This window comes from Rudanella lutea DSM 19387 (assembly GCF_000383955.1).
Classification (GTDB): Bacteria; Bacteroidota; Bacteroidia; order Cytophagales; family Spirosomataceae; genus Rudanella; species Rudanella lutea.
This window is the reverse complement of the sequence record NZ_KB913013.1, coordinates 6,038,417-6,096,087: the sequence shown is the minus strand read 5'-3', so window position 1 is coordinate 6,096,087 and position 57,671 is coordinate 6,038,417. Positions and strand designations below refer to the sequence as shown.

Here is a 57,671-nt window from a genome sequence, read left to right as displayed (position 1 = left end):
CGGGAGGGCAGGACTTTTACGTGATTCGCTATGCCGATGTGCTGCTGATGCGGGCCGAAGCCCTGCTCGAAACGAACCAACTGACCGAGGTGTATTCGCTGGTCAATCAGGTGCGGGCGCGGGTGCGAATGCCCAAGATAGAAGACGTGGAAGGCACGAACCTATCGCAGGTGGCCCTCCGCGACATTGTCCGGCATGAACGGCGCGTGGAGCTGGCCTTTGAAGGCTTACGCTTCTTCGACGTGAAGCGCTGGGGCGAGGTAGAAGCCGCCTACAAGCGGGCTACCGATGATCGGGTAGCCGCCTACCGACCCGTGTACCGGGGCCGTATGTCGGAGGTGTTCCCGATACCGCAAACCGAAATCGACGCCAACAAGAATCTGGTGCAGAACCCGGTTTGGAAGTAGCTTCTATGAATCTCTAAAACGCTCCCCTTTATGGTTCGCTTATAGCGGTGTTGACCATAAAGGGGATTTCTCATCCTTACGATGCTAAAAATTCTCTCAACGATACTGCTCAGTGGCCTCTACCTCGTCTGGAATCACGACTTTGTTAGCCGCTCACAGGCCCCCGCTGCCCAGTCCCCGAATATCATCGTGATTTTGACGGACGACCAGGGCTATGCCGACGTGGGTTTTCACGGTAGTAAAGACATACGCACCCCCAACATCGACCGAATCGCCCGCAACGGCGCGGTATGCTCCGAGGGTTACGTATCGTTTGCCGTGTGCGGTCCCAGCCGGGCGGGGCTGCTCACCGGGCGGTATCAGGATCGGTTTGGGTTTTCGCGCAATCCGCTCGTTGCCCCAAACGATCCCACTATGGGCCTGCCCACCTCCGAACAAACCATGGCTGAGCTGCTCAAGAAAGCTAACTATTCCACGGCTGTGGTGGGTAAGTGGCACCTCGGTGCGCACCCCTCGCTGCACCCCAACAAGCGGGGTTTCGATCAGTTTTTTGGGTTTCTAGGTGGTGGCCACCAGTACTTTCCCGAGAACCTGACCCTAAAAGACCTGTCGGAGGTAAAGTCGGAGTACGACTCGTACCGGACCCGGCTGATGTACAACACGAAGCGGGTGGAGGAGAAAGAATACCTGACCGATGCCCTCTCGCGGGAGGCCGTTCGGTTTATTCGGGAGCAGCAGAACAAGCCTTTCTTTCTGTACCTGGCTTACAATGCCCCCCACGCGCCCTTGCAGGCATCCGAAAAGTACCTGAGCCGGTTTGCGGATATTGCCGACCCGCGTCGGCGGACCTACGCAGCCATGATCAGCGCCGTGGACGATGGGGTGGGCAACATTCTGAATGGGCTCGAAGAACTGAAGCTGGACAAAAATACGATTGTCTTTTTCCTCTCGGACAACGGCGGCCCCACGCCCGACAATGCCTCGGACAATGCACCGCTGCGGGGTAAAAAAGGCGATTTCTTTGACGGTGGGATTCGGGTACCGTTTGCGGTGCAATGGCCCGGTACCATTCCGGCGGGTAGCCGGTACAGCAACCCGGTTAGTTCGCTGGATATTTTCGCGACGGCCGCAGCGGTGTCGAGCGTCAAGCCGAAAAATAAGCTGGACGGGGTGAACCTGATCCCGTATCTGACCGGCAAAAACAAAGGCATACCCCACGACTACCTTTTCTGGCGCAATATTGACGGACAGAAACTGGCGGTGCGTACCCCAACCAGCAAGCTGATTTCTCAGCCTAACCTGGAGTTTCTGTTCAACATCAAAGATGACATTAGCGAGAAGAACAACCTGGCCAAACAGGACCCTAAAACCCTGGAAGCTCTGAAAACGGAGGCCAATAACTGGAACCAGCAACTGCCGCCCCCCGCTTTTCTGGGCCTGATGCAGGAAAAAGAATACAACCAATTGCACCCCGACCGGTTCAAGGTCGTCGACGGTTTTTAAAATGATGAGAATTACGTTTCTATCCTGCCTGATTTTTGGGTTATTTATGAACAGCGTCACGCAAAACGCGCTGGCTACTGATTACTACGTTCACCCGACGCTTGGCCTCGACACCAACACCGGCACGTCAAAGGCAAGCCCCATTCAGAGTCTGGCTAAGGCCAGTTCGTTATCCCTCCAACCCGGCGACCGCCTGCTTCTGGCCGATGGGCAAACCTTTGCGGGGAGCCTGCGTTGCCGTGGCTGGCAGGGAAGCGTCCAACAACCGATTGTGATTGAGTCGGTAAGCTGGCAAAACAAACCCGACTTTGGGCCCGCGCTGATTGACGCCAAAAACGAAGCCGAAGGTATTTTGCTGCTCGATTGCAGCCATGTGCATGTCCGCAACCTGTCGATCACGGCCAACGGTTACACCACCCGCAACCCCGAACAGGCTATGCGCGTGGGCGTGCTCGTTACCACTGAAAAGGCCAGAAAAGTTGTCGATATCCGGTTGGAAAAGCTCCTCATTACCGACATTTTTTACGAAAATCCGGGCGTGGTCCGAACGGCTGAGGAAGTGAAATCCCCCAATGGGACCCAGAAATACGGATGGGGTATCCGGCTCATCAATCAGGCTGATGCTACGGTGATGGAGAATATCCGCATCGCCGACTGTGTGGTCAAAAACGTGAGTCATACAGGCATAAAACTCACCGGCAAGAACCAGAACATTCAGCGCGTGGAGATAACCGGCAACCGGGTGCAGCGGTCTGGCGGACCCGGCATTCAGATGTCGGGCGTCAAATTCGTGTATGTTGCGGGGAACGAAGTTAAGTACTCAGGCAGCACCGACGACGGCCGGAAGTGGGGTCGGGGTAGCGGCCTCTGGACCTGGGGAGCCTCCCAGGTGCTGATCGAGAAAAACAGCTTCCTGTACGCCAACGGGCCCGGCGACTCGGCCGGGGCGCATATCGACTACAACTGCGACAATGTGGTGATGCAGTACAATTTCTCGGCGCACAACGCGGGCGGATTCTGCGAGATTCTGGGCAACAACTACAACTGTGCGTACCGCTACAATATCAGCGTCGACGATGGTCACCGGATCAAAGGCGAAAACGGGGCGTTTCAGGAGGGCAAGATTTTCTGGCTGAGTGGCTATCAGGGCAATCAGCGGGAGCGTAAAGGGCCTGTTAATTCATATTTCTACAACAACACCATCTACACCAGTCCCGGCAAAGTGGGCCGTCTGGCCATCGACAATGGCTCGGAGGGGGTCTTGATTGCGAATAATATCTTCTACGTCCCTGCTGGCCTCAAATCGGTACAGGGCGACCAACTGAAGCCCGACGAATCTGAAGGCCTGGGTTTGGAACGGGTATTGTTTACGAATAATCTCTACCTGAAAGCCGATTGCTGGCCCACCGACGCTATTATTCAGGATCGGGGGGCTCTGTTTGGAGACCCCCAATTCGGCAAACCCGGTGGCCTGAACCCCACTGATTACCTCCCCAAAAACAGGCAGGTGGTGCGGGCCAAAGGCATCGCAATTCCCTACCTGCCGGGCGATGAGTTCGGTCTGATGCAGGGTTTGAAGATGAGCAAAGATTTTCTGGGCAACCCCGTACCCGAAACACCGGGTTTGGGGGCTATTGAAGTGGGTGAGATGGAGTAGGGTGTGTAGTTGTGAGTTCCTGAATCTTGAGAGCATAGGTGATCCATGAGTTATAGAATCTCTTTCTATAACTCATTTTTTTGATTATATTGAGCTATAGAACGCAATTCAATAGCTCATGAAATGGATTTGGCAATCACCCGACTGGCCACAGTTTACGTACGATGCAGCAAAATTTTCCCTCTTGGAGCGCGAATTTCATCGCAATGCGGGGGTGATCGTCGGGTCGTTGGCTGCCATTTCTGACGCTGAGGTCGATGAATTGCGGGTGACACTACTCAGTAATGAAGCGCTCGATACCTCAAAAATAGAAGGAGAAGTTTTAGACCGTGACTCGGTTCAGTCATCAATCCGTAAACAGTTGGGGCTACAAACGGATGGCCGACGGGCGGGCCCCAAAGAAGCGGGGGTGGCTCAGATGATGGTTGATGTGGTCAAAAGTTACGCCGAGCCGCTGACCCCGGAACGTCTTTTTTTGTGGCACAAGATGATTATGAATGGCCGAACGGATCTGGAAACGATTGGTGGCTACCGTACGCATACCGACCCCATGCAAATCGTGTCGGGTCGGTTAGACAGGGCCTACGTATTTTATGAAGCACCAGCATCGAGCTGCGTCGAAAGCGAGATGATTGGATACATTGAATGGTTCAATCAGGCCGCCGAAGCCCAAATGCCAACGATAGTACACGCCGGAATGGCTCATTTGTATTTCGAATTGATTCACCCCTTTGAAGATGGCAATGGGCGGATAGGCCGAATTATAGCCGAAAAGGCACTGGCTATGGGAGCCCGACAATCGCTGATCACCTCCTTATCAACGACTATCGAGCGCGATAAAAAAGCCTATTATCAGGCACTGGAGCGGGCGAACCTATCTTTAGAGTGTACAGAGTGGCTGGTCTATTTTTCCCAAAAGATTCTGGAAGCGCAAATCTATGTGCAGAAAATGATCCGCTTTATTGTTTTCAAAGCTCGGTATTTTGATCGGTACCGGGGCCAATTTAACGATCGACAACTCAAAGTCGCATTACGTTTGTTTGGGGAAGGGCTGGATGGTTTCAAGGGTGGCTTAAGTGCTGATAACTACACCCGGATCGCCAAAACTTCACGAGCGACAACAACCCGGGATCTGGCTGAAATGGTTGAAATGGGCGCGCTGAAAAAGGAAGGCAAATTACGATACACGCGCTATTACCTGCCGATGGAGGGGTAGTGTTTGATTTAGGTGATTATCAAAAAAAGCAGACCCTGGTAAGAGTCTGCTTTTTTGATGAATGGGAATCGCCCGCCTTTTACCGCACCATCAGTTTGCGCGTCTGTTGCCGGATGCCGTTCTGGAGTTGAATCAGATACAGGCCCGACGGTAGGGTCGGTGTTAGGCTGATGGTTTTACCAGTCGGAGTCTCCTGAACGGTCGAGTAATGGATTTTCCCCGTCAGGTCTACGATGTTTACCCGGCTGGGCTGAACGGAAGCCGGGATCTTGATCTGGATGGCTTCGTGCGTAGTGACCGGATTTGGATACACCTCCAGCCCCAGGGCATCTGGGTCGCCTTCTGCTACGCCCGCTGCCCCGATTCGTGCGCCCGACGGAACTTTAGCGAGGTTGATTTTATCCATAAACGGTGCTTCGGGTAGCGTACCTGTGCCCACCGTACGGAGTTCGATGGTGTTCACTCCCTCATTGAGTTGGATATTCACCTTAAAAATGGCCGTCGTTCCCCCTTCAAAACACCAGTTGCCGGAAGCGTTTACGCTTTTTTGCCCCTGACTAACCCCGTTTACCAGTAACCGGAAGGGCCGGCTTACCTTGCTCATGTAATGGATCGATAGCTCGTAGGTGCCAGCCGCGTCGGTTACCACTTCGTTGAACCGTACCCCATTCGCAAATGCCCTACCCATGTTAACCTGCTTTAGGTTCGACGATTTGTCACAATCGACCACCGCAGCAGTGCCCAGCAGTACGGCGTTTTCGGCTTCATAATCACTAATAAACACCGCTTTGACTACGTTCGGATCCTCGTCGGCGGGGTTGCGCCCTACGCTGCTCACGGCCAGCCGGTCCAGCCGCGCACCCGGATCGGCAAATGCCACCGTGATGCGGTGCGTGCCTGCGGTGAGGAAGTACGTAAAGCTGCGCTCTTCGCCACCCTGGCTGTAGTGAAATTTCTTCCAGTACCAGTCGAACAAATCATTGCCCAGATTAGCCCAAGGCCGGAACGGCTCATTGTCTACCTTGATCCAGTAGGTGTCGCCAGCACCGCCCTTCGACTGGATTTTACCCCAGATATCGTAATGGTCTGTTTCGGCCACCGTAATTTCGTACACCGCCTGACCGGCGGCTTCGGGGGCAGCATCCAGAGAAGATTGACCATCAGCTGACTGAATATACTGCCCGTTGGTGGCCTTCGGGGCCGTTTTAACGGACCAGTTTCCGCCTAACGGACTGGCAGCCTCGGCTTCTTTGAAATACGTCACGTTCGTCTGCACCAGCCCCCAGGGTTGTTCGCTTGGAGTACACGAGAGGGCGGGCTGCGGAGCCAGCTTTATGGCCGCACTATTCGTGGTAAATACAACCTGATCCAGTTCGAGGTTGGCGTTAGGGAATTCGAGCGTCAGGCGATGCTTCCCGGCTTTCAGGTCGTAGAAACGGGGGATTTTGTACCAGAATAAACCGGCCCCCGAAATACCCCCGATGGTAGCAAATTCGCCCCCGTCCATCTTAACTTTTATACTGCTGTTGCCGTTGGCCCGTGCCCGAATCCACAAGCGGTACGACTCCGACCCATCCAGATCGAACTCAAAATGCACCTGCTTCGCAATAGCCGACGCCCCGGACTTACCCGGATTCCCCTGAATAACCAATTGGTTTGAGGCCTCTGCGTCCGGCTTCATGTCCCACTGGCTCCCCGGATACAGCGCGCACTCGGCTTCAAAAGGGCGCAAGCGGGCAGGTTGCTCCACCCAGGACTCATCCATACCCAGCAGGTTACTGGAGTTGATGTACGTATCCTCCGGGATTGAGGGGGTAGACGTATGGTTGAGGTAGATTGTGCCGATATTGGTCAGGTTTCCATTGTCATCGAAGTAGTAAGCGGGGGCCACGTTGGTACTGCCGTACTGCGGGTTAGGCTGGAAATAGGCATAGCGCTCCACATAATCGAGTTGCTCCAGATAGGGGAGAGCCAATTCCAGAAAAGCCGCCTGCACCGAATTGTCCCGATTGGGGTTAGCGTTGAATTCGGTAATCCAGATCGGTAGCTGATACTCGTCGTGTACGCGTTGCAGGTAGGCCTTGAAGCGGTTAAATACCTCCTGTGGGTTGGCAAAAGGTGAGTTTTGCGGAGAGCTACCCCAGTCGTACCAGTGCACAGCGACAAAGTCGAAACGTACATCTTTCGCTTTGGCAATCCGGTTAAATTCCCGGAGCCAGGTCGATGGGCCATTCTCGCGGGGGGCCGGTGTTCCCAGTCGCATGCCGGTGCGCATGATATTCTCGTAATACGCCACCGCCACGGCCGGATCGCACAGATTGTTGAACTGCCCCGACTGATCGCTACAATTGTCTGACTCGTTGAAACCCAGCAACTGGGTGGTCTGGTATTTGGCAATGATGTCGTTCAGACTGGCATCTGAGGTAGCACCGGCCCCCCAGGTCATGGGAACGTACTCGTTGTTCTCTTTCGAGGTATTGGTGGCCGACCAGGTGTAGAACCAGCCTGCATCCAGGCCCTGAATATAGCCGCCGGTGCCTTTTTTAGTGACCCAGTTCCAGGGAAGCACCCGGATAAAACTTACGTTACCCCGCAGAGCCGCAGGCAGGAGGTCAACAACCAGGTCTTTTTTGGAAGCTATGTACACCTTACTCTTGCTGGTCCCGTTTTCTTCGACAGCCAGGGTAGCCATATACCCTCGTTTCAGCCTAAACGACTGCATGGCGTTATCCATTGCATTTGGAATTGAAGCGCCCGCGTAGATGGAAAGTTCGGCCAGCGTGGCGCTACGGCCAGTCCGGTTGGCACCGCTGAAGATTTCCAACGGCTTGTAATCAGCCGAAATGACCCGCACGATAGCACCTTTCTGGTAGTACTGATTGATGCGGATGTTCTGTTTGTACACCCCGGCCGCGTCGTTTACCCAAATGGCTCCCAAACGTTGTGCTACCAACTGATCGGGCGTTGTGTTGAGGAAACGAACCCACGATTGGGCGTCGAGCAGATTCACCACGGCTTCGGCTCCCAGACCATTGTTCAGGGCAAAATACGCGTCGGTCTCCTCGTCGAGCGAAAGCACCCCGTTGGCAAGCTGGTTCTGAAACCGGAGGGTGCTCCCCTCGGCGGTAATCCCTATCTGGCCGCACTCAAACGTGACATCGCCGTTGGCTTCTACCGTGCCGTCGGCGATATAGAGATTATACCGGATAGGCACCCCAGGGTCCAGTGTGCCCGGTTTGGGGTGGTCATCTTTCGATAGATTGGGCTGGTTGAGACAAATTTGGTAGGGCAGCTTGTTGGCCCCGGGCAGACAATACGGTTTGGCTTTCTGCGTGGGCTTGCCGGTAGTACCGGGACCCGGCGGTGTCGGTGCTCCGGGCGATTGGGTCGTTTCGCGCCAGTTTTTTTCGTTAAAAAAGTCGCTGTTTACCTCGCCGGTCCAGTACAGGTACTTCCCGTTGTCGGAGCAAGGTGGTGGGGCAGAGGTTGCCCCCAAAGCGAGCGGAAACAGCAGCGCACCGGCCCAAAAAGCGAGCGAACATAGGTATTGCTTCTTCATCGTTCCAGAAATAGATTGAAGTTGGTTTTGACATACTATTTATGCCAAAAGTACCGGGCCTATTTCTGGAATAGGGGGGCAAATCGTGCAGCTTACGGGGCTACAGGAGCAAACGAATTATACTTACTCGTTTTTGTTTTTGTCTGACCCGGCTCCCGTCGCGCCTTTGGCACTGCCCCAGGTCTCTTCTTTGGCCGGATCATGGTTCGGGTTTTTTGTCGGCATCTGGGCGCCAACCTGCTTGCGCCAGGCAATCAGGGCGTTGTGTAATTCCTTTGTTTTGGCCGGGTTGGTGTTTGCCAGATTCCGGGTTTCGCCGATGTCCTGTTTCAAATTGAACAGTTGTAGCGAGTCCTGCTCAAACACCTCAACCAGTTTCCAGTCGCCCATCCGGACGGCGCTGTAAGGTTTGGCCCCTTCCAGATGGTAGTGTGGGTAGTGCCAGAAAATGGCCTTGCGGTTGGGTGTCTTATTTGCCAGCAGCAGGCCACTCAGGTCAACACCGTCGAGCACCGGTTGCAGGCTCGGTTTGACTTTGCCGCCCGTCAGGCTCAGCACCGTCGGATAAATATCGGGCGATATGGCTGGCACGTTGCTCTCGCGGTCGGCCTTGATTTTGGCGGGCCAGCTAATAATCAGCGGCACGCGCACGCCCCCCTCAAACACATCGCCCTTCCCCGACCTCAGCGGAAAGTTGTCGGTAACGGTTTTACGTCCATTTTCGTAATTACCCCGCAACCCGCCATTGTCGGAATAAAAAATGAGGATGGTGTTCTCGTACTGCCCGGTTTCCTTCAACGTACGCACCACCTTGCCCAGTGCTTCGTCCATGTGCTCAACCATCGCGGCATACGTCGGGTTAATGTGGTGGTTCCCGGCTTTTACCAGCGCTTTGTATTTTTCGATTTTCTCCTTTTTGGCCTGCAAGGGCGTATGCACCTGATAGAGCCAGTAATTCAGAAAGAACGGTTTGTCTTTGTTCGTCCGGATAAACTGAGCCGCTTCATCGGCTAAACGTTCGGTCAGGTACTCGCCCGCAGGTCCATCTGTGAGTCGCGGGTTGGCATACGGGCTGAAGTATCCCTTTCCTCCATTGGCTACGGGTGAGCCGGCGCTCCAGCCCGCCAGATTGAGGTCGAACCCATGCCGTTCGGGCCAGTTTTTTTCGGCCTCGCCCAAATGCCATTTACCGATATGGGCGGTTGTGTAGCCGTTATCTTTCATGGCTTCGGCCAGGGTATATTCACTGTCGGCGAGGTACATGGTCCAGTCGGGGACCTGTAGTTTGGCATAGGGTTTCTTGTGTCCGGCAATCCAGTCGGTGCAGTGGAGCCGCGCCGGGTATTTGCCCGTCATCAGGCTGGCCCGCGTAGGCGAGCACACGGTGCAGGCCGAATAAGCATCCGTAAACCGAATGCCGTCTTTTGCCAGCGCATCCACATTTGGGGTTTGGTATAAATCGCTACCGTAGGCTCCCAGATCTGTCCAACCCAGATCATCCACCAGAATAAGAATCACGTTGGGTTTGCCCGGAGCGGTAGTTTGGGTTTTACGTTCAGGTCGCTTCTGCGCCAGAAACGCCGAAAGTGTAACGGCTATCAGCAGCAGTACGGATAGGTATTTGTAAAACTTCATGGTTGAACGGAGATTGTTTTCTGGGATTGGATGGGGCTGCACTAATAAGGAAAGTCTGCCGGGAAGCATACTGTAAAGTACCTTACTTTCAAAAAATGCCCCTAAGTTTTCTTGCCAAATCTATGATTATTAGCTAATTGACCAAGAAGATGTTCGGGTTGTTCAACAGGAATAATGCTTCGAAAAACTGTTCGGTGCGAGAATGATCTGTACTGATTTGTATGTCTGGAGGAAAAGGGGAATGTAATAAAGCCAATCAGGGCACTGACCTGATTGGCTTTCGTTTTTCACTATAATACATGCAGTACGACCCGTTGAATAACAGCTAAAATCCTGATTGGCGAGTCAGGACTGTGCGTAGCTCGTGAAAAGTTGTTTACCCATACAATTGTTCTGATAAAAAGTAGGTAAACCTGATGCGTGTCAGCCTGAGAAACATGAAAAGAAAAGTGTACGAGAAAACGGATTAGTCCCCAAACGGGGAATGTGAAGGCGTGTAATCGAATGGTTGTAGTTTTTACTTAATTTCAAAATCAGTGTCGCTCAGTCCATTATCCATCTCGTACTTACTCACTTGTGTATCGGAGCTAAACCCCTTAAAATGGTAAAGAACCATAATGCCGTTCATTGCCCGATAGTCGGTGTACTCCATTGACTGGGGGGCCATCCTGACATGGGGATTCTGACTTGGTCAACAGACCTGTTTGGGTATCATAGTAGGAGGTCCGTAAAGGTGCCCCCTCCGCCCCAGTATAAATGATCTTGTAGGCTTGTTTTCCGTTTTGTAGGAATAAATATGCGGCCTTAAAAACCTGCTCCAAACCAAGACATAGCCTCCGAATTACTCAAGAAACACACCCGGACAAAAAGCCGGACAATTTGTGTAGTGCATTACATAAGATTTAGGGGCTTGGATAAAAGTGTAAGATTCTGATAGACAGTGTACTATTCACGTTGAATGTGAATACACCCCGTTGTGGTCATACCGACCGGACATAATTCCGGTCGGTGCCGCTGTGGACAGCCTATTTATGGGTTAGGGTAATTCGCAGGGCAGGTCAGCAAAGACCCAAATGGGATGAGGATATGGCCGGAAGTTTGGCTCTTCATTTTTGTTGCAAATAGTTTAAGCCACAGTTCAACTGCTAACACTCCTGTTACATCGGTTAACACGCTTGTTACATTTGCTACTGACAGAATAGAAAGTGGATCTTTTTTGGGGTCAAATAGTCTGGTTAAGGCAAATGGTTTTAAGAGGATAGGAAAAAATATATTGCAATATTACGATAGGTATAAAAATAGTTTTTTACCTTTGCGTCATGGGAGTTACGAAAACGGAGATATTCACTGCCGAGCAAAACCGCCTGGCTGATCTGGCCAAAGCCTTTGCGCATCCGGCACGGGTTGCCATTTTGCAAATGCTCATTGCTCGAAACACCTGCGTGTGTGGCGACATTGTCGAAGAGTTGAGCCTGGCACAGGCAACGGTTTCGCAGCATTTGAAAGAACTCAAGCGGATCGGCATTATTCAGGGTGAAATAGACCCGCCCCGCGTGTGCTACTGTATCAATCCGGGGGTTTGGGCCGAAGCGCAAGGGGCTTTTGGGGCGTTATGGAAGGCATTCTCGCCGGCCAACTGTTGCTCGTAAGTGAGTCATTTTTTTGGTTGAGTTAATCGCAATATTACAATATAACAATCAGAGTAAGATGGAAACTGCCCAACAAATCAAAGAAGTTGTCCGCCAGAAGTATGGCGCTATTGCCGAGCTTTCCGAAGCCGACGGCTGTGGATGTGGCCCCACCTCCTGCTGTGGGCCGCAAACGGCCTCGAATATCCCGATCGACATGGCCGTAGGGTACGATGCCCTGACCGGATATGTAGCCGAAGCCGATTTGGGTTTGGGTTGTGGACTCCCCACGCAATTTGCCCAGATCAAACCGGGCGATGTGGTGGTGGATCTGGGCTCCGGGGCTGGCAACGACTGTTTCGTGGCGCGGGCCGAAACCGGTGAGACAGGCCGCGTGATTGGCCTCGATATGACACCCGCCATGATCGACCGAGCCCGTAAGAATGCCAAAACCCTCGGCTACACTAATGTGGAGTTTGTGTACGGCGATATCGAAGAGATGCCGCTGCCCGAAAATCTGGCCGACGTGGTCGTGAGCAACTGCGTGATGAATCTGGTGCCCAACAAGGCGCAGGCCTTTGCCGAAACCTTCCGAATCCTGAAGCCGGGCGGGCATTTCAGCATTTCCGACATTGTATTGCAGGGCGAACTACCCGAAAACCTCCGGCGCGATGCCGAGCTGTACGTGGGTTGTGTGTCGGGAGCGATTCAGAAAGAGGAATACCTGCAACGGGTGGCCGAGGCTGGGTTCGTCAACATCACGATCCAGAAAGAGCGCGAAATCGGCTTGCCCGACGAGGTACTCCAACAGTATCTGACCGAGGCCGAGATCGCCGAGTATCGGCAACCCGTGGATGAAACCCGGCGTCGGGGAATTTTCAGTGTCACGGTCTTTGCCCAGAAACCGGCTGTTATCTCCGCACAAGAGGTAAGCCCAAAAGCTGCCTGCTGCGGCCCCGACTGTTGCTAATTGACTGTGCGTTATGGAGGATGGCTGACGCCTGACCTCAGGCATCAGCCGACCCCCTTTTAACCTAAGAATGCGTACAGGTTTATTGTCAAAATCACATTCGAGTATGTCTATTCACTATACGTCTGCCCGCCTTCAGGACCGGGCCGAAATTGCGGCTCTGCTGGAAGAGGTCCGGCTGATTGCCGATGATTTACCCGAACATCTGTCCGGGTTTGTGCTAGCGCGAGAGGGCGACCAACTTGTTGGTGTCGCAGGGCTGGAGTCCTTTGGCGAAGTGGCCTTGCTGCGCTCGGTTGCGGTGAAACCAACGCACCGGGGCCGTCAAATTGCCGAACACCTCCTGGAGCAGTTGCTCGAAATGGCCCAGTCGCAATCGATAGCCCAACTTTATCTGATCACCACCACGGCGGAGGACTATTTTGCCGGGCATGGTTTTTCTTCAATCAACCGGCAGTCTGTTCCGCTCGCGGTTCAGCAATCGGCTCAGTTTAGTAGCCTCTGCCCGGCCTCGGCTGCGGTTATGCACCGGTCATTACCCATTTTAGCGCATGAATAAGCCCCGTTTGTCGTTTCTCGATCGGTACCTGACACTATGGATTTTTGCCGCGATGTTGCTGGGGGTGGCCCTTGGAAATTTGGTGCCGCAGTCGACGACCTGGATCAATTCGTTCAACGCAGGTGATGCCGGTGAAGTAGGCGTTAACGTACCCCTGGCCCTTGGCCTGATCCTGATGATGTACCCTCCCTTAGCCAAGGTGCGCTACGAGGAGTTACCCAAGGTGTTTGCCAATACCCGGATTCTGGGTTTATCGCTTCTGCAAAACTGGATCGTGGGACCGTTGCTTATGTTTGGGTTGGCAGTACTTTTTCTGCCCGATAAGCCGGAATACATGACTGGCCTGATTTTGATCGGAATTGCCCGCTGCATCGCGATGGTGATTGTCTGGAACGATTTGGCCGGGGGCGATCGGCTGTATGCGGCTGGTTTGGTGGCCTTCAACAGTGTGTTTCAGGTGCTGTTTTATGCCGTGTACGCCTATGTCTTTATTACGGTACTGCCGCCCTGGTTAGGCTTGCAGGGCTACAACGTCGATATTACCATGGGTGCAGTGGCACAAAGTGTATTTATCTACCTCGGAGTTCCGTTTCTGTTGGGGGTAATTTCCCGATGGGGCTTATCTAAACTGAAGGGCCGTGCATGGTACGAAGAAACCTACCTGCCTGCCATTAGTCCAATTACACTGGTTGCGCTGCTGTTTACGATTGTGGTCATGTTTAGTCTGAAAGGCCAACTGATCCTGTCGATACCACTCGACGTACTGCGCATAGCCCTGCCGTTGACCCTCTATTTTGCAGTCATGTTTTTCTCGGCCTTTTACCTGTCAAAACGAGCCGGAGCTGGGTACAGCAAATCTACCTCATTGGCATTCACGGCTGCGGGCAACAATTTTGAGCTCGGCATTGCCGTGGCCATTGCCGTCTTTGGTATTGATTCGGGAGCGGCTTTCGCAGCTGTTATTGGCCCCTTAATCGAAGTCCCGGTATTGATTTTACTGGTCAATTTTGCCCGGAAACAGCAAAAACGATTCTCTACAGCAACGTCTCAACCCTAAACTGAACAATGATGAAAATTGCCCTTTTCTCCGACATTCATGCCAATCTGCCTGCACTGGAGGCTGTATTGGCCGATATTGACCGGCGCGGGGTCGATGCCGTGTACTGCCTGGGCGATCTGGTCGGGTACAACGTGTGGCCTAACGAAGTGGTCCGCCTGATCCGGCAACGCGGCATTCCGACCATAGCCGGAAACTACGATTTTGGGATCGGGCGGGCGTCCGACGACTGCGGTTGTGCCTACAAAGAGGAAATCGAAAAAGAGCGCGGCAAACAATCCATTGCGTACACAAACAAACACATTGGCGAGGCCGAACGCCGGTACCTGCGCACCTTACCCACGCAGATTCGGGTGTCGTTCGAACTGGGTAATGGCGAAAGGGCTGAGCCTCCCGTCTCGCTTTGGCAACCCCAACCGCCCCTGTCGTTGCTGCTGGTACACGGCAGCCCCCGGCGCATCAATGAGTATCTGTTTGAAGATCGGGGCGACCGTAGTCTGGGGCGGGTACTCGAAACGGCCGGGGCCGATATTCTGTGCTTTGGGCATACACACAAGCCGTTTTACAAGGTGGTGAGTGCCCAGCCCGAAGGCGAAGAAACCTACTGGCGGCACGCCATCAATATCGGGTCGGTGGGAAAGCCCAAAGACGGCGATCCCCGTAGCTGCTACGTGATGCTGACCATCGACGATACTGCCCGGCCCGGTTCGCGTGATGGGGTAGGGGTCGAGTTTGTTCGGGTAGCGTACGACGTTGAACAAGCCGCCCGCGCCATAGAAGCAAGTGAGTTGCCCGACGCCTACGCCGATATGTTACGTACGGCCTGACAACTTGAGTTCTGAGTCAAACCTAAATGCATAATGTATAGTGCAGAATGAATAATTGATAAGCTGACAGTTAGCAAAAAAGGCATTATCCATTGTCCATTCTACCTTGTTCGTTCTCCTTTCTCTCAGCCGTCTATACACATCTCCAGTAGCGCGTAGCTAAGGCTTTTGCCGTGAGTATCCATGGTGAGCGAGGTTGTTACGCCACCCATAAGCGCCTGCTGGCAAACGAACTGGAGCGCGGGCAGGTTGGGCATTTCGTACCGGGTTATCTCGCCCGCTACAATTTCGCCAAGGTGTTGTTTCACGGCTTCGGCCGTAACCTGAGCCCGCAGCAATGGGTAATTCTCTGCTTTGTACGGAATAAGCGAGAGTGTCAGGGTATTGCCTTTATCGCCAGCCCGGCTATGCGCAATATCGTAGAGCTTGATGGTCATGACTGAAAGAGGGTTACCTGGGGTGTGACTTGATGGCGGTCGATGAGGGTTGAGACAATGCCGATGAGTTCGTGTACATACTTGCGGGCACCGCCCCCGGCCGCCGGACCGTTGGTGTAAAGGGCTTCGACTTCTTCGCCGACCCATGCCGCCTGTTGTGCCGTTTGGGTCCTTGCCGCTACCCGTAGCCGAATTTCATACGGGTCCGGGTAATGACCAAAGTTTGTTCGATGGACCGACGTGCTGCCGATGTAGTCGATGCGTAGATCAGCGAACTGGTTTTGCAACCGCTCCTGGATGATAGCACCGGCCAATTGCGCCCGGCCGAGGGCGTTGGCACCGGCATACGAAATTTCACCTTCGCCAATGAAACCGGCTTCGTAGCCCACGCTGACTTTGAGAGAATCCGGTCGGGGCTGCCCCTGCCCGCCCCAGGCTCTTACCTGATTCGGGCCGGTTTCGGCTAACCGTACCTGCGTAAAATCGGCCACCACATCGGGTGTCATGTACTGGCTGGGGTCCATCACTTCGTAGAGTAGCTGCTCTTTGGCGGTGGCCAGACTGAGCAAACCACCCGTACCGGCTACCTTTCCGAAAAGGGCCTTACCATCCGGCGATACATCGGCGAAAGGGTGGCCCAGATGTGCCATACCGGCTACGTCTTTGCGGCCCGGATCAGCGAAGTACCCGCCCGTAAGATGCCCGGCGCATTCGAGTAAATGCCCAATTACCGTACCCTGTCCCAGCCGGTCAAAATCGTTCAGTGACCAGCCGAACTCGTGCACCAGCGGAGCCAGAAACAGCGACGGGTCGGCCACCCGGCCGGTGATGATGATGTCGGCCTCCGTAGCCAGAGCGGGTAAAATAGCATCGATACCCAGGTATGCATTGGCCGAAACCAGCGGCCCCGAAGCGGATAAAGGTTGACCTGTTTCAAGAGCCGTTTCGTGCCCCGAAAGTAGGCTGAATACATCGTCGCCGGTGACAGCCGCCACCTTAACGGAGAGCGATAATCGCTGAGCAATGCGGACAATTTTCTGGGCCGCTGCCAAGGGATTTGCCGCGCCCATGTTGGTAATCAATCGAACCCGATTGGCCAGCAGATGGGGTAGCAGACTCTCCATTCGGCGTTCCAGCAAGGGATCGTAGCCGAGTGTAGCATCCTGCCGTTTCCGTTTCTGTGCCAGCGCAATTGTGCGTTCGGCCAGACATTCCAGCACCAGATAGTCTAACTGGCCTTGTTGAACCAATACGAGTGCCGGTTCCAGCCGGTCGCCGGAAAAACCGGCTCCGCACCCAATTCGAAGGGAAGTTTTCATAGATGAATGGAGCCGGTTAAGAGGGCCGCCAGTGTCATGACCAGGGTGGTACCGAAGGCCCATTTGAGAATAAATTTCTGATGATCGCCCAAATCGACTTCGGCCAGACCGACCAGCAGGAAGGTTGAAGCCGTGAGCGGACTAACCGGAAACCCGACCGTCATCTGGCCCAGCAAGGCGGCCCGGCCAATTTCGAGCGGATCGATGCCGAACTGCGTGGCGGTCTGGCTCAGAATGGGCACCACACCGAAGTAATAGGCATCGGGCGTAAAGAGCAGACTGGCGGGCATACTGGTGATGGCCGTCAGCGTGGGTAACCAGGCCGCGTGTTGTTGGGGGATAAGCGAAACGACAGACGTTGCCATTGCGTCGATCATCTTGCCGCCGGTCAGAATCCCCGAAAAAACACCAGCCGCAAAGATCATGCTCGACACCATGAAAATGTTGTTGCCGTGGCTCCGGAGCACTTTCTGCTGATCGGTTAGTCGGGGATAGTTGATCAGCAAGGCGACAATAGCCGCCGAAACGAATAGGGCGGGGGCCGGTACCCAGCCTTTCATAAGCGTTGTGATGAGGCCAATGGTGAGTATGGCATTGACCCAGAATAGGCGGGGCCTGCGAAACTGACGCTGCTCGTCGGTCAGACTTTCCTCATGTGCGTAATTAAGGTTGCTTATGCCCAGGCGCTTACGTTCCTTCAGCCCAAACCAGTAGGCAACAAAGAGTACCCATGCCATACCGGCCACAATAGCCGGAATATTGGGGTTGAATAATTGAGTAGCGTCCGTTTTTAGGGTCGAAATGGCCCGCGCTGAAGTACCGGACCAGGGGACGAGGTGCAGAGGGCCTACGCTCAGGGCGACGATACCCGTTAAGATCAGCCGGTTGATGCCCAGGCGTTTGTAAATGGGCAGGAAAGCCGACATGACAATCATAAATGTGGCCGTTCCGTCGCCGTCGAGGTGGACGATCATGGTCAGCACGGCTGTTCCCAGAAGTACCTTCAGCGGGTCACCTTTCACGAAGCGGATAATAGCTGCAATAATTGGGTCGAACAGGCCAGCATCGAGCATAGTCCCGAAGTATAGCACAGCAAACATGAGCAGAATACCCGTTGGGGCCACCTGCTTGATACCCGCCAGAATCATGTCGCCCAGTTCTTTCGGGCTAAATCCGGCCAGAAAACCCATGAGGACCGGTACCAGCACCAGCGCCGTAATAACAGAAAGGCGTTTGGTGATGATCAGAATGAGAAAAATGGCAATGGTGGCAAAGCCAAGTAACGACAGCATAGGGCTGGTAGGAGGGTGATATTATGTTTAGGTAAGTAGCTTCCAACGCCATAAACGGCGCAGAATGACCAACCTACTGTTTTCGGCAAAGAATCAGGGCATTTAAGCTTCGCTTACCTCCCGGTGGCACCCGGTTTCAGTTTCATTTTACATGGCACACACCTTACAACACAGCGTGCGTGTCCGCGACTATTCTATGCTACCCCAGTAAGCTGTCAATTTTAGCGGATTCTCTTTTAATCGGAATAAGTTGCGAAACCGAATGGTTGCATGTAGATTTGCAACCATTCGGTTTCTTGATACCAAATTCATTCCCGATGAGACGAGATATTTTTCAAGCCATAGCCGACCCCACCAGACGGGCCATCATTACGCTGATTGCGTTTCAGGCCATGACACCAAATGCCATTGCCGAGAACTTCAACACAACCCGACAAGCCGTTTCCAAGCACCTTCGCATTCTCACCGAATGCGAGCTGGTGAAACAGGAACAGCAAGGCAGGGAGATCTATTACTCCCTGGAAGTTGAGAAAATGAAAGAAGTTGATGCCTGGATTGACCAATTCAGAAAGCTCTGGGAGACGCGCTTCACGCAACTCGATGACGTATTAACAACCCTTAAAGCACAAACAAAATGAACGATTTCACTGTCGACAAAACCGCCAAAACAGTCAGTTTCTCCCGCGAATTCGATGCCGCCCTTTCGTTGGTATGGGATGCGTACACGAAGCCCGAAATTCTTGACCAATGGTGGGCACCTAAACCCTGGACCTCCAAAACTAAATACATGGATTTTGAAGTGGGCGGCCGACGCTTTTATGCTATGGTTAGCCCCGAAGGCGAGGAGTTCTGGTCGCTACAAACCTATACGGCTATAACCCCGAAGACCAACTTCAAATTGTTGAATGCCTTTGCCGACAAAGATGAAAACCCCGAGTTGCCAGGTTCTGAATGGGATTTGCGCTTCAACGAGCTGAACGGGAAAACGACCGTGCACGTCAGTATTTATAATGAATCACTTGCCCGGATGGAGAAGATGCTCGAAATGGGCTTCAAGGAAGGAACAGCCATGAATTTGAAAAATCTGGAAGCGTTGCTGGCAACATTATCGCAATCAAAGTAAAAGAATCGGTACCGTCCGGGGCGATTCGGCACCCCTTTTGTCCCGGCTATTATTGAACAGTAATCTGGCTATGGACCAGGAATAATTTGAATCGGTAGGTTTTTTGTTCGATTGCCCGATTTATATGGTATTTTGACCTTACTAACGTGGTATTTTGGTAAGTATGGTCAAAGGCTATATTTTTAGAGATTGATTGAACATTCTATCTGCCGTGAAAAAAAGACATCAACTCATTCCCTGGCTGGTTAAGAACAGGCTTGCGCTGCTTACCGGAACTGCCCTTTCGGTGCTGTTGACGGCCTGTTTCTTCACCAGTAGCCGCAATACGGGATCGGTGGCGGTGGCCATCCCCGACGAAGTCGATTATAATTTACATATCCGGCCCATTTTGTCCGACAATTGTTTTGTCTGTCATGGTCCCGATGCCAACAAGCGCGAGGCCAGCCTCCGGCTCGATGTTGAGGCTGATGCCTATGCCGCCCTCAAAGACAGCCCGAACATGCACGGGATTGTTCCGGGCGATCCGCTGAAGTCGGCGGTCTGGCTGCGCATCACCACCAAAGACACCGCCGATGTGATGCCACCCGTCAACTCCAACCTGAAGCTGACCGAACATCAGATTGCCCTGATCGAGAAGTGGATTAAGCAGGGGGCCAAATACAAACCGCACTGGGCTTTTATTGCTCCGCAAACCCCTAAACTGCCCGAGGTCGATGATGAGGACTGGCCGCGTAACGAGATCGACCATTTCACGCTGGCCAAAATGACCGAAATGGGGCTGGAGCCCAATGCCGAGTCGGACAAGGAGCGGCTGTTGAAACGTGTATCGCTGGACATTACGGGTCTGCCGCCTTCGCTCGATCTGCAAAAGCGCTTCCTAGCCGATAAATCGGAGAATGCCTACGAGAAAGTCGTAGACGAATTGCTCAAAAGCCCGCATTACGGCGAAAAAATGGCGATTGGGTGGCTCGACGTGGCCCGCTACGCCGATTCGCACGGGTATCAGGACGACGGTCTGCGGACCATGTGGCCCTGGCGCGACTGGGTCATTCACGCGTTCAATCAGAACTACGGCTATGACAAATTCCTGACCTGGCAACTGGCCGGTGATCTACTCCCCAACCGCGACGGCGGACCGCCCACTAAAGAGATGATGCTGGCGACTGGCTTTAACCGGAACCACAAAATCACGCAGGAGGGCGGGGTAATCGACGAGGAGTACCGCATCGAATACGTCACCGACCGGACCAACACCTTCGGCAAAACGTTTCTGGCCCTGACCTACGAGTGCGCCAAATGCCACGACCACAAGTACGACCCCATTCTGCAAAAAGACTACTACAGCACCTTTGCGTTTTTCAATCAGGTGCCCGAAAAAGGACTTTTCGGAACCATTGATGCCTCCTTTGCCGACCCCCCGAACATGAAAATTACCGATCGGGATGTGAAAGACATTCTGCGGTTCGTCAATAAAAAAGACACGGCGTCGGTGATGGTCATGGTGATGAAAGATGCCGATACGCTCCGCAAAACGCATATCCTGAGCCGGGGTAATTACGATCAGCCTTCGGAGATCGTTTCGGCCGCCATGCCGACGTTTATTATGCCTTTCGACAAGAAGAAATATCCACAAAACCGGCTCGGACTAGCCCGTTGGATGACCGATCCGAAGAATCCGCTCACGGCGCGAGTGTTTGTGAACCGGATCTGGCAGGAGTTTTTCGGTCGGGGAATTGTCAAAACCGTAGGCGATTTCGGGATGCAGGGCGAACTACCCAGCCATCCCGAACTGCTCGACTGGCTGGCGGTGGATTTCCGCACCCACAACTGGGACATGAAGCGGCTGGTGAAACAGATCGTTACCTCGGCTACGTACCGGCAGTCGGCCCAGATTACCAAAGACAAACTGGCCAAAGACCCCGAAAACATTTACCTCTCGCACGCACCCCGCCTGCGGCTCCCGGCCGAACTGGTGCGCGATCTGGTGCTGACGAGCAGCGGCCTGCTCAATCCCGAAATTGGCGGACCGAGCGTAAAGCCTTACCAGCCCAAGGGCTTGTGGGAGGTAGCGACCTCGGGCCGGGGCTCGCTGGCGCGGTACGTGCAGGACCACGGCACGGCTCTGTACCGGCGCGGCATGTACGTGTTCATCAAGCGCACGGTGCCGCCCCCCTCCATGCTTATGTTCGACGCCAGCAACCGCGATCAGTGCGAGGTGAAACGCTCCCGCACTAACACGCCCCTACAGGCGCTGGTGATGCTCAACGACCCGATGGTGCTTGAATCGGCCCGGGTGCTGGCCGAAAAACTGATGGGAGAGAAAACCTCCGCCGACGAGAAAATCGAGAAAGCATTCCGCCAGATTCTGTGCCGCACGCCCAAAGACAAAGAGCTGAAGGTATTACAGAAGTACTTTGCCGACGAGAAAATGACGTTTGCGGCTACCCCGAAAAAAGCCGAAAATCTGCTGGCCGTGGGCGAAACTCCCCACGCTACCGTGGCCGATAAGCCCGCTACAGCGGCCCTGATGCAAACCCTGTTGATGTTGTACAACCTCGAAGAAACCATAATGCTATGAACGAATTCATCGAAAATCGTCTGAATGTAAACCGTCGGCATTTTCTGGGGAAAGCAGCCGCCGGAATCGGAAGTCTGGCCCTGGGTTCATTGCTGGTGCCTGATCTGTTTCGGGGGGGCGATGAGGAGTCGGATGCCCTGCCACTGGGTATTTCGCACTTTGCGCCCAAAGCCAAGCGGGTGATCTACCTGTTTCAGAACGGGGCTCCCTCGCAGTATGAAAGCTTCGAGTACAAGCCGATGCTCAACAAACTGGCGGGTCAGGACCTGCCCGATTCGATTCGGAAAGGGCAGCGGCTCACGGGCATGACGGCCAATCAGGCCAAGTTCCCGCTGGTGGGCTCGCACTTTCAGTTCAAGCAGTATGGGCAGTCGGGCATGTGGGTGAGCGAACTGTTTCCCAACATCGCTAACATCGTGGACGACATCTGCATGATTAAGACCATGAACACCGAGGCCATCAACCACGATCCGGCGTTGACCTTCCTGCAAACAGGGGCGCAGCAGGGTAACCGCCCGAGCATGGGCGCGTGGGTGAGCTACGGTCTCGGTAGCGATAACAAAAACCTGCCCGCGTTTTCGGTGCTGCTGTCGCGGGGCAAGGGCAACGGGCAGGGCGTGTACTCCAAACTCTGGACCAACGGCTTTCTGGACTCTACTCATCAGGGCGTGGTATTCAGCAGTGGCGAAGAGCCCATTCTGTACCTCAACAACCCCGAAGGCACCGACCGGACCTCGCGCCGGAAGATGCTCGACAACCTCGCCGAACTGAACAACATGGCCTACGACGATTTTGGCGATCCCGAAATCAAGGCCAAAGTGCAGCAGTACGAAATGGCCTATCGGATGCAAACGGCCGTGCCCGAACTGACTGACCTGAGCAAGGAGCCCGACCATATCATTAAAATGTACGGTCCCGAGTGTCTGGTGCCCGGTACGTTTGCCGCCAACTGTCTGCTGGCCCGCAAGCTCTCTGAAGCCGGGGTTCGGTTTGTGCAACTCTATCATCAGGGCTGGGATCAGCACGGTAATATGGTGGGCGAAATGCCGCTACAGGCCAAAGACACCGACCGGGCCTCGGCCGCTCTGATTACCGACCTCAAACAGCGCGGTCTGCTGGACGAAACGCTCGTAATCTGGGGTGGCGAATTCGGCCGAACCAACTACTCGCAGGGCACCGCAACCAAAGACAACTACGGCCGCGACCATCACCCCCGGGCGTACTGCACCTGGATGGCGGGCGGGGGCGTAAAACCTGGTACCGTCTACGGCGAAACCGACGAGTTTGGCTACAATGTGGTGCGCGACCCGGTCAACATCCACGATTTCCACGCGACAGTGATGCACCTGATGGGCCTCAACCACGAGAAGCTGACCTACAAGCACCTCGGCCGGCGTTACCGCCTGACCGATGTGGCCGGGAAAGTGTTGCCGGGTTTGATGGCCTGATAATCGATTAGTTTCAAACCTTGTTTCCGGTGGCAACTGCTGCCGGAAACGGTCCTTTTGTACCCACCCACTATTCCGCTACTCTCCTTACCATGCGTCGTTTTCAGGCGGTTACTGCCAATGTACTGTTAGCGTTAAACCTGTTGCTCCTTTTCCTGCTCATTTTTCAGGAAAAAGTAGTCTTGCCGGGCTGGCTGCAACCCGTCGGCCGGATGCACCCCATGCTGTTGCACCTCCCCATCGGGTTGTTGGTGCTGGTTGCCGTGCTGTGGGTATTCCGGCGGGCGTTTGCGGGCGAAGGGGTTGCCCAACTGTTTCGGTTTCTACTAATCATCACGGCCCTTTCAGCTTCAGTGGCTGCCTTGATGGGCTTTTTCCTATCGCGCGAGGGCGGTTATACCGACAACCTGCTCAACTGGCATAAATACACTGGCGTGGGCATGAGTTTGCTGGCCTACGCGCTGGTGGTGTTGAATGAGCGTTCCGAAAGCAATAGCCGGTTGTTCAGCCCGGTTTTGGGGTTGAGTACCCTTTGTCTGTTCGTGACGGGGCATTTCGGGGCCAGCCTGACCCATGGCGAAGATTACCTGTTTCCAAACGAAGAGGTCGTCCCCGAAATGGCTTTTACCGACGATACTCCTGTGTTTGTGAGCACCATCGAGCCGATTCTGAAAACCAAATGCTATCAGTGTCATAACGAACAGAAGCAGAAGGGCGAACTCCTTATGAGCACAATGGCAGGTTTGCTGAAAGGCGGTAAAAACGGCCCCATCTGGGTAGCCGGTGATCCGCTCAACAGCCACATGATTCAGCGGGCCAACCTGCCGCTGGAGGATAAAAAGCACATGCCGCCCAAAGGCAAAGCCCAATTATCACCCGACGAAGTTGGTTTGCTAACGGCCTGGATTAAAGCCGGAGCCGACACCAAAAAATCACTCGGGGCTCTGGCGCAAAACGACCCGCTGCGGGCGCTGGTGCTGGCGCACCTGAACGCCAAACGGGGAGCGTCGGTTACTGAAGCCGTGGCCTACGATTTTGATGCGGCATCGGAGGAGGCTCTCGAAAAAGTAAATACGCCGTTTCGGGTAGTGGTGCCGCTGGCCCACGACTCCCCGGCTTTGCAGGCCAGTTTCTTTGTGCGCGAGGCCTACAAGCCCGAACATCTGGCCGAGTTGTCAGACGTGAAACAGCAACTCGTTTCGCTCAACCTGACCAATATGCCGGTGCGCGACGAGGATATGAAAACCATTGCCCAGTTCGAAAACCTCGAAAAGCTTATTCTGAACAACAGCGAGGTGACCGGCAAAACACTGGCCGACCTGAAATCGTTGACTAAGCTCAATTCGCTTGCTTTATCGGGCACCAAAGTAAACAAAGACGCGCTGGCGGCTCTGTCGCAACTGCCCCATCTGAAAGAGGTATTTGTCTGGAATACTCCCCTCGGAACGGCCGAATTGGCACAATTGCAGAGGGAAAACAAGGGCATCCGGTTTGTGGCCGGCTACATACCCAGCGATACCGAACGGCTGAAATTGAACCCGCCTATGCTGGTGAATGAGCAGTTTGTGGTGACGGCCCAAACGCCCGTAACCTTTAAGCACCCGCTGCCGGGTGTGCAGATTCGGTACACTACCGACGGCTCGGAGCCCGACACGCTCAAATCGCCCGTGTACCAGAAACCGTTTGCCGTAAACGGCTTTACGGTCGTGAAAGCGCGGGCCACTAAAGATAAATGGTACGCGAGTGAGTTGGTGGAGTACACCTTCTTTGGTGGTCAGCACAAGCCCGCGCAGGCCGAACTGGTCAACCAGCCCAACCCTCAATACCTCGGCGAAGGCGGCAAGACGCTGATTGACGGCAAAAAAGGTACCATCGAAAATTTCAAGGACGTTGCCTGGCTGGGCTTCCGCGAAAAGCCGTTCGAAGCTTTCTTCAGCTTTGCCCGTCCGGTGCCGCTCAAATCGGTGACGTTGAGCATCGGTAAAAACACGGGCAGCTACATTATGCCGCCCAACACGGTCGAGGTATGGGGTGGCCCCGACAAGGCCCACTTGAAACTGGTCCGGAAAATTCAGCCCACGCAGCCGCAAAAAGAAGAGTCGGGTCGGATCGAGGGTATTCAGGCGGCTCTGAACGGGGAGACCTGCGCTGTCGTCAAGATAGTAGCCCGGCCGGTCACCAAACTCCCCGCCTGGCATCCGGGCAAGGGGCAGCCCGGCTGGGTTTTTGTAGACGAGGTGTTTTTCAATTAGTGAACTAAAATGGGCTGCTGGGGTGAGGGTCCATTAAACAAACAGCCCCTTTCGACGCGCATTTATCCCGCTATACGTTGCCTCATGTTGCCCAGACCCGGTTTGGTGGTTCGGCTGTACATGAACAAAAGTTAGACAAACACGTGTACAAAAAAGGGGCAGCGCCTAAACGCTGCCCCTTTTTTGAAAGACTTTCTACCCGCTACACTTCCGTGTCGGCCAGTTCATACTCGGGCGAAGGCCGACGGTTAGGCACGGTTGGCACCAGAGACCGGCCGGTTTTCAGGCCGATGATAAACCAGGCCAGTGCCAGCACTCCGGCGGCAAATACGGTATCGCCCACCACCCGCAGCCAGCGCAACAACTGCATTGTGTCGGTTTGCATAAACTCCAGTGAGCGCGCGTACCAAAGGCCGTGTTCTACGCTGGCCCAGGTTTGCAACAGGCCAATGGGGAGCACACTCAGAACGACCATGAGGCCCAACCCAATATTGATTGACCAAAACGCAAACCGGATGGTGCCATCTTTCCAAACTGACCGGGTGCTCATAGCCCGTAGCGAGAACAGCATGAGCCCGATTCCCAAAATCCCGTACACACCAAACAGGGCCGTGTGACCGTGAACCGGGGTGGTGTTCAGGCCCTGCATATAGTAGAGCGCAAGCGGTGGGTTGATAATGAACCCAAACAGCCCGGCACCCACCAGATTCCAGAACGCAACGGCTACGAAACAGTAAATGGGCCACTTGTACGCCTGAATCCAGGCAGTCGACCGGCTGATTTTAAGATTAGCGTAGGCTTCAAAACCAAGTAGCACCAACGGCACCACTTCCAGCGCACTAAACGTAGCCCCCAAGGCCATCACGGAGGTGGGTGTACCGCTGAAATACAAGTGGTGACAGGTGCCAATGATGCCGCCGAAAAGGAAGATGATCGTTGAAAACAACACTTGGCTTGTGGCGCTCTGAATACGGAGCAAACCCAGTCGTACAAACAAAAATGCGATGACCACCGTGGCAAACACCTCGAAGAACCCTTCGACCCAGAGGTGTACCACCCACCACCGCCAGTATTCGGCAATGGCCAAGTTAGTTTGCCGTCCCCACATCAGCCCTGCGCCGTAAAAAGCCGCAATGGCAATAGACGAAATAAGGAACAACGTCAGCAAATGGCGGCTTTCGGCCGGGCGACCGTCGGCGTCGGGTTTGAGGGCGGGCCAGATGGCGCGGCCCATCAGAAACAGCCACAAGAACAGGCCAACTAACAGGAAAATCTGCCAGAACCGACCAATATCAACGTATTCGTACCCCTGGTGGCCAAACCAGAAGTTTTCGATCAGCCCCAGTTTCTGCATTACCCCAAACCATTGACCCGCCAGCGAGCCAACCACGATTACGAGGAGGGCCCCAAACAGAAAATTGACGCCCAGTCGTTGAAATTTTGGCTCCACACCCGATACCGCCGGGGCAATAAACAGACCCGTGGCCAGCCACGAGGTTGCAATCCAGAAAATAGCCAGTTGTACGTGCCAGCTGCGCGATACCGAGTAGGGGAGGTACTCGGCAAGCGGAAACCCAAAGAAGCCCTGCCCCTCCACACCGAAGTGCGCCGTAATGCCCCCGAGTCCGACCTGTACCACCAGTAGTGCTGTCACGATCCAGAAGTATTTTTCGGTGGCCCGCATGGATGGGGTTGCTTTCAGGCCCAGCAGCGGGTCTTTTTTGGGCAAAAAACCCGGTTCTACGACATCCTCGGGTGTAGAAGCGTGGTGCCATACCAGCAACCCAATGCCCGCCAGTAGTATGATCACGCTGAAGCCGGTCCAGAATACCAGATCGGTGCTTGGCTTGTTACCAACCAGCTCTTCCGATGGCCAGTTGTTCGTGTAGCTGATGGTTTCGTTTGGGCGCTGAGTGACACAGGCCCACGAAGCCCAGAAGAAAAAAGCGTTGAGCTGCCGCATCCGAACGGGGTCTTTCACGCTGTTTTCGGGAATGGCATAGGCATCCCGGTGACTGGCCAGAGCCTTGTTGTTCATAAACAGGCCGGTGTAATACTGGCTGTTGGCAGCCATAGCCTCTGCCCGAATCCCGGCTACCGTGAGGGTGGCCGTTTGCGGGTCAAAGGTGTTTTTACGGAGCAATTGCTGGAGCCGAATTTTGAGGGCGGCCTGTGTTTCGGCATCGGCAGCCGCAAACGGTTTGCCCTTGGCTACCTGCGCCCAGCTATCCAGAATAAAGGTAGCCTCGCGGTGTAGCCAATCGGCGGTCCAGTCGGGAGCTACGTAGGCTCCGTGCCCCCAGATTGAGCCAACAGCATGGCCGCCAATGGATTGCCACACGTTTTGCCCGTCGCGGATGTCTTCACCCGTTAATAAAACCCGGCCGTCGGGCGTCACTACCTTGTCAGGAATGGGTGGTGCCTGTCGGTATATTTCTGTGCCAAAATAGCCCAGTACGGCAAAGGAGCCCACCATGACTAAGATGAATCCCCACCATAATCTACGATACTGCATAGTTGAATTGATTAAAAAAGAAAACAAGGTCTTTTATTCTGCAAATCTGGCCGAAAAAACCCCCGGCAGATACGTCATTTATCAGGCTGAAGCCTGACTCTGCTCAGGGGGATGGTCAACCAATGGTTAACCGGTTCAATCGATGTTGGGCCTCGGCGAGGCCGAGGGCAAAGCTCTCCGGGTCGGTACCGGCCGGTAATTTGTCGGTCAGGCTGGCGTAATACGCAATGCCCTCGGCCAGATTTTTGGCAAACTCCCGGCAGTAAGCCACCCGTTTGGTGTCTTCGGGTCGGAGGGTCAGCAGCTGCTCGTCGAGATAATTCAGGTATTGCGTCAGTTCGTTCAGAAACATGTGTGGCCGGTTCGGATGGGTAATCAGGTTCGTACGGCCATAAATGTGGTCGGTCATGGTTTGTAGCGAAACCACGTTCGAGAAATACGCGATGTTGGGGCCGGGGCAAATGGTAACACTCGACCGTTTTTTTACGAACGGAGCGTTATAAACGTGCGTCACCGAATTACTCAACCCCACGCACAGGCATTCTTTTTCGAGAACCTCAGCCGTTTGTTTCTCGTACTCAGCCTTGCTCAGGCCGAGCGTCGCCAACTGTGCGAGTTTTTGCTTTTGATACGTACGCGAGGCTGTGCAGATGGGCTGCTCGGTAAACTCGGTGTTCGTGATCAGGTGTTTCTCGGTACACGGGCTGCCGGGTGTCCCCCGGCTAATGCGGGCGAGCTTTTCCCGTTCCGAACTGGTGCTCTTGAGGTAGTAAAACCGAACTCCAAGTGGCGACGCCCGACTCAACACAACATCCGATTCGCGGGCCTGGCAGAGCGTGTTCAACGTGGGCTCATCGACCGTAGTAGCTTCGGGCACGAGCAGGAAAGGCGTGCCCCAGCCGGTACTTTCCACCCCGTAGAGCCGGTGAAGCAACTCCGCTTCGGCGGGGGTGCCAATGCCCCCCTGCACCGTAATCCTGATCGGGTGGGGTTCGGCAAAGGTCGGCTTGCCTTTTTGGCTCAATGCCTGCGTGTACAGCCCAAAGAGGGCATCTGTCAGTTCGGCTTTGCGGGCGCTGAATTCGGCCAGAATAGGCCCGAGTAAAAAGCCGTCGGAGGCAAAGGCGTGACCTCCGCAGTTTAGCCCCGATTCAATGCGGAACTCACTGACCCAGATCCCCTTTTTGGCAAGACACTTCCCCTGAATCAGGGCCGAGCGGTAATCGCTTACCTTAATGACAACTTTTTTGGCAAACTGCCCAGGTCCCGAGGCCTCAAAAGCGGGCAGCGACTCCAAGTAATTAAACAGTCGCGGATTCAGGCCCGCCGAGAAAATAACCGATGAGTCGGTAAGTGTGCTGTTGGCGTACCCGCGCAGGGCTGTCAGGGCATCGGAGCCGTTTTCGCGTATCGCACCCGATGTGTCCAGATTGTTTTTATCGACTTTCGTCATGATGTTGACGTCGATACTGCCGGGCCGAACCTGCTGCCGAAGCCACGTTTGTAAACCGTATTTCTCCGTTCCGGGCTGCAGTTGCTGCATTTGCCGGTAGCGGATCTTGAGAAAACTATCGTCGGGAAGCATCTCAAAATACCGAACCAGTTCCGAACCGGCCTCAAACGCGGCATTTTTCAATTTGCTAACCCCATCCTGCACCAGCCGGTCAACCAGATTGAGGTAGTCTGTTACCCGGCGGGCCCGGTAGTCGTCGTCGCGGTCGGTAATGGGGGTATACGGCTCATTCAACTGACCGTAGTAGTAGTGCCGCATCGTTTCGAGCAGTCGGTCTTCGATAATCGACATCACCGAAGAAATACCAAAGCGAGCGACCTTGATCGGTGTATCAACGGTAAAGGCCAGCCCCATAACCGGTATGTGAAACCGGTGCACAGGAATTGTCATGATGGAAAGCGTGGAAATGAATGCAATTGGACAAAGGAATCGGTTACTGTTTGGCCGGGGGCAGAATGACCTTGTCGATAATGTGCACAATGCCGTTGGAAGCCTTTACCGTTCCGATGATGTTGGCATCGTTGATTTTGTATTTTCCGTCTTTTACACTGATGGTGGCATCGCCCCCGTTCACCTGATTAATTTTCTGGCCGTCCTGCAGGTTTTCGAGCGGATACCCCGCCACCGATACGTGATATTGCAGAATATCAGCCAGTTTTTCTTTGTTTTCGGGCTTGAGCAGGTCCTCGACCGTGCCAGCGGGGAGCGCGTCGAAAGCAGCGTTGGTTGGGGCAAAGACGGTGAACGGCCCGGCGTTGGAGAGGGCATCGACCAGGCCGGCCGTTTGCACGGCCTTCACCAGCGTCGTGTGGTCGGGCGACCCGGCGGCTACTTTTACTACGTCTTTCTGGGAGTCGTTGTCCTGCACGCCCGATTGCCCGGCCACAGCAGCCGTTGTTTCTCCGCCCGAGTTTTCGCTTTGGGTGGTTGATTCAGAATTGCAACCGAGCAATGCGCTCGCAATGAGTAAGGTAATGAATGGGGTTTTCATAGAAGTACGGTTTAATTGTTGGTAAATACGAACCGGTCAGGTCGACTCACCGAAGCTTTTGGGTAGCCGGCTCAGCACCGACTCCCCCTGCTCCACATGAGCTACCATTTCCTGCACGCTGAGCGAATGGAGGGTATCATAGAGCGAATCGCGAAACGAAACAACGTGTGAATGCAGCGGGCACGGATTGTGGCTGTCGCACTCAGGAAGGCCCAGAAAACACCGCCGAAACATCCCAAGCCCGTCGATCGCATCGACCACGTCGATGATGGGTGTGTGCAGAGTTCGCTCGTTGATGTAAAAGCCGCCGTTGGGTCCTTTGGTCGAGCTGATAATCTCGCGCCGGACCAGACCCTGCATAATTTTGCCGAGGAAAGGTTGGGGTACGCCCAGTTCTTCGGCCAGTTCATGAATGCCAATTTTGTGGTGGTCCGAACTTTTGAGGGCCAGATACACCAGCCCGCGAATCGCGTAGCCGCTTGTTTTCGAAATCATGGTTGTCGTGAATGAATGATGAACAGGAGAAACCGTACTGTACGAATTGTCAAACAAAACAGAAAAAAAGATACGATTTTCTCTTGAGCCCCATTTTATCCGCCAACCTCACTGTTTTTGACTTCCAGAGCCAGTGCTTTCGGAAAAAGGATATTGTTTTCGAGGTGAATGTGCCGCATTAGGTCGCCTTCCAATTCTTCCATTTTTGCCAGCATGAGCCGGTGCGAGTTGCAGGCATCGGTGGGCGGGGTGTAGTCATTGGTAAACTCCCGAAGCTGCGCGAGTAGGGAGCCCGCATAACTGTGCTCGTGTTCCATGCAATCGATGGGCGCTTTGAGTGATACCGCTTGCCCGCCAAACGGTACCGTCTCGGTTGTATTGGCCGAAATCAGTTGCCGGATAAACGGGAACAAGGCCATTTCTTCTTTTTGAAGGTGCGCGAGCAGATCCGCTTTCAGTTCGTCGAACACCTGCCGAACCATCAGTAGCGTGGGGTTGTAATCGCCGTGTTTGGCAGCCACTTTCCACACCAGTTCTTCAATGAAAGGTAAGTTCTGGTACAGGTACGCGTGGTGAACGTTGAGAATATAATCGGCCAGAAAGCCCAGTTCCCACTCATCGAACCGCTCCGAGCCCAGGCGGTTACCCGTTGGGAGTTGGCTCAGGTTCTCGAGCACGGTATCAACCGAGACCTCGGCCCGCGCACAGGCGTCGGCGAGGGTGCGCTTGCCGTTGCAGCAAAAGTCAATTCCCAGTCGTTTGAATACTTCGGCGGCCCGGATGTCGTCGGCTACAAGTTGCCCAACGGTTATGGCTGAGGCATTTATGGGTGAAATCGTTTCCATGGTTTGCTATGTATAAAGGATGGGCATGATGCGCCCTTTACTCGTGAATTCGGGGATAAAGATATAGGGGTCTTTTTTTCTGAATCCTGAGATCAATCTGAAACCCATCTGACTTTTGTCATGATTTTGGTGAACGGACACCCGTTGCTTTGCCGAAGAATAAAAGATGCAAAAATCTTTTATCGGAAGTGGCTCAAATCAAACCAGAATAATCATGAAACGATCCATTACAACGGCACTGCTGGCGCTCACGTTTGGGTGGTACGGCTGCTCGGATGGTGCGCAGCAACGCGCTCAGGAAGCCCCCACCGATCCGGCCGAGACAGTGGCCCAGGAAGAGGTACACGGCAGCGAGGTAAAGACCATCAGCCTGACTAACCCGCTCGACGGGGCCATGATCACCAGTGGCAAAAGCATTTATGATGTGAAATGCGGCTCCTGCCACAAACTTGACGAAACGAAGCTGGTAGGCCCCGGCTGGAAAGACGTGACCAAACGGCGGAAGCCTGAGTGGATCATGAACATGATTCTGAACGTGGACATGATGCTGGAGAAAGACCCCGAGGCCCAGAAAATGCTCGAACAGTGTCTGGTTCGGATGCCCAACCAAAACCTGAGCGAGGCCGATGCCCGCGCCGTACTGGAGTTTATGCGCTCCAATGACGGAGAGAAATAACGAATCCAATCCCCCCCTCCAATAACGACCAAGATAATGAAACGTACTATTGCTGCCGTAGCCGCTCTGGCGCTCGGCCTTCACTTAACCAGCTGCAAGCCTAAAGATGCGGGTTCGGCCGTATCGGGCGATGCCGCCCAGAAAGTTTACGTCACCCCCGGTCAGCACGACGAGTTTTACAACATCGTGTCGGGTGGTTTCAACGGACAGATGTCCGTATATGGGTTACCGTCAGGGCGGATGTTCAAGATCATTCCCGTGTTTTCGACCTTTCCCGAGAACGGCTGGGGCTACAGCGAAGAAACCAAACCGATGCTGAATACCTCGCACGGCTACATTCCGTGGGATGATTTACACCACATTTCGCTGTCGCAAACCAAAGGTGAGCACGACGGCCGCTGGGCTTTCGGCAACGCCAACAACACGCCCCGCGTGGCCCGGATCAGCCTGTCGACGTTTCGTACCGATGAGATCATCGAACTCCCCAACTCGGGCGGTAATCACTCGTCGCCCTTTATCACCGAGAATACCGAGTATGTAGTGGCCTCGACGCGGTTCTCGGTACCCCCCGACAACGACGGCGATGTGCCCATCAGCTCGTTTAAGAAAAACTTTAAGGGTTATATCAGCTTTATCAGTGTCGACCCGCAGTCGGGTCATATGGGTATCAAGTTTCAGCTGAAAATGCCGGGTATCAGCTTCGACCTGGCGCGGGCTGGCAAGGGCAAATCGCACGGCTGGTTCTTCTTCTCCTGCTATAATACCGAACAGGCAAGCACTCTGCTGGAGGTGAACGCGTCGCAGAAAGATAAAGACTTTATTCTGGCGGTAAACTGGAAAAAGGCCGAAGAATACCTGAAACAGGGGAAAGGCAAGAAAGTGGCGGCTAAGTATGCGCACAATATCTACGACGAGAAAACGCACTCGGCCACGTCGACTATCATCAACGAGGTGATGACCCTCGACCCAAAAGAGTGCCCTGGTCTGGTGTATTTTATGCCCTGCCCCAAATCGCCCCACGGCTGCGATGTGGACCCCACGGGTGAATTTATTGTGGGCTCTGGCAAGCTGGCGGCTGTGATTCCGGTGTTTTCGTTCGACAAAATTCAGAAGGCCATTGCGGGTAAAACCTACGATGGGGAGTTTGATGGCATTCCGGTGCTGAAATACGAAAGCGTGCTGTACGGTGAAGTACAAAAGCCGGGTCTCGGGCCGCTACACACCGAATTTGACGGACAGGGCAACGCCATTACCTCGTTCTTCGTATCGTCGGAGCTGGTGAAGTGGAACATTAAAGACCTGAAAGTGCTTGATCGCGTGCCGACGTACTACTCGGTGGGTCACTTGTCGATTCCGGGCGGGCCAACGAGCAAGCCCCACGGCAAATACGTGGTGGCCTACAACAAAATCACGAAAGACCGCTACCTGCCCACCGGCCCCGAGCTGACCCAATCGGCTCAGTTGTACGACATCTCGGGCGACAAAATGAAGCTCCTGCTCGATTTCCCAACCGTGGGCGAACCGCACTACGCTGAGTCAATTCCGGCGAGTTTGCTGGAGAAAAACTCGAAGAAAATCTTCAAAATTGAGGAGAACGGCCACAAATACGCGGCAAAAGGCGAGAAAGAAGCGAAGGTGGTTCGGGAGGGGAATCAGGTACACGTGTACATCACGGCGATCCGCTCGCACTTTACCCCGGACAATATCGAGGGCGTAAAACTGGGCGACGAGGTGTACTTCCACGTCACAAACCTGGAGCAGGATTGGGATATTCCGCACGGCTTTGCGGTGAAGGGCAGCAACAACGCCGAAATCCTGATTATGCCCGGCGAAACGCAGACCCTCAAGTGGGTACCGAGCCGGGTTGGCATTACGCCCATCTATTGCACCGATTTCTGCTCGGCGCTGCACCAGGAAATGCAGGGATACGTGCGGGTATCAGCTAAAGGCAGTAATGTACCGCTGACGTTCAGCACGGGCAAAACGGCCGCTCCTGAAGCCGAAAAAGTAGCGAAAAAATAACCCAATTACCCTTTCTCAACGCTGCAAGGAATGCGGTACGGTTATTCCGACCGGTCGGCCGACTGGTCGGAATAACAAAATAACTCCCACCCTTTGCGATAAAAACATACGGTATGAAAACGACATCCCGCTTCGCTGTACTTCTGGCTGCCCTCTCGCTCATTGGTACGTACTTTTTGCCCCTTTGGCGCATCGACCTCTGGGCACCGCAATACCCGGAGGGGCTGGTCATGAAAATCTGGCTGAACAAGCTGTCGGGCGATGTGGAGGTTATCAACGGCCTGAATCACTACATCGGCATGGCGCACATTAAGGAGGAGATGTTCCCCGAATTTACGTACATGCCCTGGCTGGTGGGTGGCTTCATTCTGTTCGGTTTGCTCACGGCCGCGCTCCGAAACCGTGTTTTACTGCTGACCAACCTGGTTTTGTTTGTGGGGGCGGGTGTGCTGGCTCTGTACGATTTCTGGAAATGGGGCTACGAGTACGGGCACAATCTGGACCCCAAAGCGCCCATACAGGTGCCAGGCATGGCGTATCAGCCGCCGGTAATCGGCTACAAGGCTCTGCTCAACTTTGGCGCGTATTCGGTGCCGGATGTGGGCGGCTGGATCTTCATCGTTGCCGGTTTGCTGGTGGCCGGTGCAACTGCATGTGAGTGGTATTTCTGCAAAAAAAGCCCCTCGGTAGGCTTGCCGGGTGGTTTGCGCCGGGGAGCCGTGGCTACGGGCGTTTTGCTGGCTGGGTTGATTTCGCAAGGCTGCGAGGTGAAACCCGAGCCGATTCGGTACGGGCACGATGCCTGCGCACACTGCAAAATGACGATTGTCGACCAGAAGTTTGCGGCCCAGTTCGTCACGAAAAAAGGGCGGTCGTTCACCTTCGACGATGTGGCCTGCATGGCGCACTATCTGTCCGAAAACGACGTGGCCGAGGCCGATGTGGCTTTTGTGCAGGTGGACAACTACAATAAACCCGGCACACCCATCGACGCCAACGAGGCCACGTTTGTGCAGGGCGAACAGTACCGGAGCCCCATGGCGGGCAACCTGGCTGCGTTTCCTAAGGCCGAGGGCAAATCGGGCCGGAGCTGGGGTGAGGTGAAAGCGATGTTTGGGAAACAGTGAGCAACGAACAACGAACAGTGAGCAACGAACAGTGAACAACGAGCAATGAACAATGCCTTTATGGCTGATAATCAGGCAATTTCTTGTGGGTTGGCCTGCTAATTTTTACGCATTACACATTACATCATGAAGCCGCTACGTTACCTACTGCTGTTGCTGTTTCCGCTGCTGGCATCGGCCCGGACGGTGGTAGTTGGCCCAAACGGGGCCATACGTACCATTCGGCAGGGCTTGGTCCAGGCGGCTCCGTTCGATACGGTGCTGATTCAGAGCGGGCTATACCGCGAAACGAACTTAGCCGTTGACAAGCCGCTGGTTATTTTGGGCCTGAATTTCCCGGTTGTCGACGGGCAGAAAAAAGGCGAGATTTTTACGGTTACGGCGGCCGATGTGACGATTCAGGGGCTCGAACTACGCAACGTCGGGCGGACAAGCACCATCGACTGGGCCGCCGTAAAAATTCTCTCGACCCGTCGCGTGCGGGTGGTGGGTAACCGAATCCGTAATGCCTATTTTGGGGTGTATATGTCGGCCTCGGACAACTGTCTGGTTCGGCAGAACGACATTGCCGGTAGCCCGCAGGAAGAGCAAACCACCGGCAACGCCATTCATGCCTGGAAATGCGATAGCCTGAGCATTCAGGACAACCACATTCGGGGGCACCGCGACGGCATTTATTTCGAGTTTGTGACCCACTCGACCATCCGTCGTAACTACAGCCACGGCAATATTCGCTACGGGTTGCACTTCATGTTTTCGCACGAAAACAGCTATTTCTACAACACCTTCCGCCAAAACGGCGCAGGGGTGGCCGTGATGTACACCCGCCAGGTGATTATGCGCCACAATACCTTTGACCAGAACTGGGGCAGCGCGGCTTACGGCCTGTTGCTGAAAGATATATCCGATAGTCAGATTGAGCAGAATACCTTCCGCAAGAACACCGTCGGTATCCATATGGAAGGCACGAGCCGGATCAACTGCCGCAACAATCGTCTGACCGAAAACGGCTGGGGGATGCGGATTCAGGCAAGTTGCAACGACAATGTGTTCAGTCAGAATACGTTCATCGCCAACACGTTCGACGTGGCAACCAACGGGACGACGGTGTTTAACACCTTCGACCGGAACTACTGGGACAAGTATGAGGGCTACGACCTGAACCGCGACGGCCGGGGCGATGTGCCCTACCACCCGGTTAGCCTGTATTCCATGATAATTGAGCAGATGCCGCACGGCGTGGTGCTCCTCCGCAGCTTTATTGTGACCCTCCTCGACCGGGCCGAAAAGGTAATTCCGAGCCTGACGCCCGAAGCCTTAGTGGATGCCAACCCTTTGATGAAACAACCATGATTAGCGTTACCAACCTCGAAAAATCGTACGGCCGGCTAAAGGTCCTGCAACCGCTTTCGGCAACCTTGACGGCCAGACAGGCCGTGTCGCTTATTGGTCCCAATGGATCGGGAAAAACCACATTTATCAAGTCGATTTTGGGGTTGGTGGTACCCGATGCCGGTGAAATCCGTTTTTTGGGCGAACCGATCCGTGACGGGTGGCAGTACCGGCGCGACATTGGCTACATGCCGCAGATTGGCCGATACCCCGACAACATGAAGATTCGGCAGGTGTTTGCGATGATGAAAGACTTGCGGAGTGGGGGACAACGGCAACGTGAACAACTGGACGAAGAGCTGATTCACGCCTTTGGGCTCCCCGCGCTTTTCGATAAAACGATGCGGTCGCTTTCGGGCGGAACGCGCCAAAAAGTGAGTGCCTGCCTGGCCTTTCTGTTCGACCCCAAAGTGCTTATTCTGGACGAACCCACCGCCGGGCTCGACCCTCTGGCCACGGAGATTCTGAAAGACAAAATCCTGCGGGAAAAAGCCAAAGGCAAGCTGATTCTGATTACGTCCCATATACTGAGCGACCTCGACGAACTAACTACCGACGTGATGTACTTGCAGGACGGTCAGTTACAGTTTTTCAAGCCGGTCGAATGGCTCAAAGACATCACCGGCGAAGTCAGGCTGGGTAAGGCAATTGCGAGAATCATGGCCAATGAGCAAAAGAGTGAAAGAGTGAAAGAGCGATTAAGCGAGAAACTGTCGAACGGTTGACCTTTGAGTTGCAGTGCGGCATTCACTCATTTCCGTCCGCGGCCCGCACTCTTTCACTCTTTCACTCTTTTACTCCTTCACTCATTCACTCTTTACCCATGAACAAGGTCATCAAATACGTCTGGCTCGACATCCTGCAAAACCGGATTGTGCTGGCTTATACGGTGTTTCTGCTGGTGGTTTCGGCCACCCTGTTTGGCATGGAAAGCAATGCCAGCAAAGGCCTGATGAGCCTGCTCAACATCGTACTGATGGTGGTGCCACTTATCAGCCTCATCTTTACAACCATCCACTTTTACAACTCCTACGAGTTTATCGAGCTGCTGCTTGCTCAGCCCATCAACCGAAGTAAGCTGCTCCTGAGCGAATTTGCGGGGGTGGCATCGTCGCTCGTAACGGCTTTTCTGGTGGGCGTTGGCGCACCGGTGCTGTACTACGCCCCCAGTGCTACAGGCGCTGCGCTGCTGGCTGCGGGTATCGCGCTTACGCTGGTGTTTGTGGCGCTGGCATTTCTGGCGTCGGTTTGCACCCGCGACAAAGCCAAGGGAATTGGACTGGCCCTGCTTATCTGGTTTTATTTTGGCCTGCTGTACGACGGTCTGGTACTCACTATCCTGTTTACCTTCAGCGACTACCCCCTTGAAAAGGCTATGCTGGTACTCACGACGCTTAACCCCGTCGATCTGGCCCGGATTTTCATTATGCTGCAAATGGATGTATCGGCCCTGATGGGCTACACAGGGGCTTTGTATCAGGAGTTTTTCGGGAGCATGACCGGGTCGTTGTACGCACTGGGTGTGATGCTCATCTGGGCGGTGGTGCCGGTATGGCTGGCCGTTCGGGTGTTTGCCAGGAAAGACCTGTAGGGTTGATTTTGCCGGTACAATGGGAAGGCTAATGTGGCATTTTATCCCACTTCGGCCCGGTCCTTCGTCAGCATGAAAAACTAACATTAACCTGAATTATAAATAACGTAGTTTGCGACTGTCTGATTTACAATTAGTTGCTGACGCACAGCCCTTCGACAGGCTCAGGGTGACGTATAAATAGCAACAGGTTAGCCAATTAGACTCAAGTTCTGAGTCGCCCTGAGCTTCTCAAAGAGCTGTTTATCCATTTTTTACGATAGGAAAAATGTAACTGTTCGTATTGACGAACTCGTACAAAAAAACCTTGGCCCGGCGTTATCGAAAACGCGATGAACCATGAATATTCTGGAAATTGCCGGCCTCTCGGCCTCGGTTTGTGTGGGCATTTCGCTCGGCCTGATTGGCGGAGGGGGCAGTATCCTGACCTTGCCTATTCTGGTGTATCTGCTGCATATTAACCCGGTCACCTCATCGGCTTACTCGCTTTTTGTGGTCGGAACCACCTCACTCGTGGGGGCTATAACCTACATGCGGCAGCGGCAGGTCGACTACCGGGTGGCGCTGGTCTTTTCGGTGCCTTCGTTTGTGGCGGTGTACACCTCGCGGCATTACCTGCTCCCAGCCATTCCCGAATCGCTCGGTGTTGTGGGGTCGCTCACGCTCACGCGTAATGGGGTCATCATGGTCCTGTTTAGCCTGCTCATGCTGGGGGCTGCTCTGTCGATGATTCGGGGTCAGGGTTGTGTGGGTACGCCCGCCCGGTCCGAAGGTCTAAAACTGCCCTTGATTGCGGCCGAGGGTGCTCTGGTTGGGTTGCTAACCGGACTGGTTGGGGCAGGAGGGGGCTTTCTGATTATCCCGGCACTCGTGTTGTTGGCGCGGTTGCCCATGAAAATAGCCGTGGGTACGTCGCTCCTCATCATCGCCGTGAAATCACTGATTGGCTTCACCGGCGACCTAAGTCATGTCGCCATCGACTGGTCATTTTTGCTCCGCTTTACCCTGCTTTCGGTCACGGGCATTTTCATAGGCTCGCACCTATCGCGGTATATATCGGGGGCTCGGCTCAAAAAATCGTTCGGCTATTTTGTGTTGTTGCTGGGCGTCTACATCCTCCTGCGCGAGGTTTCGTAGCGTTGAAACGCCGTGGATTGATGGGTAGGCAGTCAGCAGACCGACCTTATGAAACCAAAACCCACTTCATGAAGCCCATCCAACCCCTCGCCCGACCTGCTTCCGTATTTCTGTTATTGCTTTTTTTGCTGGGGGCTGCTCAAGCGCAACCATCTGCGGGCAAGGGCCAGACACCCCTGCGGCTGTTCATGATCGGCAACAGTTTTTCGCAAAACGCATCGCGCTATCTGCCACAACTAAGCAAAGAGGGCGGGCATCCGCTCATTATTGGGCGGGCCGAAATTGGCGGAAGTTCACTCCAACGGCACTGGACGCATGTGGAAGCTGCCGAGCGCGACCCGGCCGACCCCAATGGAAAACCATACGGCGGGAAGTCGCTGAAAATGCTGCTGTCTGAGGGCGTGTGGGATGTAATTACGATTCAGCAGGCATCCATACTATCGGGTGACCCTACCACGTATCGGCCCTACGCGCAGAAGCTGTACGACTACGTTCGGAAGTTACAGCCCAACGCAACGGTGGTGATCCATCAAACCTGGGCGTATCGGTCCGATTCTAATGATTTTAGCCGGATTGCCGAGGGCGATTCGGCCGACAATGCCGCGCAAATGTGGGAAAAATCAAGGGCTGCTTACCATGCCATTGCCGACGAGCTGAACCTGCCTATCATCCCTAACGGCGATGCCTTCTGGCGCATCGGTAGCCGCTCTAAATGGGCGTATCGTCGGGACTTGGCGTACGATTTTGCGCGGCCTCAAGCCCCGTCTTTGCCCAAACAAGACCACTCGCTGCATGTGGGCTACCGCTGGGACGGCGCCAAACTGTCGTTCGATTCGCACCACGCCAATGCGGCCGGCTGCTATTTGGGTGGGCTTGTCTGGTACGGATTTCTGTTCAACGAATCGCCCCGTAAACTGGCCTTTCGACCCGCCGAAGTTGATGAAGCGTTTGCCCGTCAACTCAAAAAAACGGCCTGGTCGACGGTGAAGAAAGAGCGACGCAAGGCCAGATCGCGTCCGGTTTGGCTCGGTGAGTAATAAGCCGTTGTGTTTGACGTGACTGCCGAACGGGCCTAAGGGCAGTACGAAAGCGGAGAAACCAGTTTGTAATGGGGGTTGGCCCGGTAAAGCTCCTGCAGCACGCCCACATGGGTTACGCCAAACATGAGCAGGAGCCGTTTTCCCTGATACTGCCGTTGATAGCGCAGCACATTACTGTAAATCTTCAGATTGCGGTTGTAAAACAGACTGATGTATTCGGCGCCGATGTAGCGTTTGTCCACGTTACGCACGTCGACCGTGTTTGTGGCGGTTTTGGAAAATTCACCATCCATAACAGCCGCAGGGAGGTTGTAAAACAGCCGATGGGTGAACATAATCAGATCGGGTTGGTTCAGCCGAGTGATATAGTCGTACAACGACACGCTGTCTTGTTGCACCCTTTTTTTCAAGGGCCGGGCCAAGCCCTGAAGCTGCTGTAAACCCTGCCTGAATATTTCGATGTTTTCGCCTTCGGCCAGCAACGATTGCGAGGTGGCTTCATAATGGTCAGCACAGTAGATCCGCTTGTGTTTCAGGCGTTTTGCCAAAACAAACCCGATCTGAAAGGTTTCTCCGCGTCCCTCTTCTATATCGGTAAGGGATAGTTTGCCCGTTACGTAGCCTTGATACAAACTGTCGATGCGGCCCTGCTCCTTCGGGTCTACCTCGACCAAAATCATATCGGGGGCATAGGTCTCCAGACAGTCGTTCAGCTTTGTAAGTTCAGCCTGTTTTTTGGGGCTATAGACGTCGGATTGGGGTTGTTTATTGTAGAGCTGATTGAGGTGATCGAAGCCCACAATCATTATCTGAGCAGACGGGCCCTCCTGCGCCAGGGCCACCAGAGTGCGGACAAAAAGAAGGAGAATGGCAAGCATAATCTTGCCGGGTGGGTGCGTCATTGTAGAGGCTGATGAGTGGTGTAAATATATGAACTGGTTTAGTGCGTTCACATAAGTGTAGTCAAAAAGATTGTCTTACTACATAATGCCATAGGTTAGGGAGACTTGCTGGCACGAAGTAACCTTATTTGGGATATAGGTGTAGCACTGCCCACAAGGTAGAGGCTATACAAAGTTGAAATGCGATACGGTAAAGCAACAAATGAACAATCTTTATCGACATCTAGCGTTCCACTAATACGGACAGTCTATTGATTTGTCGGTTAAACTCCACCTTACCTTGACTTCTGCGCAAAAGGTGGTAGCTTACAAGCTTGCTTCGTACATCTGCGGATTTTCGCGAGCCCAACTGGCGCGTTGAATATCCGACAACACAGCCCGGTGGCCCGTAAATGGGCACTCAGCTAACCCGTCCAATCATTGTTAAATCCGTTACCGGTCTATTCCTTCCGAAATTTCAATCTGCCCGCAGCGCCCTGAATCGACTATGGCTTTCGGCCAGTCGATAAGGCTTAGCGTGGGCTAACCACACCTGTTTATTAATGCGTTATTGAACCCCTATTGAATGTCAAACAACCTAAAGTTTACTGCGGCCCATTCGTCCACGTTTTATGCTACGCTGCGCAAGCGGGTCGATGCATATTTTGCCGGGCAGGGCATTTCAACCCACGCCAATGGCGCCATGTGGATTAAAGCCATTTTTTTCCTTTCGGGCTACGTGCTATTATACGGGCTCATCCTGTCAAATTGGTTTGGGCCGTGGGTAATGCTTGGGCTTAGCATCATTTTGGGCGTGTTTGCTGCCTGCATCGGCTTCAATGTTTCGCACGATGGGTTGCATGGCGCATTTTCGGCTCGGCCCTGGGTCAATCGGCTGATGGGCAACAGTTTTTATCTGCTGGGGGCCAATCCGTACGTCTGGAAACTGACCCATAACGTGGTGCATCATACGTACACCAATATTCCTGGGCACGACGAAGACATTGAGCTGGCACCCGGATTGGTGCGGCTCAACCCCGAAGATCCCCTGTTTTCTTGGCATCGGTTTCAGCATATTTACACCTTCCCGCTGTATGCACTGGCATCGCTCTCGTGGGTGGCCCGGAAAGACTACAAGAAATTTTATCAGAAGCAGATCGGGCAGCACAAAACCCCAACCCACCCCCGGCGCGAGCATATCAACCTGTTTGTGGGTAAAGGACTGTATTACATTGCGTTTCTGATTGTGCCGTGCCTCGTGCTCCCGCTGGCTTGGTGGCAGGTGCTACTGGGGTTTGTAGCCATGCATTTGGCCGAAGGGCTCGTGCTGGGGCTGGTGTTTCAGTTAGCGCACGTGGTGGAGGGAACGGCCTTTCCGTTGGCACATGGGTCGGGTACCATGCCCAATACGTGGGCCAGCCATCAGTTGCAGACCACGGCCAACTTTGCGCCCAATAGCCGGTTAGCGGCTTTCATTTGCGGAGGACTGAACCGCCAGGTTGAACATCATCTGTTCCCCAAAGTATGCCATATTCATTACCCGGTGCTGGCGTCCATCGTTCGGTCTACAGCGGCTGAATATGGCTTGCCGTATCTCGAAAATAAAAGTTTTGGGTCGGCTTTGTATTCGCACTACCGCATGTTGCACAAGCTGGGCCGCCCGCTCGAGGAGCCGGTTAAAGAGCCGGTCGGAATGTCGGTGGGGGCTTATTAAGCCAGTCGCCAGCGGCACCGGGAAATTTGATTCCGGTGCCGCTGGCGACTGGTTCTGTAGGTGCTACAAGCCGGTATTGGCAAGTCCCCAGATGTAGTATTCGAGGGTGTCGCCGGAGCCAGTTATATCGACCTGCAAATCTTTTCCTTGCCAGGTAATAGGGTCAACGCCGTTGATGGTGTTGTTGAGCATACAAATCTCGGGGCCTCCCCGGATCGCACTCAGAATATTGATCCGAACCTTGGGCGTGATAATATTCCCTTCAACCGTGAAGAGTTTGTCGAAGTTGATACGCATGTTGTTTTAGACAGTAGAAGTGAAAGAATAACCGCCATACCAGCGCAGGCAATACGAAGGGGGTAGGTCGGAATCCGGGAGAAATTAGCAGAAATACTGCCTGAGAAAGAGAAGAAGCTCGACCCCTACAAGTGCCGACAGGCGATAGGGGGTTTCAGATAGCTTGTCTGTTGCGATTGCGTCATAGAAACCGGTGGGCGGCTACAAAAAGCCAATCGGCAAACCCAAAGTCGGAACATTACAACCGACGGATACTAAGAGAACACCATTCGGGGCCGAATGATTACGTCGGCGCCCGTTTATTTAACGGACCTCGGTAGCGTTTGTACACCAAAAGAGTCTCGAATAAGTAATTAACGTGAATTAGGGAAAATGGCCGAAGCGTCTTTATGCGTCAGTAACTATCTAATTAGCAACGGTTCACAAAAGAGTTTGTCCATAGCTCACCTTAATTAAAGCGATTTGACGCCAAATGTGTTGTATAGTAAACCAACGCTCAATGGTTCAACAAGACCACCAAATTTAAAGTAGGCGTAAAGCGACTTCCTAAACCGCTTAAGCGCCGGGACAGCCTTCGATACCCAGCTACAGTCGGATTGAAGCCATAGCTTCAGTTCCACGTTTGCCCGCAAAGGCTAAAAAGGCCGAAAATAAGACAGCCCGGTAGCCGGATTACCAACGCAAATGGCCGCAGACACGTGTGTTATGAAAACGAACACGAATACTCTAATCATCGTCACCGCGTATAGTTCTATATCGCCCAAACCGTGCCGAAAAGCGTACCTCAACAGTAATGAAGAACTGGCCACGCAACGTTTCCTGCGGGAGTTTCCGGCCGCCCGCGATATGAGCGTGGAGGTAATTGGCTTTGAAGATGAGTTTACAATTCGCGCCAATGGAACCCTGGCGGCCTACTGATCCCCTTTACTCGATGACCATTATCTTCAACTACCTGTTTACCGCTACATCTAACGGATTTAAAACCCGACTGCCTGTACGGCTTCCCAACGGCACCCTGTTTCCCAAAGCAATGGAACTTTCGCCCCATGAACTACGGAGTGTGAATTTGGCCGAATGGGAAGGAAAACACCTTGACGTAACCATCCGGGAGGGCGTTTATTCGATTCACGGATTGGCCAATATGACCGAGACCACCGCACCTGTAGCCTAAAAAGCACGTAGGAAAAACCAACTGAAAAACACGTACAACCCATGAATATACACCGGAATATCTCGAATACGCTTGAAAATCTATCTATCCAAATCGTGCATTGGCTCGACATGTCGGAGCGACTGTTTCGCCCGGTTATTGGTCCAGATAAGCAACTGGGGTCGCTCAAATACACGCTTATTCCGGTTCCGGTAAGGCGTCGATAAGACCGAGGTGCCCGGCGCGACGAGGCTGGTTTTCCATTTGCCACAAGGGCCCGAACGCTTTATAAGCAAGCGTTCGGGCCCTTGTGCAATTGTACGCTCTACCGTTTTACCGCCCAAACGTACGCAGGTTGTACACAAAGCTCACGAGCAGATACCGGCGCAGAATTCGACTCTGTACATCATCAATGTAGGTGTCCGTCGTGTTGCGGACCAGGCTCCGGTTCTGGTTGAGCAGGTCGAACACCTGCACCCGAAATTCGCCCGTGTCACCCTTGAAAAAGTGCCGTGACAGGGCCGCGTTCCAAAGCACAAATTGCGCATTGTACCCCGCTGCCCGTCCGGTGGTGCCCGTGTACGTCAGGTCGGTGGTGAGGGCCAGCCGGAAGGGCAGCTTCCAGAAGAGGTCGGCGGTGGCGTGCTGCGACCAGAATGCCGCATTCTGATTCGGCAAGAGCGAGTACGAAGCCGTTTGGTAGGTCAGGTTGCCGCTAATGCCGTAGTCAAGCCGCTCGTTGTAGCTCGATTGCAGCCGCACACCCTGGCCAATACTCCGGTTGGTTGTTTCGTTGGGGGCGTCATTGATAAAACTCCGCGCCTGGCTCAACCCAAGATGGGTAGTAAACGTAAGCCCCAGTTTGGATGGTTGCAGGGTACGCCCGATTGCCACCGACCCGTAGGCCGACCAGAACCCCCCGGCGTTGACCGGCTGGCTTGTTTGTACACCCGCCGGGCTGATGGAGGTGGCCGTCGCAATCCGGTTGTTGCTTTGGTTTAGGCTTGCAAACGCCGAAAAACTCCGATTGGCGTAACGCGTGGCCGAGTTGTACACCAGCACGAGCGAATTATAAAACTCTGGGTTCAGTTGCGGATTACCGACCTGAATCTGGAGCGGGTTGGTATTGTCGACTACGGGTTGCAACTGCACCACCGAAGGGGCCGCGAGCCGGGTGCGGTATTGCAGGCGCAAGTTCCGATTGCCCGAGAAGGTGTAGCTAAACAGCGCATTGGGCAGGAGGTTGAAATACGACCGTTGCGTACTACTGTCTGCCGTCCGATTGTCGAGTTGTAACCGGGCTTGTTGCAGGTCGAGCCCAACAGCCCATTTGTAGCGCAGTCGCTGAGTCTGGAACGTTGCCCCCGCCCGGTGTGCGCCAAACGTGAGCCCCGCCTGATTGGTCAGGGGGATGTTTACCCGGTCGAAAAGGCCTGTAGCTTCGTTCTGGTCAGTAACCCGCCGGTTGACCCGGCTGCTATTGACCGAGTACCCGTACCGAAACTCTACTTTTTGTGTAAACGAAACCGGCTCCGTGTACGATAACGTAAACACATGCTGCCCGTTGTACGTAGCCTGGTCGGTTTGCTGGTTCAGCCGATTACCCACGGGGTTAGCGCCGGTGGAGTCGAAAAAGGTATTGACCGACCGGTTCAGGGCTTCGAGTTCGCCGTTGGTAATAGCCGAATTGAGGTTGGCCGACAGGGTGCGACCTTCGCGGCTGAATTTGCGCATGAGCAACAGGTTGTTGGTGCCATTGAACCCCGTTTCGGCTGATCCATAGGCGGTTTCGCCCGAGTTTACCGGCCGGTTGCCCGTTCCCAACGGCCCGACCAATACCGACCGGCTCGACAACCGGCTGGTGAAGTCGCCTGTTTGCCACGAGAGGCCCGGTGTCAGACGCAGACTGGTGAGCGAGTCGAGTTGCCAGTCGAGCCGTAGGTTGAACCGGTGGTTCAGTTGCCGGTTTAGAGCGTACTGGCTTGCGTCGGTGGTGAGCGGTTGTTCGGGCAGGATGCTCGTGCGCCGACTTTGCCTATCCGTCAGGGTGATGACCTGATTCAGAAAATAGCTCGTTGCCAGCTCGGCCCGGTGGCCGTGTTTGTTCCGTCGGCCGTCGCTGCGGTAATTAAATCCCCCAGCTCGTACCTCCATTATGTTGGCGGGCGATTGGTTCCCGGCTTCTCCGCCCCCTTCCATATTGCCGCCCGGCCCGCCCGCACCGGCTGAAAAATTCTGCTGGTTAAGGTTGTTTGCTTGGCCAATAAGCGAAATCTGTTTCCGGCGGCCGTAGCTGCTGGCGTTGAACCGGTTCAGATTCAGCCGGCCCGAATACCGGCTGGACTGCCCCTCGCGGGCGGTGCCTATCCCAAGTCCATTCTGCCCGAAATACCCCTTGCGTTTATCCGGTTTGAGGGTCAGGTTGAGGGTCCGCTCACGGTTTCCATCGTCGATCCCCGAAAACAGCGACTGGTCGGACGATTGATCGAACAGTTGTACCTTATCGACTATTTCGGCGGGCAGGTTGCGGGTGGCCATGCGGTGATCGTTCCCAAAAAAGGGTTTGCCATCCACCAATACCCGATTAACGGTTTGTCCGTTGGCTTTGATCGTACCGTCGCGACTTACCTCCACCCCCGGCAGTTTACGGAGCAACTCCTCGACCTGCGCGTTGGGCTGGGTTTTAAACGAACCCGCGTTGAATACCACCGTATCCTGCCGGATTGTAACGGGTGCGCTCTCCTGCCGAACCACCACTTCGCCAAGCTGTTGCCCCTGCTCCACCAGCCGCACTATCCCCACCTGAATCGAGGTCTCACTTGTTTTGATAGTAACCAGTTGAGAACCATTTCGGTAGCCCAGATAAGTGATCAAAATTCGGTAACTGCCCGGAACCACGTTGCGGAGTACAAACAGCCCGTCGTTATCCGAAATCGTCCCCGAAATGTAGCTCGAATCGCGGGCGGTCATCAGGGAAACGGACGCTTGCCCAAGGGGCCTGGCCGTGGCCGAATCGACCACCATGCCGGCCAGTTCCGACCGGGTGACGGTTCGTTGGGCTAACCCGCTCAGAGACAGTAAAAGGCAGAGGATGAACAATAACGGTTTCATGAAAGGGGGCAATTTGGAATAGATAAAGCCGGAAAGGGTAGGGCCGGGTGTGGTGGCTTACCCGCCAAAGCCCGGCCGGGCGTGCTTCTCCACAAAGTCTGATACGGCCTTTTGCCGCAACTCGAGCAGTTGCTCAGGCGTAACCGACTGGGCTTTTACGGCTGGTTTGGCAACGGTCGGGTCAGGGGCGGCCTTGCTGATTTTGGTGGCTTTGAACTGCTCTTTTTGGCCCTCGATAAGCAGCACAGCCCCTTTTTCGGGAGTGAGTTCGGGTACCGGCGAGTACGTGAGGGGCAGGTCTGTCGTGATCCAGACCGCGTAGGTTTCTTTCTTGTACGGCACCGTAGCTTTCCGGCAGGTGTACCCGCCAATTTTCCGGGTCTGGGTTGTTTGCTGCCAGCCCCCAGTGCGCGCAATGAGCGTTTCGGCCTGGTACGTTTTGGCCCCGGCCCCCTGCCCAACGGTGAGAATCGTCACTTTTTTGAGGCCATTCAGGTCAATGTACGTTTGCTCGGTAAAAGGCCGCCCCATCACCCGGCTTTGCCCGTCGGGGCCATTTACAGCCCGAAACTCCTCATCGTTGCGGGTTACTTTGGCCTGTGTTCCGTTAATCTTTACGCGTTGCTCGGTTATGCGGGCGTCCGGAATATCCTTAGGGAAATTAGGGTCGCCGGGTTTCATGAGCTCGCCGTTGTCGTCGAGAAATTTCAGGCTTGCCGGGTCAATTTTTTGTACACATTCGTACGTGATCTGCCCCGACCAACCCGGTCCCGTTTGGGCAAGTGCGGATTGTGAATAAAGGGCTGCTATGAGGCCACCAGCCAACAGGCAAAGGGTCGTTTTCATACTAAATAGGTGTTTGATTTGACTCCTCAAAGGTCTGGCGGAGTTTTGTAACGCACTGTTAGATAGTGTTAAACAGTGTTAACGCTCGTTAAAGCCCCCCCCAACCGATGTAGCTTTGTGTATGAACCGACGCATTCGTTCGATTTTGGGGTTGATGACCGTTTCGATTATTGGCATCTACGCATTTCAGGGGTATTGGCTCTGGAGCACGTATCAGATTTACCGTCAGCAGTTTAATCGCTCGGTGCAGGATGCGCTCACGTCGGTCCTGCAACAACGGCAGCTTTCAAAAGCCCACGGCCTGATTGATAGTCGAATGAGTCCCGGTGAGTTGCCCGTCGCGCGTGTACGGCCGCGCGATTCGGATGCCCCCGACACCCCACCCGTTCGGCAGGCAGACGACCGCGCCCGCCGAACCTCCAATCTGGTTCTGTTGCAGAAGCCGGGCGGGGGGCCAATCGATCTGGGTGAAATTTCGTATGCTTACTGGTATGAGCTGGAACAACGGGGGATCAGCGCCCGGTTTTTGCTCGACACAATCCGGGTAAATCCCGAAGGGTCGGCCAATAACATCGAGTTGTTTCAGTCCATGATTCGGTCGGATACCGATGATCTGCAACAGATAATTACCACGCTGCTGGTACGCGTAAACCCGGATGAGAACCGGTTTGCACGGGCTTCGTTTGGCACCCCGACGTTCTATCTGGTGCGCCGAATGGGTTGGCTATTAGGGATTTCGGTGGTTTTGTTGCTGCTCACAACGGGCTGTTTTCTGCTCATGCTCAGTACGATTCTGCGGCAGAAAAAATTGTCGGAAATCAAAAACGACTTCATCAACAACATGACGCACGAGCTCAAAACGCCCATTGCCACCGTGACAGCCGCCGTTGAAGCCCTGCAATATTTTGGGGCGTTGAACGACCCGGCCAAAACGAAAGCTTACCTGACTATTTCGCAGAATAACCTGCAACGCCTGTCTGATCTGGTCGAAAAAGTTCTGAACCTGGCTACCGAAGAAAAACACCAGCTCGACCTCCGCCCCGAGCCGGTCAATTTGCACGATGTGGTGAGTGAGCTGGTGGCTGGGCATCAGTTGAAAGCCCCCAAACCGGTTAGGTTTCAGGTGGATATACCAACGGACACCCTCGTTACGGTTGACCGGATTCACTTTTCCAATGCGCTAAATAACCTCATCGACAACGCCATCAACTACTCGCGCGAGGAGGTGACCGTTCAGTTGACGTTTGAGCGGGTGGGTACAGGCTGGCAGCTGACCGTAGCCGACAATGGAATCGGAATTGCCAAAACCTATCAGACCGCCATTTTTGACCGGTTTTTCCGCGTTCCAACGGGCGATTTGCACCCCGTTAAAGGCTTCGGGCTGGGGTTAGCGTATGTACGGCAGGTGATTGAGCGGCATGGCGCGACGATTGCGTTACGAAGCGAACTCGGCAAAGGCACGCAGTTTGCCATTACGTTCCCCTAATCAGGGGTGCATTCTGGTACTGACAACAAACCATCCCGTCACTTGAACCTAAACAAAACCCTGAATGGCAACCGTACTGCTAATTGAAGATGAACCGGCATTGGCCATGATTGTCAAAGACAGCCTGGAGGTGCGCGGTTTTACGGTGCGCTACGCGGCCGACGGTGAGGCCGGACTAAACCTCTTTTGGCAAGAGTGCCCCGATATTGTGGTGGCCGATGTCATGATGCCCAACCTCGATGGGTTCACAATGGCCGAGCGGATGCGCCAAACCGACCCCGATGTGCCCATTCTGTTTCTGACCGCCCGCTCACAAACCGCCGATGTGGTGCGAGGCTTTGAATTGGGCGGCAACGATTACCTCAAAAAGCCTTTCAGCTTAGATGAACTGATTGTGCGAATCAATGCTTTGCTTCGGCGGAGCGAAAGTTCCCGCAAAAATACCAGCTCACCCGATGCGGTGCCCATCGGTCGGTACCGGTTCGATGCCGCCAAGCAAAAGTTGAGGCTCGATGGGCGCGAGGTACAGCTGTCGCACCGGGAGGCCGAACTGCTCCGCAAACTGCACGAACACCAGAATCAGGTACTCGAACGCACCGCCGTATTGCTTGAACTTTGGGGCGACGATAGCTTTTTCAACGGCCGTAGCCTGGATGTGTTCATCACCAAACTTCGGCGGCACCTCCGCGACGATCCGGCTATTCAGATTGTCAACGTGCGGGGTGTTGGCTACAAGCTGATTGTCTGAAAAAGGCCCAAAACCCTATTTGTGCGCCACCTCGCGGGGCATGTACCGGTTGAGCCAATTGTCGATTTCGTAGCACAGATGCAGCAGCGATTCAGTGGCTACGTAGGCATGGCTTTCGTGTGGCAACGTCACAAACCGGGCCGTTTTGCCCAAACCCTGCAAAGCCGCAAAATACCGTTCACTCTGCATATAGTGGGTACCGGGGTTATTATCGGCCTGCCCGTGCACGAGCAAAAGCGGAGCCTTTACCCGGTCGGCGTACAGAAACGGCGAAAGCCGGTTGTAGAGCGCGGGGGCATCCCAGAGTGTTCGCTCCTCCGACTGAAATCCGAAGGGCGTTAGCGAGCGGTTGTACGCTCCACTCAGCGCGATGCCAGCTTTAAACAGATTGCTGTGCGTGAGTAGGTTAGCAACCATGAACGCCCCGTACGACTGCCCCATGACAGCCACCCGCGCCGTATCTACCTGCCCCGAATGGTGGGCGGCTTCGAGCGCCGAGCGGGCGTTGAGCAGCAACTGCTCCAGATACGTGTCGTTGGCTTGCCGACCCGAATCGGCCACGATCGGGAACGACACATTGGTCAGCACGGCGTAGCCGCGCAGCGCCCAAAGAGTGGGTAACTCGGAGTAGGCTTTAAATCGGTTTGAGGATTTGGCCGTTTGTCCCGCAAACTGTTTTTGCAGATACTCCGTCGGGTAAGCCCACAGCAGGGCGGGTAATCGCTTGCCTTTGTGCTCGCTCGAAACCCATAGGTCGGCGGACAGCGTAAGGCCGTCGGGTCGTTGGTACCGGAGCGGAATCCGTTCGAGGCTCGTAAAGTGCGGGTACGGGTTCGGGAAGTGGGTGAGCTGGTACTCGGTTTGGGTGGGCAGATGTCGGCACCAGTAATTCGTGGGCGTGTCGGGGGTTTCGCGGCTCACCAGCATCCATTGGGCATCCGAGTCAATCATGCCCTCTGAAGCTTCAAAAAAGTCGATTTGTGCGGTCCAGAGCGGCTTTCGGGCGCGCGTGTTCAAATTGACCAGTTCGGCAAAACTAACCTCTTCGCCCCGCTCAACCCGCGCGCCCGAAAACACAAGCTGATTGGTTCGGGTAAGGTCGAGGGCTAGTTTACCCTTGGCGTTTCGGGTCAGTTCGGGGTCGCCGGGGTTGGCCTGCCGGTCTTCGAGCGAGTAGGCAAAAAGGGTATCAATCCGATCAGGGGTATTGGGCCGCAACCGTCGCCAGATGCGTTGGCGGGTGGCCCACCACCGGTCGGCAAGTAGGGCTGTGGAGTCGTTGCCCCAATACACGCCCGCAATGCGGTAGGCCGAATGGGCAAGCTCGCGGGCCGGTTGGCTAAACGGGGCTACGTGGGTCATCAACCGGTCGCGGACAGGGGCTTTTTGTTTGGGGTCGCCCCCATCCTGAGCCTCTACCCAGCAGAGTGTAGCGGGTTGATCGCTTCGCCAGTCAATCTGGCGAGGGCCGGTTGCTACAGCATCGCGGGCGGGCGGAATCTGATCGGCAATGGGCAGGTTGGCAACTTCATTCACCAAGGCCCCCGTCGCCCGGTTCAGCACCACCGTTTTACTGGCAAACCGGCTGTAGGGCAGGATGTACGAAAACGGTTGCTGCACGCTTTTAACCAACACATACTGCGCATTGGGCGAAGCCGAAAACTGCGTAATCAGGGCGGGTTGCCCGCACGGCTGCGCGCGGCCGGTCAGGTCGACAACGGTCAACTGGCTTTGCAGATAATGAGCCAGTGTCTGCTCATCGGCGGGTGTGCGGAGCAGGTCCTGGTAAGTCCGGCCCGCTTTACGGCTTCCCTCGTTATGCTGCACGAGGGGGCCGCTTACGTCCACATCGGGCTGAGGCAGGGGCAATCGTCTGGCGGGTATCGTTTTCGCCAACAACCGCTCACTGTCCGAAAACCAGTCGAAACTGCTACCAGTAACGGCATTGACGGCCAGCTGACCCAGTTGCCGGGCCTGAGCCGTGCGTAAATCAGCGGTCCAGAGTTCGACTTTGGTGGGTGTATGACGCAAAAACGCGATGCGGTGCCCATCGGGCGACCAGCGGAGTTCACTCAGCCGGGCTCCATCGGGCAACCCCGTAATGGGGCGCGTAGCCGCCAGATTGGTTGCAGTCTGCCCGATGGGTAACTGCCCGGTGGCCAAGTGCACCATATACAATTGCCGACTGGGGCTGCTATTGCGCGGATTGATTCGCAAACCCGCAAGCCGGAGTTCGGGCTGGGCCATTTCGTGGATCGACGGGCTGGCTTCGTTTGTGATCAGCAGCGTCCGCCGGGAAATCGGGTGAAAGCGCAGCGTAGGGGCGGCCGTAGCGTTAATAACCCGCCCAATTTCGTCCGGGGGCAGCCGGTAGCCGGTTTCCTGGGCCAAAGCTGTCGCCGTACTGATGCTCAACAGCACCAGCATATTTGCTAAACGGGTCGCGTTCATGGGGCCTACGATTTACTGAAAAGTTGGGTTAACAAACGTCGTTGTTGGGTGATAATCTGAGCCGATCCCGACAGGACCGCTTCGTGAGGGGCCGTTCCACCGTGCTGAAAGCGTAGATCGGTCGGTAGCTTGATAGATACCCGGTAGTTGCCTTCTACGGGCAGGGGCGACACAGCAAAAACTTCGCCCTGAAGCGAGCCGTATTTCTGGGTGGGGTAGGCACTCAGTTGCAACGTGACGGGCATACCGGGCCGGATACTCCCCACATCGTCGCCGTCCACCTCAGCCGTGGCAACATATTGCCGGGTGGAGTCGTGCAGGGCAATCAGCGCTTCCCCGGCCGGGGCCACATCGCCTACCGAAAGGGGCCGGAGCCATTGCACCCGACCGCTGCGGGGCGCATTCACCGCCCGGATAGAGCCATCTTGCTGTTGAAACGTGTAGAGTGGCTGACCCACCCGCACCCATTCGCCCGACCTGACGGCGAGCTGAGTCAGGGTGCCGCTTTGCCCGGTTTTGATTAATTCGGGTGGGCGTTTGAGTTCCAGCCGGACACGGGCGTTGACAACGTCGGGGTAGGGGAAGAAAAACGCACCAATCAGCAACAAAACGAGTGTAGCCAACACAATGGTGCTGCCCCAGCGGGTGAGCCATTTCGGCACCGACCCCATTATTTCCTGAATCTCTTCACTGCGGATTTCGAGCTGAGCAGGCATAGGTTTTGGGGGTTTATGGTTTTGGGTTTTACGTTTCTTAGTACTTGACAAGAAGTACAAGGTTAATTGGACGCGGATGACGCTGATGTAGCGAATTCGCGCAGATGAGTAATCCGTGAAAATCGGCCTAATCTGTGTCATCCGCGTGCTAATTCTTTCAATTCCTAATTGAACGCTGATGACGCCGATGTAACGAATTCACGCAGATGAGTAATCCGTGAAAATCTGTCTAATCCGTGTCATCTGCGTAACAATCCATTCGTATTAGGTTTATGATTAATGCTCTCATTATGAGACTGTTGTTCCTGGGGCAACCAAAAACAACAAACTAAAAACCATAAACTACACCTCAGGCCGGTTGCAGAACGCCCTTTTTCTGCCGGGCCATCTGCGATTCGTAGTACTTACTTAAGTAATGGTAAATGACCAGCTCGTGCTGCCGCTGCTTCGAGAGGAAGAATCGGTTGAGCGTCATGTGTATGTAGCTGGGCATGAGCCGGTCGCGGTCGGCCTGTACGAGCGGGTGGGTGGCCATCGGGGCCAGCGCGAGCGACCGCTTTTCAAAACAGGCCACGGCCTCCCCAATTTCGTCGGTGTCGGCTTCCGGCGTCAAAATCTGACCCACAAGTGCTTTATGAGCCCGGTAGCGGTCGTTGAGCCGGTGCAGGAGCGTGGGTGAGCCGCCAAACTCGGCCCGGAAACCAGCGGCAATCTGATCGATCAAGGCACGACGTTCGGGGAGTGAGTACCCAAAGTCATCGAACAGCCGATCCACATTGCGGAGGGCAAACTGCCAGCGGTACTGTTCGCCCGCATCCCCTTCAATCAGCGACAAAAAGTCGGCAATGGCCACGCTATCGTGGTAAAAAAAGGTCTCGCTCAGGAGCATGGTTTGTTCGCCGTACCGTTCGGTTTCGCGTTGATACGTATCTGCCTGGAGCTTCATCAGCAAACCTTCGTTCAGATACGGTTGGGTAGCAGCCTGCAAGCGAGCCAGCAGCGTAGCCCAGAAACCCGAGTTGGGGTCGCCGTGAAAACGCACGCGCAGGTGCGGCAACGGATCCGCGTAGCGGATAAAGAACCAGCTGTCAATCTGCTGTTGCGCCAGCATCTCGTCGGCCAGTGGTTTTATCACCTCCACCAGCAGTCGCTCGGCGGTTTTGTTGCCGCAATACAGCTTCACGTACAGCCACTCACTGCCCACCATAAACTGCCGGGGCAACGCGGTGGTCACGGGTGCCTGCAAGCGGGGTTGGGCTGGTGTCAGGGTGGATACGTTCAGCGGAAACAGGAGCTCGTGGCAGTATGTCCCCTTTGTATCGCCTCCAAAACAGTTGTCAATCGTTTGCAGGTGCTCAAACAGGATAATGTCTTTCTTCTTCAGTTTATCGACCAGAATCTGTCCGGCCGCAAAGCAGTCGAGGTCGAGGGGCAGGTCGTTGTCGCCTTCGTGTAACACCACCCAACGCGGTAATCCGAGCGACTCCCGTAACTCAGTTACAAACGTTGCCGGGTCGGTGTTCTTTTCCAGTTGGCTGGCGTAGGTTTTCGACTCCAGAAACCACCGTTCGTAGCTCAGAATAAACTTCTTATAGCTGATGCGGGGCAGGTGAGGCTCCTTGCGGTACACGCCCCAGTCCCACGAAAACGGCTGGCTATATCCCTGATGCTGCAAATCGCAAAGGAACCGGTACACGGCAATCCCCTGGGTAAAGTTATGGGCGGTCGATAGCCGGGGGATAATCCGGCGGTTCAGGCGTTTTGATCGGAGAATTACCTCATCGTTCCGAATGGACACAAGCAGGTCGTCGGCACTGATGCAGTGGCTCTCAGGGGCTGCCGACCGACCCATGTACGCAATTTCGTAGGCTCGCAACTGAGGGCGCAACAGCACATTACCCGTACGGGCTTCGGGAAGGTGGACAATTTCGGCAAAGATGGCCTCGGGTTGGCTCGCTTCTTCCTGCCGGAGCAGGTCATTGACCGATTCGGCCAGGGCCGGGTCGCCGTGGCAGAACCGACCGAGCAAATTAGCCGCCGTTGGCCCAAAGAGGTTGCCATACACAAAGGTATAATCGCCCTGATCGAGGGCTTCGGGACTGCCGGCCAGGAGTTGGCCAAACATATACATACTGGCCGGAAACCGGTTGGGCCGGTCGGGGTCGATAATCGAGTCGATGTCGGCTTCGCTCAATTCTACCGTCTGTTTTTGCTGACCCAGAAAACGGGTGAAGACTGCCTGCCGGAGCCGGGCTTCGGCCGTCCAGTTCATGGGTGTCGACGAGCGTTTCTGGCGCGGAATCACCAGATCTTTTAGCAGCACCAGGTTATCGGCTTTACCCTGCCCGGTGGCTCCGTAACCTATGCCCGACTCGTTGTCAAGAGCCAGTTGTAAAGGGACCTCCTGCTCCTCCCAGCGTTCGGTAAACCGGCGCTTAAATTCGTCGAGGTCATTATTTTTCATTCGGTTTCCCGCTTCCAGAAGTCGATTGGCCGTTTGCGTCAGTTCGTTCAGGAGAGTTTGGTTCAGGTTGGCCCGTTCGGTGGCAAAGTACGTGTCGACCTGCACGAGATCTTTGCTTTGGGTTGCCGTGAGCCGGTCGACTACCTCTTTGATGAACAGGTACCGGCTGATAGGACTGTTGTGCTGGTTTAGCAGCGCTTGTACGTTGCTCAGTTGCTCAACCAGCTCATCGGTACCCTCCAGTTGCCGTAGCCGGTCGAGCAGTACCCCGAAAAACTCGGGACCCGTAACGGTCGGTTCCAGTTCGCTGGTCAATATCTGGCTGTCAATGAGTTGATTGATGAACCCTGTGGCCTGATCGAGCCGGACGGTGTCGCTCAGGAGGGTTTGGGCCAGTTGGTCAATCGTTTTGCCGCCCTGAGCAGCTTCCACCACACGGCTCACGTAGGCTGAGGCTCGCACACCCGAAAGCAGGTACGAGCGGTTTTTGTTGCGGAGTTTGTACTCCACGTACCGGTACTGATCGCCAATTTGGTACAGGCTATTGTTGGGCGAAAACCGGAGTTGATTCCGAATGGCGGGCTGCCGCACGAGCGTGCTGGCAAGCTCGGCCACGTAGTTCATGTCGAGCCGGACGTGTTTGCGCAGCTTGGCATCGGCAAACCGAATGATGCTCGGTTCGGCCGTTATGGTGCCGGTAGCGCAACCCGCAAACAGGCCGTAGGGCGTGCTGCGGGAGGTCATCCGGAGGTAATATTTGTAAAGAGAATACAATAGGCGCTCCACCTTGTCGGGGCTGCTTTTCTCCCCGTTGAGCCACCGGTCCATTTCTGTGTACAGTTCCGGCGACGCCAGGTAGATGGCCTCACGCATGAGCTCCTGCCCAAAAACGTGGCGCATTCGGTCGGCCAACCCGATCAGGCCCGCGTCGGCAAGGTGCGCGTTGGTTTCCAGCAGCTCATCGAGCGGTAGGGTAGGCGTTCGTACCAGAAAGAA

General features: G+C 54.6%; 45 protein-coding genes (2 of these 45 running past the window's edge). 28 read left to right on the top strand and 17 right to left on the bottom strand.

The annotated features are described in order from the left end of the window. From RUDLU_RS29860 to RUDLU_RS0125000, 4 genes are all read left to right on the top strand, one after another. Positions 1-407 carry the 3' end of a RagB/SusD family nutrient uptake outer membrane protein gene (locus tag RUDLU_RS29860; protein WP_019991192.1) on the top strand. 1,129 nt of this gene lie to the left of the window's left edge, so only the last 407 of its 1,536 coding nucleotides appear in the window; the start codon falls outside the window, past its left edge; its stop codon occupies positions 405-407. A gap of 81 nt (positions 408-488) precedes the next feature. Continuing rightward, the gene (locus RUDLU_RS0125010; RefSeq protein ID WP_019991191.1) at positions 489-1,910 is read left to right on the top strand and encodes a sulfatase-like hydrolase/transferase; all 1,422 of its coding nucleotides are present in this window, start codon (positions 489-491) and stop codon (positions 1,908-1,910) included. Between the two features lie 4 nt (positions 1,911-1,914). After that, entirely contained in the window at positions 1,915-3,567 is a 1,653-nt protein-coding gene (locus tag RUDLU_RS0125005) for a right-handed parallel beta-helix repeat-containing protein (protein WP_157580450.1), read from the top strand. Positions 3,568-3,685: 118 nt separating this feature from the next. Next, positions 3,686-4,783 carry a Fic family protein gene (locus RUDLU_RS0125000; RefSeq protein ID WP_019991189.1) on the top strand — a complete coding sequence of 366 codons (1,098 nt, stop codon included), beginning with the start codon at positions 3,686-3,688 and terminating at the stop codon, positions 4,781-4,783. A 79-nt stretch (positions 4,784-4,862) separates the two neighbouring features. On the opposite strand, the gene RUDLU_RS0124995 is transcribed toward RUDLU_RS0125000, so the two are convergent. Together RUDLU_RS0124995 and RUDLU_RS0124990 are read right to left on the bottom strand one after the other, a co-directional pair. Beyond that, positions 4,863-8,342, bottom strand: a complete 3,480-nt coding sequence (locus RUDLU_RS0124995; protein WP_019991188.1) for a glycosyl hydrolase — start codon at positions 8,340-8,342, stop codon at positions 4,863-4,865. 123 nt (positions 8,343-8,465) lie between these two features. Further along, the gene (locus RUDLU_RS0124990; protein ID WP_019991187.1) at positions 8,466-9,977 is read right to left on the bottom strand and encodes a sulfatase; all 1,512 of its coding nucleotides are present in this window, start codon (positions 9,975-9,977) and stop codon (positions 8,466-8,468) included. A 1,319-nt stretch (positions 9,978-11,296) separates the two neighbouring features. On the opposite strand from RUDLU_RS0124990, the gene RUDLU_RS0124980 reads away from it, so the two are divergent. The 5 genes from RUDLU_RS0124980 (at position 11,297) to RUDLU_RS0124960 (ending at position 15,018) form a co-directional block, all read left to right on the top strand. Next, complete coding sequence (locus RUDLU_RS0124980) at positions 11,297-11,626, top strand: ArsR/SmtB family transcription factor (protein WP_019991185.1); 330 nt, start codon at positions 11,297-11,299, stop codon at positions 11,624-11,626. 58 nt (positions 11,627-11,684) lie between these two features. Further along, complete coding sequence (locus RUDLU_RS0124975) at positions 11,685-12,575, top strand: arsenite methyltransferase (RefSeq protein WP_019991184.1); 891 nt, start codon at positions 11,685-11,687, stop codon at positions 12,573-12,575. 106 nt (positions 12,576-12,681) lie between these two features. Beyond that, the gene (gene arsN2, locus RUDLU_RS0124970; RefSeq protein WP_019991183.1) at positions 12,682-13,134 is read left to right on the top strand and encodes an arsenic resistance N-acetyltransferase ArsN2; all 453 of its coding nucleotides are present in this window, start codon (positions 12,682-12,684) and stop codon (positions 13,132-13,134) included. Next, the gene (gene arsB / locus RUDLU_RS0124965) at positions 13,127-14,191 is read left to right on the top strand and encodes an ACR3 family arsenite efflux transporter (RefSeq protein WP_019991182.1); all 1,065 of its coding nucleotides are present in this window, start codon (positions 13,127-13,129) and stop codon (positions 14,189-14,191) included. The genes arsN2 and arsB overlap by 8 nt, the downstream gene beginning before the upstream one ends. Before the next feature lie 11 nt (positions 14,192-14,202). Continuing rightward, positions 14,203-15,018: a metallophosphoesterase family protein gene (locus RUDLU_RS0124960; protein WP_027303361.1), complete on the top strand. Its 816-nt coding sequence runs from the start codon at positions 14,203-14,205 to the stop codon at positions 15,016-15,018. Positions 15,019-15,143: 125 nt separating this feature from the next. Here the strand turns inward: RUDLU_RS0124960 and RUDLU_RS0124955 are convergent, their stop codons facing one another. Genes RUDLU_RS0124955 through RUDLU_RS0124945 form a run of 3 tightly spaced genes read right to left on the bottom strand, consistent with a single transcriptional unit; the run spans position 15,144 to position 18,066 of the window. Beyond that, complete coding sequence (locus RUDLU_RS0124955; RefSeq protein ID WP_019991180.1) at positions 15,144-15,455, bottom strand: AtuA-related protein; 312 nt, start codon at positions 15,453-15,455, stop codon at positions 15,144-15,146. Then, on the bottom strand, positions 15,452-16,774 hold the full coding sequence (locus RUDLU_RS0124950; RefSeq protein WP_019991179.1) for an acyclic terpene utilization AtuA family protein: 1,323 nt from the start codon (positions 16,772-16,774) through the stop codon (positions 15,452-15,454). The genes RUDLU_RS0124955 and RUDLU_RS0124950 overlap by 4 nt, the downstream gene beginning before the upstream one ends. Further along, entirely contained in the window at positions 16,771-18,066 is a 1,296-nt protein-coding gene (locus tag RUDLU_RS0124945) for a CitMHS family transporter (RefSeq protein ID WP_019991178.1), read from the bottom strand. The genes RUDLU_RS0124950 and RUDLU_RS0124945 overlap by 4 nt, the downstream gene beginning before the upstream one ends. 317 nt (positions 18,067-18,383) lie before the next feature. Between RUDLU_RS0124945 and RUDLU_RS0124940 the strand changes: the two genes are divergently transcribed. The 5 genes from RUDLU_RS0124940 (at position 18,384) to RUDLU_RS0124920 (ending at position 25,467) form a co-directional block, all read left to right on the top strand. Continuing rightward, on the top strand, positions 18,384-18,704 hold the full coding sequence (locus tag RUDLU_RS0124940) for an ArsR/SmtB family transcription factor (protein ID WP_019991177.1): 321 nt from the start codon (positions 18,384-18,386) through the stop codon (positions 18,702-18,704). Beyond that, positions 18,701-19,189: an SRPBCC family protein gene (locus tag RUDLU_RS0124935; protein ID WP_019991176.1), complete on the top strand. Its 489-nt coding sequence runs from the start codon at positions 18,701-18,703 to the stop codon at positions 19,187-19,189. The genes RUDLU_RS0124940 and RUDLU_RS0124935 overlap by 4 nt, the downstream gene beginning before the upstream one ends. 211 nt (positions 19,190-19,400) lie before the next feature. Beyond that, positions 19,401-21,767 carry a PSD1 and planctomycete cytochrome C domain-containing protein gene (locus RUDLU_RS0124930; protein ID WP_027303360.1) on the top strand — a complete coding sequence of 789 codons (2,367 nt, stop codon included), beginning with the start codon at positions 19,401-19,403 and terminating at the stop codon, positions 21,765-21,767. Next, the gene (locus tag RUDLU_RS0124925; protein WP_019991174.1) at positions 21,764-23,215 is read left to right on the top strand and encodes a DUF1501 domain-containing protein; all 1,452 of its coding nucleotides are present in this window, start codon (positions 21,764-21,766) and stop codon (positions 23,213-23,215) included. The genes RUDLU_RS0124930 and RUDLU_RS0124925 overlap by 4 nt, the downstream gene beginning before the upstream one ends. Positions 23,216-23,307: 92 nt before the next feature. Then, on the top strand, positions 23,308-25,467 hold the full coding sequence (locus tag RUDLU_RS0124920; protein WP_019991173.1) for a chitobiase/beta-hexosaminidase C-terminal domain-containing protein: 2,160 nt from the start codon (positions 23,308-23,310) through the stop codon (positions 25,465-25,467). A 202-nt stretch (positions 25,468-25,669) separates the two neighbouring features. Here the strand turns inward: RUDLU_RS0124920 and RUDLU_RS0124915 are convergent, their stop codons facing one another. The 5 genes from RUDLU_RS0124915 to ric all read right to left on the bottom strand — a co-directional run bounded on the left by RUDLU_RS0124915 (position 25,670) and on the right by ric (position 31,826). After that, a complete protein-coding gene (locus tag RUDLU_RS0124915) occupies positions 25,670-27,982 on the bottom strand; it encodes a nitric-oxide reductase large subunit (protein WP_027303359.1) in 2,313 nt (770 codons plus the stop codon). Positions 27,983-28,097: 115 nt separating this feature from the next. Next, complete coding sequence (locus tag RUDLU_RS0124910; protein ID WP_019991171.1) at positions 28,098-29,885, bottom strand: hypothetical protein; 1,788 nt, start codon at positions 29,883-29,885, stop codon at positions 28,098-28,100. 43 nt (positions 29,886-29,928) lie between these two features. Beyond that, entirely contained in the window at positions 29,929-30,486 is a 558-nt protein-coding gene (locus tag RUDLU_RS0124905; RefSeq protein ID WP_019991170.1) for a fasciclin domain-containing protein, read from the bottom strand. Between the two features lie 36 nt (positions 30,487-30,522). Continuing rightward, positions 30,523-30,981, bottom strand: coding sequence for an RrF2 family transcriptional regulator (locus tag RUDLU_RS0124900; protein ID WP_019991169.1), 459 nt, complete (start codon positions 30,979-30,981; stop codon positions 30,523-30,525). Between the two features lie 95 nt (positions 30,982-31,076). Then, the gene (ric, locus tag RUDLU_RS0124895; RefSeq protein ID WP_019991168.1) at positions 31,077-31,826 is read right to left on the bottom strand and encodes an iron-sulfur cluster repair di-iron protein; all 750 of its coding nucleotides are present in this window, start codon (positions 31,824-31,826) and stop codon (positions 31,077-31,079) included. A 214-nt stretch (positions 31,827-32,040) separates the two neighbouring features. Here ric and RUDLU_RS0124890 point away from each other — a divergent pair, with 214 nt between their 5' ends. From RUDLU_RS0124890 to RUDLU_RS0124855, 8 genes are all read left to right on the top strand, one after another. Next, on the top strand, positions 32,041-32,502 hold the full coding sequence (locus RUDLU_RS0124890) for a c-type cytochrome (RefSeq protein WP_019991167.1): 462 nt from the start codon (positions 32,041-32,043) through the stop codon (positions 32,500-32,502). A gap of 36 nt (positions 32,503-32,538) precedes the next feature. Next, positions 32,539-34,524, top strand: coding sequence for a Sec-dependent nitrous-oxide reductase (gene nosZ / locus RUDLU_RS0124885; RefSeq protein ID WP_019991166.1), 1,986 nt, complete (start codon positions 32,539-32,541; stop codon positions 34,522-34,524). A gap of 113 nt (positions 34,525-34,637) precedes the next feature. Further along, positions 34,638-35,651, top strand: coding sequence for a nitrous oxide reductase accessory protein NosL (locus RUDLU_RS0124880; RefSeq protein WP_019991165.1), 1,014 nt, complete (start codon positions 34,638-34,640; stop codon positions 35,649-35,651). A gap of 126 nt (positions 35,652-35,777) precedes the next feature. Further along, positions 35,778-37,004, top strand: coding sequence for a nitrous oxide reductase family maturation protein NosD (locus tag RUDLU_RS0124875; RefSeq protein ID WP_019991164.1), 1,227 nt, complete (start codon positions 35,778-35,780; stop codon positions 37,002-37,004). Further along, entirely contained in the window at positions 37,001-37,768 is a 768-nt protein-coding gene (locus tag RUDLU_RS0124870) for an ABC transporter ATP-binding protein (RefSeq protein ID WP_019991163.1), read from the top strand. The genes RUDLU_RS0124875 and RUDLU_RS0124870 overlap by 4 nt, the downstream gene beginning before the upstream one ends. Positions 37,769-37,866: 98 nt before the next feature. Continuing rightward, a complete protein-coding gene (locus RUDLU_RS0124865) occupies positions 37,867-38,634 on the top strand; it encodes an ABC transporter permease subunit (RefSeq protein WP_019991162.1) in 768 nt (255 codons plus the stop codon). A 339-nt stretch (positions 38,635-38,973) separates the two neighbouring features. Further along, positions 38,974-39,771: a sulfite exporter TauE/SafE family protein gene (locus RUDLU_RS0124860; RefSeq protein ID WP_019991161.1), complete on the top strand. Its 798-nt coding sequence runs from the start codon at positions 38,974-38,976 to the stop codon at positions 39,769-39,771. Positions 39,772-39,839: 68 nt separating this feature from the next. Then, positions 39,840-40,808, top strand: coding sequence for a DUF4886 domain-containing protein (locus RUDLU_RS0124855; RefSeq protein WP_019991160.1), 969 nt, complete (start codon positions 39,840-39,842; stop codon positions 40,806-40,808). Positions 40,809-40,843: 35 nt separating this feature from the next. Here the strand turns inward: RUDLU_RS0124855 and RUDLU_RS0124850 are convergent, their stop codons facing one another. Beyond that, positions 40,844-41,689, bottom strand: coding sequence for a DUF5694 domain-containing protein (locus RUDLU_RS0124850; protein ID WP_245581719.1), 846 nt, complete (start codon positions 41,687-41,689; stop codon positions 40,844-40,846). Between the two features lie 589 nt (positions 41,690-42,278). Between RUDLU_RS0124850 and RUDLU_RS0124845 the strand changes: the two genes are divergently transcribed. After that, positions 42,279-43,406, top strand: coding sequence for a fatty acid desaturase family protein (locus RUDLU_RS0124845; protein ID WP_019991158.1), 1,128 nt, complete (start codon positions 42,279-42,281; stop codon positions 43,404-43,406). 63 nt (positions 43,407-43,469) lie between these two features. On the opposite strand, the gene RUDLU_RS0124840 is transcribed toward RUDLU_RS0124845, so the two are convergent. After that, on the bottom strand, positions 43,470-43,703 hold the full coding sequence (locus RUDLU_RS0124840) for a hypothetical protein (protein WP_019991157.1): 234 nt from the start codon (positions 43,701-43,703) through the stop codon (positions 43,470-43,472). A 705-nt stretch (positions 43,704-44,408) separates the two neighbouring features. On the opposite strand from RUDLU_RS0124840, the gene RUDLU_RS0124835 reads away from it, so the two are divergent. Genes RUDLU_RS0124835 through RUDLU_RS29855 form a run of 3 tightly spaced genes read left to right on the top strand, consistent with a single transcriptional unit; the run spans position 44,409 to position 45,080 of the window. Next, positions 44,409-44,621, top strand: a complete 213-nt coding sequence (locus RUDLU_RS0124835; RefSeq protein ID WP_019991156.1) for a hypothetical protein — start codon at positions 44,409-44,411, stop codon at positions 44,619-44,621. A 13-nt stretch (positions 44,622-44,634) separates the two neighbouring features. Then, the gene (locus RUDLU_RS0124830) at positions 44,635-44,874 is read left to right on the top strand and encodes a hypothetical protein (RefSeq protein WP_019991155.1); all 240 of its coding nucleotides are present in this window, start codon (positions 44,635-44,637) and stop codon (positions 44,872-44,874) included. Between the two features lie 41 nt (positions 44,875-44,915). Then, positions 44,916-45,080 carry a hypothetical protein gene (locus RUDLU_RS29855; RefSeq protein ID WP_157580447.1) on the top strand — a complete coding sequence of 55 codons (165 nt, stop codon included), beginning with the start codon at positions 44,916-44,918 and terminating at the stop codon, positions 45,078-45,080. A gap of 106 nt (positions 45,081-45,186) precedes the next feature. Here RUDLU_RS29855 and RUDLU_RS0124825 read toward each other — a convergent pair whose 3' ends face one another. Together RUDLU_RS0124825 and RUDLU_RS0124820 are read right to left on the bottom strand one after the other, a co-directional pair. Continuing rightward, on the bottom strand, positions 45,187-47,964 hold the full coding sequence (locus tag RUDLU_RS0124825) for a TonB-dependent receptor (protein WP_019991154.1): 2,778 nt from the start codon (positions 47,962-47,964) through the stop codon (positions 45,187-45,189). Between the two features lie 57 nt (positions 47,965-48,021). Beyond that, positions 48,022-48,810 carry a GLPGLI family protein gene (locus RUDLU_RS0124820; RefSeq protein WP_019991153.1) on the bottom strand — a complete coding sequence of 263 codons (789 nt, stop codon included), beginning with the start codon at positions 48,808-48,810 and terminating at the stop codon, positions 48,022-48,024. 121 nt (positions 48,811-48,931) lie between these two features. Between RUDLU_RS0124820 and RUDLU_RS0124815 the strand changes: the two genes are divergently transcribed. Both RUDLU_RS0124815 and RUDLU_RS0124810 read left to right on the top strand, forming a co-directional pair. Then, positions 48,932-50,296, top strand: a complete 1,365-nt coding sequence (locus tag RUDLU_RS0124815; RefSeq protein ID WP_019991152.1) for a sensor histidine kinase — start codon at positions 48,932-48,934, stop codon at positions 50,294-50,296. 64 nt (positions 50,297-50,360) lie between these two features. Further along, positions 50,361-51,044, top strand: coding sequence for a response regulator transcription factor (locus tag RUDLU_RS0124810; RefSeq protein ID WP_019991151.1), 684 nt, complete (start codon positions 50,361-50,363; stop codon positions 51,042-51,044). Between the two features lie 15 nt (positions 51,045-51,059). Here RUDLU_RS0124810 and RUDLU_RS28235 read toward each other — a convergent pair whose 3' ends face one another. From RUDLU_RS28235 to RUDLU_RS0124795, 3 genes are all read right to left on the bottom strand, one after another. Then, a complete protein-coding gene (locus tag RUDLU_RS28235) occupies positions 51,060-53,495 on the bottom strand; it encodes a S9 family peptidase (protein ID WP_052316763.1) in 2,436 nt (811 codons plus the stop codon). Between the two features lie 5 nt (positions 53,496-53,500). Next, the gene (locus tag RUDLU_RS0124800) at positions 53,501-54,211 is read right to left on the bottom strand and encodes a beta-barrel domain-containing protein (RefSeq protein WP_019991149.1); all 711 of its coding nucleotides are present in this window, start codon (positions 54,209-54,211) and stop codon (positions 53,501-53,503) included. A gap of 349 nt (positions 54,212-54,560) precedes the next feature. Further along, positions 54,561-57,671, bottom strand: the 3' portion of a protein-coding gene (locus RUDLU_RS0124795; protein ID WP_019991148.1) for a lantibiotic dehydratase. 27 nt of this gene lie beyond the right edge of the window; the window shows 3,111 of its 3,138 coding nt (coding positions 28-3,138); the start codon falls outside the window, past its right edge; the stop codon is at positions 54,561-54,563.

Excerpts from the sequence above, each read along its gene's own strand:
- RUDLU_RS0125010 (WP_019991191.1), top strand. The coding sequence starts at position 489 with ATGCTAAAAATTCTCTCAACGATACTGCTCAGTGGCCTCTACCTCGTC.
- RUDLU_RS0125005 (WP_157580450.1), top strand. The coding sequence starts at position 1,915 with ATGAGAATTACGTTTCTATCCTGCCTGATTTTTGGGTTATTTATGAAC.
- RUDLU_RS0125000 (WP_019991189.1), top strand. The coding sequence starts at position 3,686 with ATGAAATGGATTTGGCAATCACCCGACTGGCCACAGTTTACGTACGAT.
- RUDLU_RS0124995 (WP_019991188.1), bottom strand. The coding sequence starts at position 8,342 with ATGAAGAAGCAATACCTATGTTCGCTCGCTTTTTGGGCCGGTGCGCTG.
- RUDLU_RS0124990 (WP_019991187.1), bottom strand. The coding sequence starts at position 9,977 with ATGAAGTTTTACAAATACCTATCCGTACTGCTGCTGATAGCCGTTACA.
- RUDLU_RS0124980 (WP_019991185.1), top strand. The coding sequence starts at position 11,297 with ATGGGAGTTACGAAAACGGAGATATTCACTGCCGAGCAAAACCGCCTG.
- RUDLU_RS0124975 (WP_019991184.1), top strand. The coding sequence starts at position 11,685 with ATGGAAACTGCCCAACAAATCAAAGAAGTTGTCCGCCAGAAGTATGGC.
- arsN2 (WP_019991183.1), top strand. The coding sequence starts at position 12,682 with ATGTCTATTCACTATACGTCTGCCCGCCTTCAGGACCGGGCCGAAATT.
- arsB (WP_019991182.1), top strand. The coding sequence starts at position 13,127 with ATGAATAAGCCCCGTTTGTCGTTTCTCGATCGGTACCTGACACTATGG.
- RUDLU_RS0124960 (WP_027303361.1), top strand. The coding sequence starts at position 14,203 with ATGAAAATTGCCCTTTTCTCCGACATTCATGCCAATCTGCCTGCACTG.
- RUDLU_RS0124955 (WP_019991180.1), bottom strand. The coding sequence starts at position 15,455 with ATGACCATCAAGCTCTACGATATTGCGCATAGCCGGGCTGGCGATAAA.
- RUDLU_RS0124950 (WP_019991179.1), bottom strand. The coding sequence starts at position 16,774 with ATGAAAACTTCCCTTCGAATTGGGTGCGGAGCCGGTTTTTCCGGCGAC.
- RUDLU_RS0124945 (WP_019991178.1), bottom strand. The coding sequence starts at position 18,066 with ATGCTGTCGTTACTTGGCTTTGCCACCATTGCCATTTTTCTCATTCTG.
- RUDLU_RS0124940 (WP_019991177.1), top strand. The coding sequence starts at position 18,384 with ATGAGACGAGATATTTTTCAAGCCATAGCCGACCCCACCAGACGGGCC.
- RUDLU_RS0124935 (WP_019991176.1), top strand. The coding sequence starts at position 18,701 with ATGAACGATTTCACTGTCGACAAAACCGCCAAAACAGTCAGTTTCTCC.
- RUDLU_RS0124925 (WP_019991174.1), top strand. The coding sequence starts at position 21,764 with ATGAACGAATTCATCGAAAATCGTCTGAATGTAAACCGTCGGCATTTT.
- RUDLU_RS0124920 (WP_019991173.1), top strand. The coding sequence starts at position 23,308 with ATGCGTCGTTTTCAGGCGGTTACTGCCAATGTACTGTTAGCGTTAAAC.
- RUDLU_RS0124915 (WP_027303359.1), bottom strand. The coding sequence starts at position 27,982 with ATGCAGTATCGTAGATTATGGTGGGGATTCATCTTAGTCATGGTGGGC.
- RUDLU_RS0124910 (WP_019991171.1), bottom strand. The coding sequence starts at position 29,885 with ATGACAATTCCTGTGCACCGGTTTCACATACCGGTTATGGGGCTGGCC.
- RUDLU_RS0124905 (WP_019991170.1), bottom strand. The coding sequence starts at position 30,486 with ATGAAAACCCCATTCATTACCTTACTCATTGCGAGCGCATTGCTCGGT.
- RUDLU_RS0124900 (WP_019991169.1), bottom strand. The coding sequence starts at position 30,981 with ATGATTTCGAAAACAAGCGGCTACGCGATTCGCGGGCTGGTGTATCTG.
- ric (WP_019991168.1), bottom strand. The coding sequence starts at position 31,826 with ATGGAAACGATTTCACCCATAAATGCCTCAGCCATAACCGTTGGGCAA.
- RUDLU_RS0124890 (WP_019991167.1), top strand. The coding sequence starts at position 32,041 with ATGAAACGATCCATTACAACGGCACTGCTGGCGCTCACGTTTGGGTGG.
- nosZ (WP_019991166.1), top strand. The coding sequence starts at position 32,539 with ATGAAACGTACTATTGCTGCCGTAGCCGCTCTGGCGCTCGGCCTTCAC.
- RUDLU_RS0124880 (WP_019991165.1), top strand. The coding sequence starts at position 34,638 with ATGAAAACGACATCCCGCTTCGCTGTACTTCTGGCTGCCCTCTCGCTC.
- RUDLU_RS0124875 (WP_019991164.1), top strand. The coding sequence starts at position 35,778 with ATGAAGCCGCTACGTTACCTACTGCTGTTGCTGTTTCCGCTGCTGGCA.
- RUDLU_RS0124870 (WP_019991163.1), top strand. The coding sequence starts at position 37,001 with ATGATTAGCGTTACCAACCTCGAAAAATCGTACGGCCGGCTAAAGGTC.
- RUDLU_RS0124865 (WP_019991162.1), top strand. The coding sequence starts at position 37,867 with ATGAACAAGGTCATCAAATACGTCTGGCTCGACATCCTGCAAAACCGG.
- RUDLU_RS0124860 (WP_019991161.1), top strand. The coding sequence starts at position 38,974 with ATGAATATTCTGGAAATTGCCGGCCTCTCGGCCTCGGTTTGTGTGGGC.
- RUDLU_RS0124855 (WP_019991160.1), top strand. The coding sequence starts at position 39,840 with ATGAAGCCCATCCAACCCCTCGCCCGACCTGCTTCCGTATTTCTGTTA.
- RUDLU_RS0124850 (WP_245581719.1), bottom strand. The coding sequence starts at position 41,689 with ATGCTTGCCATTCTCCTTCTTTTTGTCCGCACTCTGGTGGCCCTGGCG.
- RUDLU_RS0124845 (WP_019991158.1), top strand. The coding sequence starts at position 42,279 with ATGTCAAACAACCTAAAGTTTACTGCGGCCCATTCGTCCACGTTTTAT.
- RUDLU_RS0124840 (WP_019991157.1), bottom strand. The coding sequence starts at position 43,703 with ATGCGTATCAACTTCGACAAACTCTTCACGGTTGAAGGGAATATTATC.
- RUDLU_RS0124835 (WP_019991156.1), top strand. The coding sequence starts at position 44,409 with ATGAAAACGAACACGAATACTCTAATCATCGTCACCGCGTATAGTTCT.
- RUDLU_RS0124830 (WP_019991155.1), top strand. The coding sequence starts at position 44,635 with ATGACCATTATCTTCAACTACCTGTTTACCGCTACATCTAACGGATTT.
- RUDLU_RS29855 (WP_157580447.1), top strand. The coding sequence starts at position 44,916 with ATGAATATACACCGGAATATCTCGAATACGCTTGAAAATCTATCTATC.
- RUDLU_RS0124825 (WP_019991154.1), bottom strand. The coding sequence starts at position 47,964 with ATGAAACCGTTATTGTTCATCCTCTGCCTTTTACTGTCTCTGAGCGGG.
- RUDLU_RS0124820 (WP_019991153.1), bottom strand. The coding sequence starts at position 48,810 with ATGAAAACGACCCTTTGCCTGTTGGCTGGTGGCCTCATAGCAGCCCTT.
- RUDLU_RS0124815 (WP_019991152.1), top strand. The coding sequence starts at position 48,932 with ATGAACCGACGCATTCGTTCGATTTTGGGGTTGATGACCGTTTCGATT.
- RUDLU_RS0124810 (WP_019991151.1), top strand. The coding sequence starts at position 50,361 with ATGGCAACCGTACTGCTAATTGAAGATGAACCGGCATTGGCCATGATT.
- RUDLU_RS28235 (WP_052316763.1), bottom strand. The coding sequence starts at position 53,495 with ATGAACGCGACCCGTTTAGCAAATATGCTGGTGCTGTTGAGCATCAGT.
- RUDLU_RS0124800 (WP_019991149.1), bottom strand. The coding sequence starts at position 54,211 with ATGCCTGCTCAGCTCGAAATCCGCAGTGAAGAGATTCAGGAAATAATG.